The sequence below is a fragment of the Streptomyces antimicrobicus genome (genome assembly GCF_020532625.1).
GTDB lineage: Bacteria > Actinomycetota > Actinomycetes > Streptomycetales > Streptomycetaceae > Streptomyces > Streptomyces antimicrobicus.
Map to the genome: position 1 here is coordinate 56,093 of NZ_JAJAUY010000002.1, position 57,671 is coordinate 113,763.

The 57,671-nt window shown below is 74.4% G+C and carries 38 protein-coding genes (2 of these 38 running past the window's edge); 18 read left to right on the forward strand and 20 right to left on the reverse strand.

The annotated features are described in order from the left end of the window. The 7 genes in view from LG632_RS00960 to LG632_RS00990 are tightly spaced (at most 37 nt apart) and all read left to right on the forward strand, a layout consistent with a single transcriptional unit that may run on beyond the window. On the forward strand, window positions 1–138 hold the end of the coding sequence (locus tag LG632_RS00960) for a chymotrypsin family serine protease (protein WP_226724364.1). 1,479 nt of this gene lie to the left of the window's left edge; the window shows 138 of its 1,617 coding nt (coding positions 1,480–1,617); its start codon lies off the left edge, out of view; the stop codon is at window positions 136–138. Then, window positions 128–1,651, forward strand: a complete 1,524-nt coding sequence (locus tag LG632_RS00965) for an FUSC family protein (protein ID WP_226724365.1) — start codon at window positions 128–130, stop codon at window positions 1,649–1,651. The genes LG632_RS00960 and LG632_RS00965 overlap by 11 nt, the downstream gene beginning before the upstream one ends. A 13-nt stretch (window positions 1,652–1,664) precedes the next feature. Then, window positions 1,665–6,335 (forward strand): kelch repeat-containing protein, encoded by a 4,671-nt coding sequence (locus LG632_RS00970; protein ID WP_226724366.1) that lies wholly within the window; start codon window positions 1,665–1,667, stop codon window positions 6,333–6,335. A 37-nt stretch (window positions 6,336–6,372) separates the two neighbouring features. Next, on the forward strand, window positions 6,373–7,548 hold the full coding sequence (locus LG632_RS00975; RefSeq protein ID WP_226724367.1) for a Kelch repeat-containing protein: 1,176 nt from the start codon (window positions 6,373–6,375) through the stop codon (window positions 7,546–7,548). Then, the gene (locus LG632_RS00980; protein WP_226724368.1) at window positions 7,545–10,874 is read left to right on the forward strand and encodes a hypothetical protein; all 3,330 of its coding nucleotides are present in this window, start codon (window positions 7,545–7,547) and stop codon (window positions 10,872–10,874) included. The genes LG632_RS00975 and LG632_RS00980 overlap by 4 nt, the downstream gene beginning before the upstream one ends. After that, window positions 10,867–16,143, forward strand: a complete 5,277-nt coding sequence (locus tag LG632_RS00985; protein ID WP_226724369.1) for a hypothetical protein — start codon at window positions 10,867–10,869, stop codon at window positions 16,141–16,143. The genes LG632_RS00980 and LG632_RS00985 overlap by 8 nt, the downstream gene beginning before the upstream one ends. Continuing rightward, window positions 16,136–18,232, forward strand: a complete 2,097-nt coding sequence (locus tag LG632_RS00990) for a hypothetical protein (protein ID WP_226724370.1) — start codon at window positions 16,136–16,138, stop codon at window positions 18,230–18,232. The genes LG632_RS00985 and LG632_RS00990 overlap by 8 nt, the downstream gene beginning before the upstream one ends. Window positions 18,233–18,311: 79 nt before the next feature. On the opposite strand, the gene LG632_RS00995 is transcribed toward LG632_RS00990, so the two are convergent. After that, the gene (locus LG632_RS00995; protein ID WP_226724371.1) at window positions 18,312–18,761 is read right to left on the reverse strand and encodes an SRPBCC family protein; all 450 of its coding nucleotides are present in this window, start codon (window positions 18,759–18,761) and stop codon (window positions 18,312–18,314) included. A gap of 329 nt (window positions 18,762–19,090) precedes the next feature. Continuing rightward, window positions 19,091–19,459 carry a hypothetical protein gene (locus LG632_RS01000; RefSeq protein ID WP_226724372.1) on the reverse strand — a complete coding sequence of 123 codons (369 nt, stop codon included), beginning with the start codon at window positions 19,457–19,459 and terminating at the stop codon, window positions 19,091–19,093. Window positions 19,460–19,827: 368 nt separating this feature from the next. Between LG632_RS01000 and LG632_RS01005 the strand changes: the two genes are divergently transcribed. Continuing rightward, on the forward strand, window positions 19,828–20,946 hold the full coding sequence (locus LG632_RS01005; RefSeq protein WP_226724373.1) for a hypothetical protein: 1,119 nt from the start codon (window positions 19,828–19,830) through the stop codon (window positions 20,944–20,946). Window positions 20,947–21,197: 251 nt separating this feature from the next. Here the strand turns inward: LG632_RS01005 and LG632_RS01010 are convergent, their stop codons facing one another. Then, complete coding sequence (locus LG632_RS01010; protein WP_226724374.1) at window positions 21,198–22,007, reverse strand: ATP-grasp domain-containing protein; 810 nt, start codon at window positions 22,005–22,007, stop codon at window positions 21,198–21,200. A 192-nt stretch (window positions 22,008–22,199) separates the two neighbouring features. Between LG632_RS01010 and LG632_RS01015 the strand changes: the two genes are divergently transcribed. Beyond that, window positions 22,200–22,982 carry a polysaccharide deacetylase family protein gene (locus LG632_RS01015; protein WP_226724375.1) on the forward strand — a complete coding sequence of 261 codons (783 nt, stop codon included), beginning with the start codon at window positions 22,200–22,202 and terminating at the stop codon, window positions 22,980–22,982. A 241-nt stretch (window positions 22,983–23,223) separates the two neighbouring features. Further along, on the forward strand, window positions 23,224–24,333 hold the full coding sequence (locus tag LG632_RS01020) for a mechanosensitive ion channel family protein (RefSeq protein ID WP_226724376.1): 1,110 nt from the start codon (window positions 23,224–23,226) through the stop codon (window positions 24,331–24,333). 93 nt (window positions 24,334–24,426) lie between these two features. On the opposite strand, the gene LG632_RS01025 is transcribed toward LG632_RS01020, so the two are convergent. Then, a complete protein-coding gene (locus LG632_RS01025) occupies window positions 24,427–26,259 on the reverse strand; it encodes a RecQ family ATP-dependent DNA helicase (RefSeq protein WP_226724377.1) in 1,833 nt (610 codons plus the stop codon). A 318-nt stretch (window positions 26,260–26,577) separates the two neighbouring features. Between LG632_RS01025 and LG632_RS01030 the strand changes: the two genes are divergently transcribed. Continuing rightward, window positions 26,578–27,246, forward strand: coding sequence for a hemerythrin domain-containing protein (locus LG632_RS01030; protein WP_226724378.1), 669 nt, complete (start codon window positions 26,578–26,580; stop codon window positions 27,244–27,246). A gap of 46 nt (window positions 27,247–27,292) precedes the next feature. Here LG632_RS01030 and LG632_RS01035 read toward each other — a convergent pair whose 3' ends face one another. Then, a complete protein-coding gene (locus LG632_RS01035) occupies window positions 27,293–28,021 on the reverse strand; it encodes an SDR family oxidoreductase (RefSeq protein WP_226724379.1) in 729 nt (242 codons plus the stop codon). A gap of 119 nt (window positions 28,022–28,140) precedes the next feature. Further along, on the reverse strand, window positions 28,141–28,809 hold the full coding sequence (locus LG632_RS01040; RefSeq protein WP_226724380.1) for a TetR/AcrR family transcriptional regulator: 669 nt from the start codon (window positions 28,807–28,809) through the stop codon (window positions 28,141–28,143). A 120-nt stretch (window positions 28,810–28,929) separates the two neighbouring features. Between LG632_RS01040 and LG632_RS01045 the strand changes: the two genes are divergently transcribed. Then, window positions 28,930–29,973 (forward strand): aldo/keto reductase, encoded by a 1,044-nt coding sequence (locus tag LG632_RS01045; protein WP_226724381.1) that lies wholly within the window; start codon window positions 28,930–28,932, stop codon window positions 29,971–29,973. A 46-nt stretch (window positions 29,974–30,019) separates the two neighbouring features. On the opposite strand, the gene LG632_RS01050 is transcribed toward LG632_RS01045, so the two are convergent. The 5 genes from LG632_RS01050 to LG632_RS01070 form a co-directional block, all read right to left on the reverse strand. Then, window positions 30,020–30,241, reverse strand: a complete 222-nt coding sequence (locus tag LG632_RS01050) for a helix-turn-helix domain-containing protein (RefSeq protein ID WP_226724382.1) — start codon at window positions 30,239–30,241, stop codon at window positions 30,020–30,022. Next, window positions 30,241–30,726 carry a DUF2975 domain-containing protein gene (locus tag LG632_RS01055; RefSeq protein WP_226724383.1) on the reverse strand — a complete coding sequence of 162 codons (486 nt, stop codon included), beginning with the start codon at window positions 30,724–30,726 and terminating at the stop codon, window positions 30,241–30,243. Before LG632_RS01055 ends, LG632_RS01050 begins: the two co-directional genes overlap by 1 nt. Window positions 30,727–30,876: 150 nt before the next feature. After that, a complete protein-coding gene (locus LG632_RS01060) occupies window positions 30,877–31,854 on the reverse strand; it encodes a phage baseplate protein (protein ID WP_226724384.1) in 978 nt (325 codons plus the stop codon). Between the two features lie 138 nt (window positions 31,855–31,992). After that, a complete protein-coding gene (locus LG632_RS01065) occupies window positions 31,993–34,269 on the reverse strand; it encodes a S9 family peptidase (protein ID WP_226724385.1) in 2,277 nt (758 codons plus the stop codon). Between the two features lie 300 nt (window positions 34,270–34,569). Continuing rightward, complete coding sequence (locus tag LG632_RS01070; protein WP_226724386.1) at window positions 34,570–35,751, reverse strand: FAD-dependent monooxygenase; 1,182 nt, start codon at window positions 35,749–35,751, stop codon at window positions 34,570–34,572. 126 nt (window positions 35,752–35,877) lie between these two features. Between LG632_RS01070 and LG632_RS01075 the strand changes: the two genes are divergently transcribed. Then, window positions 35,878–36,924, forward strand: coding sequence for a TetR/AcrR family transcriptional regulator C-terminal domain-containing protein (locus LG632_RS01075; RefSeq protein ID WP_226724387.1), 1,047 nt, complete (start codon window positions 35,878–35,880; stop codon window positions 36,922–36,924). Here the strand turns inward: LG632_RS01075 and LG632_RS01080 are convergent. From LG632_RS01080 to LG632_RS01100, 5 genes are all read right to left on the reverse strand, one after another. Beyond that, window positions 36,858–37,526 (reverse strand): hypothetical protein, encoded by a 669-nt coding sequence (locus tag LG632_RS01080; RefSeq protein ID WP_226724388.1) that lies wholly within the window; start codon window positions 37,524–37,526, stop codon window positions 36,858–36,860. The genes LG632_RS01075 and LG632_RS01080 overlap by 67 nt on opposite strands. Next, window positions 37,523–38,731 carry a hypothetical protein gene (locus tag LG632_RS30090; protein WP_264201255.1) on the reverse strand — a complete coding sequence of 403 codons (1,209 nt, stop codon included), beginning with the start codon at window positions 38,729–38,731 and terminating at the stop codon, window positions 37,523–37,525. The genes LG632_RS01080 and LG632_RS30090 overlap by 4 nt, the downstream gene beginning before the upstream one ends. 246 nt (window positions 38,732–38,977) lie before the next feature. Beyond that, a complete protein-coding gene (locus tag LG632_RS01090) occupies window positions 38,978–39,838 on the reverse strand; it encodes a methionyl-tRNA formyltransferase (protein WP_226724389.1) in 861 nt (286 codons plus the stop codon). Beyond that, window positions 39,835–40,044, reverse strand: a complete 210-nt coding sequence (locus LG632_RS01095; protein WP_226724390.1) for an MbtH family protein — start codon at window positions 40,042–40,044, stop codon at window positions 39,835–39,837. The genes LG632_RS01090 and LG632_RS01095 overlap by 4 nt, the downstream gene beginning before the upstream one ends. After that, window positions 40,041–46,754, reverse strand: coding sequence for a non-ribosomal peptide synthetase (locus LG632_RS01100; protein ID WP_226724391.1), 6,714 nt, complete (start codon window positions 46,752–46,754; stop codon window positions 40,041–40,043). Before LG632_RS01100 ends, LG632_RS01095 begins: the two co-directional genes overlap by 4 nt. A gap of 323 nt (window positions 46,755–47,077) precedes the next feature. Between LG632_RS01100 and LG632_RS01105 the strand changes: the two genes are divergently transcribed. After that, entirely contained in the window at window positions 47,078–48,553 is a 1,476-nt protein-coding gene (locus LG632_RS01105) for a S28 family serine protease (RefSeq protein WP_226724392.1), read from the forward strand. A gap of 151 nt (window positions 48,554–48,704) precedes the next feature. Here the strand turns inward: LG632_RS01105 and LG632_RS01110 are convergent, their stop codons facing one another. Together LG632_RS01110 and LG632_RS01115 are read right to left on the reverse strand one after the other, a co-directional pair. Continuing rightward, the gene (locus LG632_RS01110) at window positions 48,705–49,151 is read right to left on the reverse strand and encodes a DUF6228 family protein (RefSeq protein WP_226724393.1); all 447 of its coding nucleotides are present in this window, start codon (window positions 49,149–49,151) and stop codon (window positions 48,705–48,707) included. A gap of 259 nt (window positions 49,152–49,410) precedes the next feature. Next, the gene (locus tag LG632_RS01115) at window positions 49,411–50,232 is read right to left on the reverse strand and encodes a lipase family protein (protein WP_226724394.1); all 822 of its coding nucleotides are present in this window, start codon (window positions 50,230–50,232) and stop codon (window positions 49,411–49,413) included. 210 nt (window positions 50,233–50,442) lie between these two features. Between LG632_RS01115 and LG632_RS01120 the strand changes: the two genes are divergently transcribed. Further along, window positions 50,443–50,814, forward strand: a complete 372-nt coding sequence (locus tag LG632_RS01120) for a sialidase family protein (protein ID WP_226724395.1) — start codon at window positions 50,443–50,445, stop codon at window positions 50,812–50,814. Window positions 50,815–51,112: 298 nt separating this feature from the next. Here LG632_RS01120 and LG632_RS01125 read toward each other — a convergent pair whose 3' ends face one another. Both LG632_RS01125 and LG632_RS01130 read right to left on the reverse strand, forming a co-directional pair. Then, a complete protein-coding gene (locus LG632_RS01125) occupies window positions 51,113–51,595 on the reverse strand; it encodes a DedA family protein (protein WP_226724396.1) in 483 nt (160 codons plus the stop codon). Between the two features lie 222 nt (window positions 51,596–51,817). Beyond that, a complete protein-coding gene (locus LG632_RS01130; RefSeq protein WP_226724397.1) occupies window positions 51,818–52,690 on the reverse strand; it encodes an alpha/beta fold hydrolase in 873 nt (290 codons plus the stop codon). A 361-nt stretch (window positions 52,691–53,051) separates the two neighbouring features. Here LG632_RS01130 and LG632_RS01135 point away from each other — a divergent pair, with 361 nt between their 5' ends. The 3 genes from LG632_RS01135 to LG632_RS01145 form a co-directional block, all read left to right on the forward strand. After that, window positions 53,052–53,699 carry a hypothetical protein gene (locus tag LG632_RS01135; protein WP_226724398.1) on the forward strand — a complete coding sequence of 216 codons (648 nt, stop codon included), beginning with the start codon at window positions 53,052–53,054 and terminating at the stop codon, window positions 53,697–53,699. A gap of 545 nt (window positions 53,700–54,244) precedes the next feature. Beyond that, window positions 54,245–56,008 carry a stealth family protein gene (locus tag LG632_RS01140; RefSeq protein ID WP_374203370.1) on the forward strand — a complete coding sequence of 588 codons (1,764 nt, stop codon included), beginning with the start codon at window positions 54,245–54,247 and terminating at the stop codon, window positions 56,006–56,008. Next, window positions 56,005–57,671: the 5' portion of a glycosyltransferase family 4 protein gene (locus LG632_RS01145; RefSeq protein ID WP_226724411.1), read on the forward strand. It continues 451 nt past the right edge of the window; the window shows 1,667 of its 2,118 coding nt (coding positions 1–1,667); the start codon lies at window positions 56,005–56,007; the stop codon falls past the right edge of the window. Before LG632_RS01140 ends, LG632_RS01145 begins: the two co-directional genes overlap by 4 nt.

Below are 57,671 nucleotides of genomic sequence, written 5' to 3' on the forward strand. Positions count from 1 at the left end.
TACGCCCGGTACGCGGGCCCGGAGCTGCGCTCGGCGCTCGCCAGGGCCCGCAGCGCCCTGCCCGACCTGACCGGCGCGACGTACGCGCAGCTGCTCGAAGCCCTCGGCCCGCCGGAGGAGGAGCGCCATGACCACTGAGGAAGAGCTCGTCGCGGCCAAGAACCGGATCAAGGAACGGCTCTTCGCCCTCCCCGGGGTGCTGCTCGTCGGGGTCGGGGCCAAGGAGGTGGGCGGCGTCCTCACCACGCAACCGGCCGTCAAGGTCCTCGTCCGCGAGAAGTTCCCCGCCCGGGCCCTCGCGGCGGCCGAGCTGATCCCGTCGGAGGTCGACGGGATCCCCACGGACGTGGTGGGCATCGGCGGCATCGTGCCGCACGCGTCCGAGCGACCGCCCGGCGTGCTCAACCCGGCCATGCGGGAGGACAAGGAGCCCCGGTTGCGGCCCCTGACGAGCGGGGCCTACCTCGGACCGGAGGGCGTCAACAGCCAGGGCACCCTCGGCTGCTTCCTCAAGGACCGGATCCAGGAATGGAAGGTCTACGCCCTCACGTGTCAGCACGTGATCACCGACGACGGAGCGTTCACCCCGCTGCCCCTGGTGAGCCGGGTGGGCCAGCCCAGAGGAGTCGACGGCTTCCTCTGCTCCGACATCTTCGGCGCGTACGTCGCCGGGGCGGAGGAGTACGCGGTCAATCCGGACGGGAGGAAGAGCCGGGTCGCGGACCGGGACGAGGGGCTGATCCGGCTGCGGCCGGGCGAGCGCTGGCGGCCGTTCGTCGAAGGGATCGGGGAGATCACCGGAGTGCACCCGCTGACGCCGCTGGAGTCCAGCAGCAAGTACCCGGTGCGCAAGTACGGAGGACGGACGCAGAAGACCGGCGGCGTCGTCAGCGGCATGTACGACTCGCCACGGCAGGCGGACAACCTCATCCTCGTCACCCCCCACCCCCGTCCGGACCAGCAGGCCTGGGACACGCGGCACTTCTCCTGGCACGGCGACTCGGGCTCGGTCGTGGTCAACGACACGGGGACGAACGACCCCGACGGCAAGCCCGTGGTCGAGGTCGTCGGACTGCTCTACGGAGGGACTCCGGCGAACCCCGGCGAAAGCGCGGTCATGCCCATCCAGAAGGTGCTCGAACGGTTCGCGCACCACGAGCTGCTCGTCCTCGAAGTCGCCACCATCCGCAACTCCGCCCCCGTCAACACCGTCCCCGACCCCCCGCCCGGGACTCCCGCGGCCGACGCGTCGGACGGCGCCGTGCCCGCCCCCACGGGGGCCCTGGCCGGCATCGAGGCGGACCTCCAGGCATCCCCCGCCGGCCGACTGCTGCACGCCCTCTGGCGGGACCACCGCGAAGAACTGGCGGCTCTGGTCCGCCACGAGCGGCGCGTCGCCGTGGCCTGGCACCGGGGCGGCGGCCCCGGGCTCGTACAGCTCCTGGTCCGGATGTCCGCGCGGGCCGACCTCGCCCTGCCGCAGACCCTGGCCGGCCGGCCCCTGGACGACTGCGTCGACCAGTTGCACCGGGAGTTCCGGGAGCACGCCGGCCCCGACCTCAGGGCCGCGCTCGACCGGGCGCACAGCGCCCTGCCCCGGCTCGCGGGCCTGACCTATCCGCAACTGATCGACGCGCTCGGGCGCGCCTGAGGAGGCCGGTGCCATGGCGGAGCGACCCGGCACGTTGGAACACCTGGCGGCTGCACTCGCGGACATCGTCCGGTCCACCGGGGCCATGGTCCGCGACGACCTCGTCCTCGGCACCTTCGAATGCCTCGGCGTGCGGTTCCCGCCGGAGTTCCTGACCGATCCCCGGATCACGCCGGCCCGCCGGACCATCGGCGCCGCCACCGCGGCCGTCGACGCGCCCGAGCGGCGGCTGCGCGAGGCGATCCGGACGGGCAGGGCCGCCGACATGGCCACGGCCGCCCTGGAACTGGTCCAGAGCTGCGCCCGCGTGCACGCCGCCCTGCCGGCGCTGACGGCCGCGCTGCGCGCCTCGGGCCCCACCCTGCCCGGGATCTCGCAGCAGCAGATCGACGCGCTCGCCACCGATCTGGAGGCCAAGCTCAGCAAGCTCTCCCTCGCCCGGGCCATGAACGCCTCCCCACTGATGGCCGCCTGGTACACCCTCTTCGGCGTGCTGGAGCGGACGTTCCACCCCGGAGAGCCCGCCACCGACCCCACCCGTCCCCCCTACGAACAGCTCGACCTGTACCTGGAGCGGCTGCTGCCGTCCCTGCTCGATCCCGCCGGCCAGCTGCGCGAGCGGTACGGGTGGGGCACGGCCGCCTTCGACGCGGCGAAGCTGCTCGCCGTGCTGGAGACCGTCCTGACACGGATCGGGCTGCCCGCGCTGTTCGTGCCCGCCACCGCCACCACCCCACCGCTGCTCCAGGCGCTCGCCGTCGACGTCACCCCCACCGCCGACGGCGCGGGCCTGGACGTGGAGGTGGTCCTGCGCGGGGAGGGCGAGGTCACCCGGCCGGTCGAGGGACTGCGGCCCGGCGTCACCGGCACCTTCGGTGCCGCCGGGAGCCTGCCGACCGGCGCCAGGGGGGAGCTGCGGCCCTCCTTCGCGCTCCGGCTCGCCCCACCCGCACCGGACCGCCCGGTGGGGCTCCTGCTGTCGGTGCGACTGGAGTCGCGCCCCGGGCAGCCCGTCGTGCTGCTCGGCCAGGCGGGCGGCAGCAGGCTGGAGATCGACGCGTTCTCCGTCGCCGCCGGCCTCGCCCTCACCACGGACCCGGCCACCGGACACGCGCACGGCGCACCGCTGGCCGAAGCCTCGCTGAGCGGCGGACGGCTGGTCATCGACGCCTCCGCGGGCGACGGGTTCATCTCCTCCGTCCTCGCCGGAGGCCGCCTGGAAGCCGGCTTCGAGCTCGGCCTCGCCTTCGCCCCGGACACCGGACTGCGCTTCACCGGAAGCGGCGGGCTGGAGGTGCAGATCCCCGTCCACCTCGGGCTCGGCCCCGTGGAGATCCGCACCGTCCTCGTCGCCGCGCGCCTCGGCGGCGGGAGCGTGCCCGTCGAACTCTCCGCGGGCTTCACCGCCACCCTCGGCCCGGTCACGGCGGCCGTCGAGCGGATGGGTGTGGTGGCCGAGTTCTCCCTCCCGCCCGGCGGCGGCAACCTCGGGCCCGCCCAGCTCGACTTCGCCTTCAAACCTCCCAGCGGGATCGGCCTGCTCGTCGACGCCGGCGTGGTCACCGGCGGCGGCTACCTCTACGCCGACCCCGACCGCGGCGAGTACGCCGGCGCGCTGGAGCTGGACTTCGCGGGCCTGGTCGCGCTCAAGGCGATCGGCCTCGTCAGTACCCGCCTGCCCGACCGGCCGGGCGGGTTCTCCCTCCTCGTGCTCATCACCACGGAGTTCGGCGGTGGCGGGATCCAGCTGGGCTACGGCTTCACCCTGCTCGCCGTGGGCGGCCTGATCGGGCTCAACCGCGGCATGGACCTGCGGGCCCTGGTCGAGGGCGTCGCGACCGGCCGCGTCGAGTCCGTGATGTTCCCCAAGGACCCCGTCGCCAACGCCCCCCGCGTCATCAGCGACCTGAGGACCTACTTCCCGCCCCAGGACGGCACGTTCCTGATCGGGCCCATGGCCAAGATCGGTTGGGGCACGCCCACCCTGGTCAGCGTCTCGCTCGGTGTGGTCGTCGAGATCCCGGGGAACATCGCGATCCTCGGGGTGCTGCGCTGCGTCCTGCCCACCGAGCAACTGCCGCTGCTCGTCCTCCAGGTCGCCTTCGTCGGCGCGATCGAGTTCGACCGCTGCCGGGTGTGGTTCTTCGCCAGGATCTTCGACTCGCGCGTCCTGACGATGACGCTCGACGGCGGCATGGGCCTGCTCGTGTCCTGGGGCGACGACCCCCAACTGGTGCTGACGGTCGGGGGGTTCCACCCCGCGTACAAGGCGCCGCAGCTGCCCTTCCCGGTTCCGGAGCGGATCTGCGTCGACATCCTCCACCAGCCCGGCCGGCTCATCCGCGTGTCCGGGTACTTCGCCGTCACCAGCAACACCGTCCAGTTCGGCGCCCACGCCGAAATCCGCCTCGGCTTCGACGACTTCGGCATCGAAGGGCACCTGGGCTTCGACGCGCTCTTCCAGTTCTCGCCGTTCGCCTTCGTCGTCCGGGTCTCCGCCGGCGTCTGCCTCAAGGCCTTCGGCGTCGGGATCTTCGGCATCGACCTCGACTTCCAGCTGGAGGGGGTGGCTCCCTGGCGGGCGCGGGGCCGGGGTTCGATCTCCCTGCTGTTCTTCGAGATCTCCGCCGACTTCGACATCACCTGGGGCGAGGAGCACCACACCACGCTGCCGCCCGTCGACGCCCTGACCCTGCTCGCGGCCGAGCTGGCGAAGACGGAGGGCTGGGAGACCCGGCTGCCCGCCGGCGGCACCGTCCCGCTCGTGACCCTGCGCCCGCTGGGCGAGCAGGACCGGCTGGTCCTGCACCCGCTCGGCAGCCTCTTCGTCCGCCAGCGGGTCCTCCCGCTCGGGGTCCGTATCGACCGGATCGGCGCCCAGCGCCCGGCGGACGCCGTGCGCTTCCGCGTCGAGCCGGCCGCCGGGAGCGAGCTGGTGCGGCTGTCCACCACCGCCGACAAGTTCGCCATGGCCCAGTTCCGCGACATGGACGACGCGGACAAGCTCTCGGCGGCCGGGTACGAGGACCAGGACGCCGGGATCGAGCTGGGCACGGCCCAGGACGCCTTGGCCGCGGTCCGCGCGGTGCGCCGCAGCGCCCGCTACGAGGCCCACGTGTTCGACAGCACCGCGGCCCCGCACCGCACCGGCTCCGCCGGAGCCACCGGAGCCACCCGAGCCGCCGGAGCCGCCGGAGCTGTCGGAGCATCCGGCACGGTCACCCGGTTCAAGAGCGTCAGCGGCGCGGTGTTCGACCGGCTCCGGGCCGGCAGCAGCACCAGCCGCTCCCCGCTGTCGCGGCACGAGGAGCGGCTGCGCCGCCCGTTCGACGCCGAGGACACCGCCCGCGTGTCGGGTCCCCGCTTCGTCATCGCCCATGTACGCACCAACGCGCAGGCGTTCGCCCCGTCCGGCGGCCTCGACCAGGGCCAGGACGGCTACCGCAGCCGTACCGCCGCAGAAGAGGCCCTGGCCTCCTGGGTGGCCGCCGATCCCCGGCTGGCGGGGCGGCTGCACGTGCTGCCCGAGTCGGAGGCGGCCCGCGCCCTGGCCCGCCCCGGCACCTGGTCCGCCGCCGGCCCCGCGCCGTACGCCGCCCACCTCGACGCGGCCGACGCCGTCCGGCTGGCCGACGGCGCCGTCCTGGTCGCCGGCGGCGCGGACGGCACCGGCGCGGTGCTCGCCTCGGCGGCGGTGTGCGACCCGGTGACGCTCGACTGGACCGCCCTGCCCGACCTGCGCACCGCCCGCACCCGCCACACGGTCACCCGGCTCGCCGACCACCGGGTCCTGGTGACCGGCGGGCAGGACGAGCACGGCCGAGCCCTGTCCTCCGTCGAGATCTTCGATCCCGTCACCGGGGTCTGGAGCGGCGCGGGCTCCCTGGGCACGGCCCGCTACGACCACCGCGCCACCCTGCTCGGCACCGGCGAGGTCCTGGTGACCGGTGGCATCGGCACCCCGGGCGACGGCACCGCCGGCCGCACCCTGAGCTCGGCCGAGCTGCTGGACCCGCGCACCGGCACCTGGAAGCCCGCCCGGGACATGGCCGACGCCCGGTGCCGCCACGAGGCGGTCCTCCTCGGCGAGCAGGGCCCCGTCCTGGTCGTCGGCGGCGCCCTGGAGACCGGCGGTGAGCCGGCCGCCCTCGCGTTCTGCGAGCGCTACGACCGCACCACCGACTCCTGGGCCCCGGCGGCGAGCCTCGCCACTCCCCGCACCGGCCACCAGGCCACCCGGCTGGCCGACGGCACCGTCCTCGTCACCGGTGGCCGGGCGCCGGGGGCCGACGGGCCCGGTGCCGCAGGCCGGTTCGACAGCGCCGAGCCACCCTCCGTCGAGCGGTACGCACCCACCGCGGACACCTGGTCGGCCGAGGCCCCCCTGCCCGGCGCCGGCCGCAGCGGGCACCGGGCGGTGCCGCTGCGCTCGGGCCGGGTGCTGCTCACCGGTGGGACCGGCGGCCCCGGGCGCACCACCGGCTACCGCAGCACGCTGCTGTTCGACCCGGCCACGCACACCTGGACCGCCACCGGCGGGCCGGCCACCGGCCGCCACGGGTTCGCCGCCGTGGAGCTGGACGACGGCCGGGTCCTGGCCGTCGGGGGCACCGTCCGGTCCGGTCCGGCGACCCCCGACGGTGCGCGGACCACCACGGCGACGGCGGAGGTCTACACCCCATGAGCGCGCTCAGCACCACCACCACGAAGGGTTCGAGGCCATGAGCAGTCCCCCCGCGGCGGCCGCCGGCGGCTGGACGAAGACCGGCGACCTGCCCCTGGCAGCGAGCTGGTACGGGCAGCACGACGGAGCCGTCCTGCTGAAGAACGGCCAGGTCCTCGTCGTGGGCGGCGCGGACGCCCAGGGCCGTGCCCTGGCCAAGGGAGCCGTCTACGACCCGGCCACCGGTGCCTGGACGGCCACCACCTCGCTGCGCGACCCCCGCCGGCTGCACACCGTGACCCGGCTGGGCAACGGCAAGGTCCTCGTCACCGGAGGCACCAGCGGCCCCTCGCGGCTGTCACCGCCCCTGAACACGGTCGAGCTCTACGAGCCGGGCACCGACACCTGGAAGACCGTGACCGCCATGCGCGAGGCGCGCTGCGGCCACACCGCCGTACCCCTGGACGGCACCCTGGTCCTGGTCGCCGGCGGCTACGCGGCCCGGTCGGCGACCTCCGTACGGGCCCTGCGGACCGCGGAGGTCTACGACTGGGAGGCCGACACCTGGCACGACGCCAAACCCATGAACGACGCCCGCGCGGACCACGGCGCCGTCCGCTTCAAGGCCGGCCGGGTGCTGGTGTCCGGCGGCACCGTGCCCGTCTCCCCCACCGGGGACACGGCCCTCGCCTTCTGCGAGTTGTACGACCCGGCCACGGACACCTGGACCCCCACCGGCAGCCTGCTCCAGCCGCGGGGCGGCCACCGGAGCGTCCTGGCCTCCGACACCACGGCCCTGGTGGTCGGCGGGGCGACGCCGGGCACCGCGGGCGACGGCACGTACGCCCCCTTCCGCACGCTCACGGCCGAGCGGTACGACGTCACCACGGGAGAGTGGGCGGCGCTGCCCGAGGCACCCGGCGGACGGGGCGCCCACCAGGTGGTGCCCCTGGGCACCGGCAGCTTCCTCGTCGCGGGCGGCACCGCCGACGTGCACAACGGCGCGGGCTACCAGAGCACCCTGATCCTGGACCCCGCCGCCCCCGCCGCCCGGACGTGGACCGCCGCGGCCGGCCAGCTCACCGGCCGCTGGGCGTTCGCCGCGGTCGCCCTGGACCGCAACAAGGTCCTCGTCACCGGTGGGACCGTGCAGAACGGCCTCGCCGCCCCCGACCCCGCCACCGCCGAACTCACCCGGAGCACCGAGATCTTCACCGCCGGGAGCCCCGGATGACCACCAACGGCTATTCCTTCCTGCCCTGGCTGCGCACCGGAATCGCCACCAGGATCGCCGACCCGGCCGACCCGGCGGCGTACACCGCCCCGGTGACCGGGCGCGCCACCGTCCCCGTCGAACTCGACGTGACCGGGGAGCCCGTGGTCCCCGGCCCCCTGCTGCACGCGCCCGTACGGCAGCGCGTGCAGCTCTACGGGCCCGGCGACGTGATCGGCGTGGACCCCAGGGCGATCTCCCGGGTCGAGCCCCGGCCCGGGACCACCGAGACCGAACCCAACTACCTCGCCCACATCGAGTTCTACCCCGAGGACTTCGCCTGGCGGTACAGCCCCGCCGCCCCGGACCACGGCACCGGCCGGCTGCGCCCCTGGCTCGCTCTGATCGTCCTCGAAGGACCGCAGGACACCGGCGGCCGGGGCGAGTTCGAGGAGGGCGGGCCGCCGGCCGGCCCGCTGCCGTACATCACCGTCCCCGACCCCGCCGGGTGCCTGCCGCCCGCCGAGGAGCTCGGCGCCTGGGCGCACGTCCACGTCGACACCGATCCCGGCGAACCGCTGATCTCGGAGCCCGAGGACATGCCCGCCACCCTCGCCCGGCTGCGGGAACTGCTGCGCACCCGGCCCGACCGGGCCTGCTCCCGGATCATCAGCCCCCGCCACCTCAGCGCGAACACCCCTTACCACGCCTTCCTCGTCCCGGCCTTCGAGACCGGGCGCCTGGCAGGGCTCGGGGAGCCGCCCGACGACACGGACGCCACCTCGGCGAGCTGGGGACCGGGCCGGGCGGGACTGCGCCTGCCGTACTACCACCGGTGGTCGTTCCGTACGGGTTCCACCGGCGACTTCGAGGAACTGGTCCGCCGGATCCGGCCCCGCAGGCCCGATCCGCTGGTGGCCCGGCGGGAGGTCGACGTCCTGCGTCCGGAGTTCGGGCTGCCGCCGATCGACCGGCCCCCGGCCCTCGGCGGGGTGCTGCGCCTGGGCGGAGCCCTGCGGATCCCCCGGCGGACCCGGGACCTGTGGGACAACTGGGACGGCAGGTTCAGCGCACCGCCGCCCCCGCAGCCCTACCCCCACCCCTTCCAGCGTGCCCTGGCCGGACTGGTCAACCTCTCGGCGGACTACCTGCGCCGGACCCCGGCCGCGGCGCACGCCGACCTCGCCGCCGACCTCGCCGCGCACGGCGTGACCGGCGCCGAGCCCCCGGCCCATGTCGACCCGGTCATCACCCCGCCCCTGTACGGCCGCTGGCACGCCCGGACCGACCGGCTGCTCCGCGACGGCAACGGGGCTCCGCTGCCGGAGCCGCTGGACCGCAACTGGGTGCACCGGCTGAACCTCGACCCCCGTTTCCGGGTCGCCGCGAACTTCGGCACCCAGGTGGTGCAGGCCCACCAGGAGGAGTTCATGGCCGCAGCCTGGGAGCAGGTCGGCGACGTGCTGGCCGCCAACCAGCGCATCCGCGCCGCACAACTGGCCCGCGAGGTCGGTCACTCCCTCCAGCACAAGCACCTTTCCCCACCCGGCACGGCACCCGGCACCCAGCCCGGCACCGCACCGGGCACCGCACTCGGCACCGGCCCCGCCCGGGGGACCGCGCCCGGCCCGCTCGCCGGACCCGACTCGGGCCGTGCCCTGCGGCTGACCGCGCCGGCCCACTTCCGGGTCCGCTCCCCCGGCTCCTCCACGGCCCCCGGGCGGGCGGCCCTCCCCGGCGCGCCGGGGGGCGAGGTCGTCGGGCACCGGGTGGCCGGCAGCCGGGTGGCCGCCGCGCCGCTGTCGGCCGGCATGCGCCGGATGATGCGGCCGGGCTCCCGGCTGATGCGGGCCCTGTTCCCCCGGCAGTCCGGCCTCGCCGCCGCCGACCCGCCGGACGCCCTGGTCCCCAAGATGGACCGGGCCTCCGGGGCCGTCACCGCCGCCGCGCAGCGGCGGACACCGGCCGCCCTGGTGACCCCGCGCCACCTGGCCGAGGTGCTCCACCCCGGCGCGCCCCCGCCCGGCGAGGACCCGGTGGCCGAGCTGCCCACGTGCCGGGCGTTCACGATCAGCCTCCCGCAGGAGGGTGTCGTCCCCGCTCCCGGCGGACCCGACAGCGAGGAGGCGGAGCTGTTCAAGGCGGGCCTGCGGGAGAACGTCCGCAGCGGGCGGGACGCCGACGTCGGCGCGCGGGCCCCCGCGCGCGACGAGCTCGGGGTCACCCCCACCAGCCAGGCCGTCCTGGCCGGGCTGAGCGCGGACGCCACCGTGCCGCGCAGCGTGTTCTCCGACGTCCGCCTCCCCGGCCGGCTGCGGCCGTTCGCCGAGCGGTTCCTGGAGGTCATGGCCCATCCGGTGATCGACACCCCGGCCTACCGGTGGCTGCGGGACCTCTCGGTGGACGCCTTCGTGCCCAACCTGGGGCTGGTGCCGCCGAACTCGATCACCCTGCTCACCCCCGACCAGGAGTTCATCGAGGCGTACATGGTCGGTCTCAACCATGAGATGGCCCGCGAGCTGCTCTGGCGCGAGTACCCGACCGACCTGCGGGGCACCCCGTTCCGCCAGTTCTGGGACCCACGTGTGGACCTGCCCCGGCCCTGGGAGGACGAGGAGGAGCGGCGCGAGCGGCTGTACGACATCGCGGAGATCGCCGAGTGGGCCCCGGAGTCCGCCCTCGGGACCCACGACCACCGGGACGGGCAGCGGGCCGCCGCCGCCCGGGACGACACCGCCCAGGAGGAGGAACTCGTCCTGGTGATCCGCGGCGACCTGCTGAAGAAGTACCCGACCGCCGCCGTCTACGCCCACCGCGCCGACTGGGCGCGCGACGACGACGGCGTCCCGCACCCCGAGGCGGAGCGGGTGCTGGCCGACGTCCCCGACGGGGACCGGCCGTCTCCCGAGCTGGTCCGCCTGCCGATCTACGAGGCCACGGTCGAACCGGACATCACCCTGCTCGGCTTCGACCTGACCCCGACCGCCGCCCGGGGGGCGCGCCCGACGGACCCCGGCTGGTTCTTCGTCGTCCAGGAACGCCCCGGCGACCCGCGCTTCGGCGCCGACGAGACGCCCTCGGGCCCCCTGGAGGTGTGGAACGACCTCGCCTGGAGCCACATCGATCCGCACGGCCGCCGCTTCGTCGAGCTCGACCCCGCCCGGGAACTGCCGCTCGTCCGCCCCGACGGTTCCGAGGACGACGCGGAGAAGGAGGCCCAGCGCCGCGAGGACGCGCGACTGCCTCCCTGGTCGGGGCGGCTCAGCTCCGCCGACCTCGCCTACATGCTCTTCCAAGCACCGGTGCTGGTCGCCGTGCACGCACAGGAGATGCTCCACGATGCCTGACCAGCTCAGCGACGCCTACCCGGTCCTGCTCGGACCCGTCCGCGTCGAGACCCGGTTCACCGAGGACCGCCTCCTGGTCCGCGTGTTCCCCGACGAATGGGCCGTCGACGCCGCGGAGCAGCTGCCCAGCGAGGCCGAGTTCAGCGCCCTCACCGCCTACTGGACCGGGGTGTGGCGGGCAGCCGGCGACGCCGGCGCGGAGCGGGTCGCCTGGCAGGAGTTCACCCGGCGGGTCGCGCCCGGCCGGGCCACCTGGCTCCGGGACACCCACCGCCCCGCCGACCCCGGCGACCGCCCGAGCGGCTTGCCGGAGCGGACCACCGTCCTGGTCGTCACGACCACGGCCGCCCTCCCCGCCGCCGACCGGCAGCCCACCGTCGCCTACTGGACCGCCGTGTGGCGGGCCCACGGGGACCGGGCCCGGCTCCGGGCGGCCGAAGCGGCACTGCTCGCCGCCGTGGGCCCGGCCCGCGCCCGTACGGTCCGCGCGCGGCCGCCGGCCGGGATCGACGCGGCACCGCTGGTGTCCGGCGACGGGGTGGTGGTGGCCTTCCTGGTCGTACCGCGCCCCGCGGCCCTCGCCGCCGACTCCTGGACCCGGGCGGCGCGGGCGCGGCTGCTCCCCGACCGGATCACCGTCCTCGGCTTCACGGGCGGCCGGCGGATGTTCTCCGTGACGGGCGCGCCGATCCCCGCCGAGCTGGCCGTCGGCCCCGACCCCGGCGCGGAGGACAAGCCGCGGGTGGACGAGGACAGCGGCGCTCTGCACGTGCCGGACGACCTGGCATGGCTCACCGACTTCGACGCCGCCGTCGCCGTGGGCATGGGCGTACGCGTCCCGCTGGACGAGCACACCCGCGACGGGGTGGAGCGGCTGATCGTCCTCGGGCTGCGGCGCGGCCGGGGTCCGCAGGACTCCGCCACCGCCCTCACCGACCTGATCGGCCGGCAGCTGCGCAGCCCCGCGGGTTTCGCCCTCGTACCGCAGGGCACGCCGACCAACAACACCGAGGCCGCCCCGGCGGGCCAGGACCCGCACACCGAGGCCCTGGCCGGGCTCCGTACCGCCGAGGGGGCCGGGCCCGCCGCGGCCGCCGACTGGACGGCCCGGACCGACGGCCAGTGCCTGGCCGAACTGCTCGGCATCGACCCCACCGCCCTGGTGGCGGTGCCCCACGCCGACGGCACCGACCAGCGCGACGCCCGCGCCGCCAACACCGCGCTGTGGCCCGCCACCTGGGGCGGCTTCCTGAGCACCGCCCTGCACCCGGTGGTCACCGACCAGGACGCGGCACGCACCCGCGACTTCTTCCTGCGCCACGTCTCGGGTCGCGGCCCGGTCCCCGCCGTCCGCATCGGCCGGCAGCCGTACGGGATCCTGCCGACCACCGCCTTCACCCGGCTGACGTGGCCGGCCGGCCCCACCGCGGCCCACCGCACCGCCCTGCACCACCTGCTCACGGCGGTGCGGGAGGACTGGCGGACCGCGTCCGCGCGGGTCGCCCGCCTCGACTCCGGCAGCCCCGACCCGCACCAGCGGCTCCTGGACATCCTCGCCCTGCACCCGACCTCCGCCGAGTACCACCAGCGGTACGCCCGCAGCGTCGCCGACCTCTACAACCAGGAGAACCTCGCGGGCCGCGGCCCCGACGTGACCGCGGCCCTGACCGACCGGCTCCACCTGGCGCGGCCGCTGAACGCCCTCCTGGCCCGCCTCGGCTACGACACCCGGCCACCGGGCGGGCCCGCCCGTCCCGAACCCGAGCTGTTCCACCGCCTCTTCGAGGACACCGCACGCCCGCTGCTCGGCCCCCTCGTCGACGACCGCCCCCTGTCCGAGACCGACCGGCTGCGCCCGTGCACCACCCCGCCCACGCCCCTGAACTACCTCCACTGGCTCGCCGCGGCCGGGCGCCGCGACCTGGACCTGGTCCGCCTGGAGGACGGCTTCGCCGCGGGCCCTCCGGCGGCCCTGCTGTACCTGCTCGTCCGCCACGCCGTCCTGCTCGGCTGGGAGGAGACCGGTCGGCGGCTCGCCGTCGCCGCCGGCCGGACGCCGGTCCCTGCGGTGGACCCGCCGTTCATCCACGTCAGGACGCAGCGGCCCGGTGAGCCGGACCCGCCCGTGAGCGAGAGCCGCTACCGGCAGCTCTACGCGCCCGACCCCGCCGTCACCGGCAGCACCGACCCCCAGCGCCTGGTCCACCAGCACGTTCCCGGGATCCTGGGCACCCACCCCGCCACCAGCGAGCTCGACGAGCAGCTGCGCGCCGTCGCCCTGCTGGGCGACCTGCCGACCGCAAAGCTGGAGCGGTTGCTCGCCGAGCACATCGACTGCGCCACGTACCGCTTCGACGCCTGGTGGCTGGGCCTGGCCAACGAGCGGCTGGCCGAGCTGAGGTACGGCCCCGACGGCACCGGCACCCCCACCAGGGGCGTGCACCTGGGCTGTTACGGGTGGCTGGAGGAGGTACGGCCCCGGCGCGTGCCGCTGCCGCGGGTGGCGGTCCCGGCCGACCTCACCCGTGTGTTCGGTGACGACCCGGTGCCCCACGACCCCGGCAACGGCGGCTACGTGCACGCCCCGTCGCCCGCACACGCGCGCACCGCCGCCGTCCTGCGGGCCGGGTACACGGCCAACGGTTCCCGGGAGAACGCCCGTTCCTTCGCGGTGAACCTCAGCTCCGAGCGCGTCAGGACCGCCCTGGCGCTGCTCGACGGACTGCGGCAGGGCCAGTCGCTGGGCGCCCTGCTCGGCCACCGCTTCGAACGGGGGCTGCACGAGCGGCGGCCCGGCAGCCGGCCACCCGGGGTCGAGCTCGACAAGTTCCTGCCGGCCCTGCGCGCCGCGTTCCCGATGCGCGCGGGCAAGCTCTCCCCGGTGGTCCCCGGCCCCGGCGTGCCCCTCGACGTCGTGGAGGCCCGCAACGTCGTCGACGGCCTCGCCCTCGTCCAGCGCGCGACCCGCACCCCCGGCGGCGCCACCTACCCCTTCGGCGCCGCGGACATGCCGCCCGCCACCACCGACGAGGCCCTGGCGCTGGAGGACGAGGTGCGCCGGCTGCTCCACCTGCACGACGCGCTCGCCGACCTCGCCGTCGCCGAAGGCGCCCATCAGGCCCTGCTCGGCAACACCGACCGCGCCTCGGTCACCCTCGACGCCTACGCCAAGGACGGCGTCCCGCCCGAACCCGCCGTCGTGGCCACCCCACGCGGCGGCACCACGCTCACCCACCGCTTCGGCATCCAGCTCACCGCCGGTCTCCGGGCGGACCACCTGCCGCCGCTCTACTTCGGCGACAGCCCGCGCGCCAAGGCGGAGCCGGCCGTGAACGACTGGCTGCCGACCCTGCTCCCCGCGCAGCGGGACGTGGCCGCGCTCGTCACCTGGCCCGACCCGCTCGGCGGCGCACCCCACCAGCGCGTCGTCACCCAGGCGGACCTCGCGCTGCAGCCCCTCGACCTGCTGTGGGCCGTCCGCCCCGGGGACCACACGGCCATGACGGACCTGGACGACCGGATCATCGGCGTGGTGACCCGCGAGGAACGCCCCCGCCCCGACGTCGCCCTCACCATCCGGTACACCCGGCGGGTACCGGACAAGATCACCTTCTTCGAACTGTCCCCGCTCCTCGACGCGCTGCGCACGCTCTTCACCACCTCCCGCCCGCTGCGCCCCACCGACCTCCTCCCCGCCGCCGGCACCACGGCCGTCGACCGGTCCGCCGACGACGCCGTCGCCGTCTCCCGCGACCGGCTCTCCGCCGTCCACGACGCCCTCACGGCCCTGCGCACGCAGGTGACCGACCGGTCCGCGGAGCTGAGCCGGCTCTACCCCGCCGCTCCCGCCCCGCCCCTGCGCGCCGAGGTGCTCGACCGGATCGACGTCCTGCTCGCCGGGTACGCGCAGCTGTGCACCACGGCGGGCGGCTTCGGGATGCCGCGCAGCGGCTGGGGCGAACTGACCGCCTGGCGGCGGGAGGTGTACGCCGCCCTGCTGGCCGCGGTCGCCACGGCGGCCGGGCGCATGGACCGTGCGCTCGGCCAGGCAGACCAGCTCCTGCACGACGAGCGGGCCCTGCCGCCCACCGCCCCCGACGAGGACCGCTTCCGCCTGCTGGAGACGGCGGAGCGGCTGTTGACGACCGCGCCCACGACCCCCCGCCCGGACCGCCCCGCCGCGTTGCGCGCGATCGTCACCAACCGGCGCACGGCCTTCACCGGCCGCCTCGCGGACCTCAGGAGCGTGGCCCGGACCGGCCGGGACACCCTGGCCGGCCTCCTCGCCGAGATCCGCGGGTACCTGCCGCTGGACGGCTTCGACCCCGTCGGCCTGGACCTGACCCCGTTCGAGGACCGGATCGTGGACCACGGACGGGAACTGCTCCGCCGTACCAAGGCGCTGGGCGAGGCCGTCGACGAGCGGCTCAAGGACGCCGGCACCGCCCTCGGCGCGTACGACGCCGCGCCGCCCGGCCCGGAACGGGTACGGTGCGCCACCGACACCCTCAAGGCGCTGCTGGGACCGGACGCCCTGGTCGTACCCGAGTTCACCCCGACCGCGGCACTGGCCGGGGACTGGGACCGGGCCCGGGCCGACAGCGAGCGGCTCGTCGCCCACCTCACGGACGACTTTGGCCGGGACTTCCCCGTCGACGACTGGCTGCACGGCATCGCCCGCGTGCGCGACAAGCCCCGGCTGTGGGAGAAGGCCGTGGTCCTCGCCGACGCGCTGCGCGGCCCGGGCGGGCTGATGAGCGACATCGCCGGCACGGCGGACCCCGCCCTGACCCCCGTGCAGCTCCCCTACCGCCCGGGGGACAGCTGGGCGGCCATGGAGTTCAAGGCCGGGGCCCGTCCGACCGAGGACCGGGTGCTGTTCACCGCCCACTACGCCCCGGCCCCGCCGGGCCTGCCCACCGCGCCCCGCTGCGGGCTGCTGTTCGACGAGTGGACCGAGGTCGTGCCGTCCGACAGCGAGACCACCGGCATCGCCCTGCACTACGACGGCCCCGACTCGGAACCGCCGCAGGCGATGCTGCTGGTGGTGCCCCCGGCCCGCACCGGCACCTGGGACGAGGACGACCTCGTGGCCGCCGTCCAGGAGACCCTGGACCTCGCCGCGTTGCGGGCGGTGGAGCCGGACCACCTCGACGACACGGCGTACGCCCATCTGCTCCCGGCCACCGTGCTCTCCGCGACCCGCCGGCCGATCACGATCAGCACCGATCTGGCACTCGGCAACCTGCGAGGGAAGACCCATGCCTGAACCCTCCGGCCCGGACCCGTCCGGCCCCGACCTGTCCGGCCCCGATCCCGTCGGCCCCGACCCCGTCGGCTCCGACCCTGCCGGCCTGCGCATCGAGCGGCTGCGCGAGGCGCTCGACGACCGGCTCGCCCCCACCGTCGGCCTGTGGAACCGGCTCGAAGGCCGCCCCCGGACCGCCGACTTCGGGCGCGCCCTGCGGGTGGAGGTCCGCGACCCGCTGTGGATGCTCACCCGGCAGTGGCAGCTCGGTGAGTTCCGGGCCGCCGACGCCGGCTCGCCCGTGACCGCCACGTACGCGGTCGTGTCCGCGCCCACCACCCTCGTCCGCCCCGGCGAGCACGGCGCCACCGAGCGGTTCACCGCCGACCGGCCGCTGGAGGCGGTGGCCGAACGCCGCGCGCTGCCCCTGGCCTTCGGCCCCGAACGGATCGGCTTCGACCTGCGTCTGGCCATCGGCCGGCGCTGGCTCAAGCTCGTGGCCCGCAACCGCCTGGTCAACGCGGTCAACCTGAACGTACGCCGCCAGTACGTGGACCGCTATCCGGTCCCGCTGCCCGACCCGGAGGCCGAGGACGACGCCCCGCGCGTGGCGCACCCCGAGGTCTGGTCGGTCTTCCAGGCGGTCGCGGGCCGCCGGATGGACGGGTACGAGTTCTACCGCCGGCTCACCGCGGGCATGCCCGCCTACGAAGGCATCTCCGGGATCGGCGACCTGCACCGCGACGAGCTGGTCAAGCTGGGCGAGCGGCTGGTGGCCTGGTTCGACGACCTCATCGACCGCCCCGCCCCGCTCCCCGCCCCACCGCCCGGGGGCCCGTCCGCCGGAGGCCCGTCCGTCGAGGGCCCGTCCGCCGGGGGCCCGTCCGCCGGGGGCCGGGACAACGCTGCCTGGGACCCGGCCCGCCTCGAACACCGGCTGGCCATCCGTACGGCGGACCGGCACGACGGCGCGGGCGCGCGCGTCCTGTCGGCCCCCGAGTACCCCGGAGGCAGCCTCGACTGGCACGCGTTCTCGGTCGACCCCCACACCCGGCTCGATCCCCCCGCCCCCGGGAGCCCGCCGGCGCAGCTCCCGCGGGTGTTCAACCGTACGGTCTTCCCCGCGCCGGTCCGCTACTCCGGGATGCCGCTGCCCCGCTGGTGGGCGCTGGAGGACGGCCGTACCAACTTCGCCGCGGTCCGCCCCGACAGCACCGACCTGGCCCGGCTGGTCTTCCTGGAATTCGCCCTGGTCTACAGCAACGACTGGTACCAGCTGCCCTGCGACCTGCCCGCCGGGACCTTGGCCACCGTCCAGGGCCTGACCGTGACCGACGTGTTCGGGGAACGGCTGTGGATCAGCCCTGCGGGGACCGGCCCGGACGTGACCTGGCAGGACTGGTCGATGTTCACCCTCAACACCCTCGGCGACACCGCGAAGGCGCCGCCACCGGCCGGCCCCGCCGCCGCCCCCGGGCAGGACACCGGCCCCGCCCCGGGCCTGCTGCTGCCGGGCAGCGTGCCGAAGGTCGCCGAGGGGCCCGTACTGGAGGAGGTCGCGCTCGTCCGCGACGAGACGAGCAACCTCGTGTGGGGCATCGAGCAGACGGTCACCCTGGCCACCGGTGAACCGCGCCGCGGCAGCGAGGCCGCGGCCGAACGCCTCGCCCATCTGCTCCGCCTGAACCCGCCCCCGCAGCCGCCCCCGGCCGCGGCCCCCGTGGCGTACACCGTCATGAACGCGATCCCGGAGAACTGGATCCCGTTCGTCCCCGTCCACGTGCCCGAACAGAACCGCGCCATCCAGCTCCAGCGCGCCGCGCTGCCCAGCGTGCTGGGCGGCGGCCGGATCGTCACCCCGCGGACCTCGCTGCTGCGCGAGGGCCTGGACCGGGGCGACCGGTACTTCGTCAACGAGGAGGAGGTGCCGCCGACCGGCACCCGGCTCTCCCTGTCGTACAACCGGACCCGCTGGACCGACGGCCGGGTGGCGCTCTGGCTGAGCGCCCGGCGCCGCACGGGCCGCGGTGAGGCGTCCAGTGGGCTCGCCTTCGACTTCCTCAAGGACACCACCACGCCACCGGCCCCGCCTCCGACCGGCAGCAGGTAGGAGCACGGCCCCCCAACCGTGCCGGGCCGGGGCCGCCGCCTCGGCGCGGCCCCGGCCCGTCACGGGGGCGGTGTGCGGGTCAGACCTGGCCGCGCCACTGACCGGTCGGGGCGCCGCGGTCCTCGATGAAGTGCTTGAACCGCTTCAGGTCACCCTTGACCTGCCGGTCGACGAACCCGAACTTGTCCGCGATGTTCTCCGCCATCCCGTCGGGATCGAAGTCCATCATGAAGGTGACCTCGGTATGGGCGGGGTCGATGGGGCGGAAGGTCACCAGCCCGGACTGCTCCGTCTCACCCCCGACCGTCACCCAGGCGATCTTCGTGTCCGGGATCTGCTCGGTGATCTCCGCGTCGAACTCCCGCTGGACTCCCGCGATCTTCGTCACCCAGTGGGTGAGGGTGTCGGTCCGCTGCTCGATCCGCTCGACACCGTCCATGAACTGCGGGAACGACTCGAACTGCGTCCACTGGTCGTAGGCGGTACGGACCGGGACGTCGACCTCGATGGACTCCTTGACCTGCGACATGCTGTTCCTCCTGGGTCAGTTGCGTCCGGGCCGAACGCCGGCCTCTCGGGTGGCCGGCCCCGGCCCGGGGACTCTTCACAGGTGCCCTACGACACCGCGGTTGCCCCGGGACCCCCGGACGCACTCCCCGAACGAGCTGACTTTCACCACCAGCCGGCCCACCCGCCCGCTTCACCGGCAACGGGCCCGCCGCCCCGCGGCCACCCGGCCCCGGCCGCCCGGCCGCCCGGCCGCCCCGGCCCCGCAGCCCCCGCGGCTTCCCGTACAGGCCGAAGGAGGGTGCCGCTCGGGGGGGACCCGCCGCACCGGGTGCCGGCTCCGCGGGCAGGCTAGACCTTGCAGTTGGGAAGGGGATCGGTCTCGCTGGAGATGTCGATGTCCCGCATGTAGCCCCACGCGCCGTTGTCGGCCTGCGTCCACACCCATCGCCTCGGGTGCGGTCCGCCGATGTAGGACCCGTAATCGCTCTTGCACTCGAACCAGCTGGTTGTGCTGTACATGCGGCCGACGATCTCGCCGCCGAACCGCGACTGGTACACGGGGGCGCCGTAGACGTTCTCGCAGTACCAGCGGCCGGCGTTCCAGCAGTCGGACGCGAGCTGCCCGGCGGAGGCCGTGGGCGCCGTCAGCGCGAGCGAGGCGCCGACAGCCAGCGCCGCCAGCGCGGTCTTCACCGCCCGCATGCCGTACATGGTCATGTCTCTCCCTCGACAGGTAACGGTTCCGGGGTTCCGGAGCGGGGCGGGCAGCGCGCCCGGCAGGCGGCCGCGGGGCCCCGCGTACCGAAGTCTTGCGCGGCAGCCGCAGGCGGCACAGCTTTGCGAAATCCTTCGAAACGAGAACCGCCGCCCCTTGCGCCGCCCGTCCACCGCGAGATCTCTGTGGCACCCCGACGCACAGCCGCCGACTCGGAGTCACGGACGCGAGCCCACCGGCAGCGGACCGTGGGGAAGGACCCGGACTGCTCCGATTGCGCTTTCGACCTGCGCAGCCGCCTTCGCCCGAATCCGGTGGGTCTGCCGCGACCGAGCTGCGATGATGCCACTGTTTCCCCGGTGGAGGTCATTTGTTCGTTTTCGTGTGTGCAGGGTGCGGCACCCAGCTGACCACTGCCCTGTCCCAGGTCGCCCTGCCGGTTCATGCCCATCAGACTTTCGGGAACGGGCTGCAGCTCCCGGTGCTCATGGAACCGGGCACGTTCGCCGTGAACCCCGAACCGTGGGGGCCGCCGTGGCGCAGGTGGGAGGAGATCCACCCCGACGAGGCAGCCGCCCGCGGTGTTCACGCGCCGGTCCCCGCCCTGTCCGACGGTGCACCGGGAGCCGCCGTCATCGCGCCCGGCGACGCCCGCGCAACGGTACTCGTCCCGGAGCATCGCGGAGGTGGCTACTGCTGCGGCCTCGACGGGGGCGGTGGCCCGAACGTGGCCTGTGCGGAGTGTTCCCTGCCCGTGGCGAGCCGGATCGACGACTGCTCGCTCTGGCAGGCCATGTGGCTGGCCCCCGACGCCGTGCGACGTCATCCTGCGGGCGAGGCCGCCGTCGCACCGCTGTCCTGGACGGAGCTGATGGCGGAAGGCAAGGGCACACCCCCCTACGCCCCGATCGCCGCGTGGGCGTCGCGGACAGCGGTGGGCCACTGGTCGAACTACTCGTGGTCGTGGAGCCCGCAGTGGGTGGCAGCTGCGGGTCAGGCACTCGCGCATCTGCTGGTGGCCTCGCAGGGTCAGCCGGTGATCGTCCCGGACGGTCTGGTCGGGGAGGTGTTCCAGCGGACGCTCGACGCCATGCTGCCGGCGAGGCCTCAGGCACGGCGCGCCGTTCTGGCCGGACCGGGACGACCGGCTCCGGACGAGGGCGCCGACATCCTCCTCGTACCGTCACACCCCCGGACGGGGGAGGTCTGGGCCCCGGACGCCTCGGCGGCCTACTTGGTGCCGCTGCCGTTCGGCGTCTGGCTGCGGATGCTCCTTCCCGAGTCCGGTCTCCCCGGGCCTGCGCCCTTGCCCGTGTCGGGCGGCTTGCCCGACGGTGTCCTCCGCGACGACTTCGACTGGCCCGCCTGTCGCCCGCGTCACACGTTCGAGGTCGACTGGGCAGTGTTCCAGCACACCTTGGTGCGGCTGCCGGCCGTCCGCAGCCCGTGGCTGCGCGACGTCGTCGAGAGCTTCCGGCGGGGGTGCTGACGTCGGGGCGGAGCGAACGAGTGAGCGGCTGGGCCACATGTCCCCGCCGGTGAGCTCTCGTACGGTGACCTGGTGCTTCACGAGGACACGGTGACCAGGGCGGGCACCTTCGGGAAGAGGGGTCCGGTGTTCCGGGACCATGAGGAACTCGATGTGACGGTCGTCGCGGTCGCCCCGGTGGGCGTCAAGGTCGAGGTCGACGGAGCCGAGGAGCCGCCTCCGCACCGCCGCCACCACCGCAGGATCCTCCGTCAGGCCCCGACCCTCTGGTACGGCCCGTGGCCGATGCCGTCCGGGCGGGCCGCTGACCTGTTCAGGTGCGGCCGGTCCCGGGCGGTGACCGCGGTGAGCGGGCCGGCGGCGCGGAGGACCGTGTCGAGGACGCGTTCGGGCTCGGCGGCGTAACAGTGGGCGAACCACGCCATGTTCGCCTCGACCACCGCCCAGCCCCCGTCGGCGAGGCGGCCGATGTCCAGGCAGACCGCGCTGGGGAGGTCGTCGGCCGTGGCGTCGAGGACCGTACGGCCGAAGGCGCGGCTGTCGGCGTCCAGCGGAGCCGGGTCGAGGCGCCCGTGGACGGCGTAGCGGCTTCCGGTGACGGCTTCGCCGTCGAGGACGAACAGCCGGTACTCCGCGGTGAACTCCACCACGCCGCTCACCAGGACCGGCGTGGAGTCGTCGAGCCCAGCGGGCAGGCTGGTCCCGTCCTCGTGGACGGCGGCGGGCAGCAGGTCGATCTTGGCCGACGGGGGCTTCACGAAGGCCGGTTCCCGCAGCGTACGGGCCTCGGCGAGGGTGGTGAGCCGTACGTGGCGCCGCAGGAGGGGCTCCGGTACGCGCGTCAGCCAGTCGTCGGCCGGTTCGAGCAGCCCGAGGCCCAGCGGGCCGGCGAGGCGCGCGGCCGCGCGGGGACCGCCGTACCAGTGCACCCTGCGCCCTTCGGCGCTCGCGGCCCGGTCGGTCACCTCGTAACCGCGCCAGGACGCTGCGCGGGCGAGGAGTTCGGCGGTGGAGGTACGGGGTGCGGACAGCAGCAGGATCGGCGGGGTACGGGCTTCCATTCCGGTGAGCCTAGCGAACCCGGCCGGCAGCCGGACGGGTGAACGAATCCCAGGAGCGCCGGCGGCACGGGGCCGTCGGCGGGGATCACCCGGGTGCCCGGCACGGCTGCCCCCGGTTCCGTCCGGCTGCTCTCGCACACTGGCGGGAGCGCTGCGCGGGGCGGCGCTGTGTCCGAGGGAGTGACCACGGTGGTGGATGCGGGACGACGCGCCGTCTCGGCGGCGCTGCTGACCGGCGTGCTGGTGTCCGGCTCGCGCGCCGTGGCCGCGCCGACGGGCCCGGAGCGCAGGGCCGGAGCCGGGGCCAGGGCCGCGGCAGGTCCTCGGCCGGCGGCTTCGCTGCTCGGGCAGGAGATCCGGCGGTTGCCCACGTCCCGCAGGGTGGTGGCGCTCACCTTCAACGCGGCGTGGGACGAGAGCGGACTGGACACGGTCCTGGCGGAGTTGCGGCGGCGGAAGGCGCCCGCCACGTTCTTCCCGACGGGGACGTACGCGGAGGCCCGTCCGGCGGCCGTACGGGCCATGGCCGAGGCCGGGCACGGGCTGGGCAACCACTCGTACAGCCACCCGTACTTCGACGATCTGAGCACGCAGGAGCGGGCGCGGGAGGTCCGCGCGGCGGACGTGGCGATCCGGACGGCGTCCGGGGTCGAGCCCCTGCCGTTCTTCCGCTTCCCGTACAGCTCCACGACGCAGGACGCGGTCGCGGACGTCAACGAGCTGGGCTATGCGGCGATCGAGTTCACCAACGACACGAACGGCTACCTGGGGCCGGCCGGCGGGATGACCGTGGACAAGGTCGTCCGCAGGGCGGTGGGCTCGCTGGGGCCGGGGGCCGTGCTGCAGATGCATGTCGGGAGCAGCGCGGATGACGGGGTGGTGCTCGACGCCCAGGCCCTGCCCCGGATCGTCGACGCGGTGATGGAGGAGGGGTACGAGGTCGTGGACCTGCGGGAGTTCCTCGTGGCGTCGTAGCAGCGGGGCCGGGCGAGCGGGAGCCGACGGGCGGGGCAGGGCCGCGCCGGCCCTGATGCCCGGGCCCGGTTGTGGCGGCGTGCCGGTCATGGTCCAGGATGGCAGTCCGTTCGGAATGCGTACGTCCGCTCCAACCGCGCTACGCACCACACGATCTGACAGGTGAACAAGTGACCACACGACACATACGGCGGCCCGCGGCGGGCTGCTCCCTGGCCCTCCACGCTGCGGGGGCAGGACGGTGACCCGGGACCTGGTCCTGCACGACTGGGTGGTGGCCGGCATCGCGTTGGCCTCCGGCTGTGTGGCCGGGCTGGTGCTGAGGGCCCTCATGAAATGGCTGGGCAAGCACGCGAGCAACACCAAGTGGCGCGGGGACGACATCATCGTCGACGCGCTGCGCACCATCGTCCCCTGGGCAGCCGTGATCGCGGGGGCCGCGGTGGCCACCTCGGCCCTGCCGCTCACCGCACGGATCGGGGGGCTGGTCAGCCAGTCGCTGACGGCCGTGCTCATCGTCATCGCGACGCTCAGCGCGGCCCGGGTGGTGGCCGGGCTGGTGCAGTCGGTGGCAGCGTCCCGGACGGGCGTCGCCGCGTCCGCGACCATCTTCGTCAACATCACCCGCATCGTCGTGCTGACGATGGGCGTCCTCGTCGCCCTGGAGACCCTCGGAGTGTCCATCGCCCCGCTCGTCACCGCCCTCGGGGTGGGCGGTCTCGCGGTGGCGCTGGCGTTGCAGGACACCCTCGCCAACCTCTTCGCGGGGGTGCACATCCTCGCCTCGAAGACGGTCCAGCCGGGTGACTACGTCCGGCTCACCAGCGGGGAGGAGGGGTACGTCGTGGACATCAACTGGCGCAACACCGTGGTGCGCAACCTCTCGAACAACCTGGTGATCATCCCCAACGGCCGCCTGGCGCGGACCAACATGACCAACTACTCCCAGCCCGAGCAGAAGCTGTCGATCCTGGTCCAGGTCGGGGTCGGGTACGACAGCGACCTGGAGCACGTGGAGAAGGTCACCCTGGAGGTCGTCGACAGCGTGATGGCCGACATCAGCGGTGGCGTGCCGGATCACGAAGCGGCCGTCCGGTTCCACACCTTCGCGGACTCCAGGATCAACTTCACCGTGATCCTCGGCGTCGGCGAGTTCAGCGACCAGTACCGGATCAAGCACGAGTTCATCAAGCGCCTGCACCAGCGGTACCGGGCGGAGGGCATCTCGATCCCCGCGCCCACGCGCACGGTCTCGCTCCACAACGAGGGGGCGGTCGCGCCGTCGGCCCACGCGCCGGTCCCGCACCAGCGGGAGGCGCCTGCCGAGGTGCTGGTGGAGCGGCGGCGCTAGCCGACGGCGTGCGGGGGCCCTTCCACCGCGGCCTCACGCACGCCCCCGAGCGCGCGGCGCCGGGTGACCGCTGCCCGCTGCCCGCGCGGACGGTCAGGGAAGGGGCCGCAGGAGGCCGTGGGCGGTCACGGCGGCCAACGACAGCGTCCGGTAGCCCATCGAGTCGAACAGGACGGTGATCCGGTCGCCGTCCTCGCTGAGCACCATCCCCGGTCCCCACGCGCGGTGGCGTACCCGGGTGCCTGCGGGGAAGTCGCCCGCGGCCGGGTGGGCGGTGGACCCCGGATCCGTTTCCGTTTCCCTGTCCGTGTCCGCCTCCGGCTTCGCTGCGGGCCGGGGCCCCGGCACGGGCCCCGGCCCGGGTGCCTCCTCGGCGTCCGAGCGGGCCGGCGCGCAGACGTCGCAGTTCCCGCACGCCCCGTCGTGCTCCTCGCCGAAGTAGCCGAGGAGGAACCGGCGCCGGCAGCCCGTGGTCTCGGCGTACGCCCGCATCATCTCGACGCGGGAGCGATCGAGTCTGCGCCGTGCCGCGGCGGCCTCGCCGGCGCGTGCGGCGGCTTCGTCGGCCGGTATGTGCGGCACCGGTGCGATCGTGCCGTCGTCGCCGGTGTTCGCCGCTCCGGCCTGCTCCAGCAGGTTGGCCGCGGCGGTGGCGCGGTGGCGCGACAGGCCGGTCTCCTCGCGGAGGTCGTCCAGCGCGAGGGGCTCCTCGTGCTGGTGCAGCGTCGTGGCGACCTCCACGAGGGTGTCCTCGGCCGGTCCGCGCGCGGCGAAGAAGTTCTGCATGCCGGTGTCCTGCGGCCGGTAGTACAGCACGGCCGCGGACGGTGCGCCGTCCCGCCCCGCCCGGCCGATCTCCTGGTAGTAGGCGTCGAGCGATCCGGGCAGCGCGGCGTGCAGGACGAACCGTACGTTCTCCTTGTCGATGCCCATGCCGAAGGCCGAGGTGGCGACGACGACGTCCAGCTCGGAGGCGAGGAAGGCGTCGTGGACGCGTGAGCGGTGCGCGGCGTCCAGGCCGGAGTGGTAGGCGGCGGCCGCCAGGCCGAGGCCGGCCAGGTCCGCGGCGTACCGCTCGCTGTCCTTGCGGGTGGCCGCGTAGACGAGGCCGGGCTTGGGCTCGGCCGCGGCTCGTTCCACCACGGCGCGGCGCCGGTCCTGCTCCTCGGCGAAGCGGCGTACCTCCAGCGTGATGTTCGGCCGGTCGAAACCGGCGACGACCAGGACCGGGTCGCGCATGCCGAGGCGTTCGACGATCTCCTCGCGGACCGGGGGCGCCGCCGTCGCGGTGAGCGCGAGGACGGTGGGACGCCCCAGCCGCGGCAGGACCTGCGCGAGGCGCATGTACGCCGGGCGGAAGTCGTGCCCCCACGTCGACACGCAGTGGGCTTCGTCCACCACGAACAGGGCGGGTGCGGTGGCGGCGAGGCTCTCGACCACGTCGTCGTTGGCGAGTTGCTCGGGCGAGAGGAAGAGGAACTCCGCCCGACCGTCGCGTACGGCCTCCCAGGCGGCGGCAGTCCGGCGGGGTGCCTGGTCGGAGTTGACGGCAACCCCGTCGGGCGCGCCGTGCCGCAGCAGGCCTGCGATCTGGTCGCGCTGCAGGGCGAGGAGGGGTGAGACCACCACCGTCGGTCCGGGGAGGCAGAGGGCGGCGACCTGGTACACGGCGGACTTTCCGGCGCCTGTCGGCATCACGACGAGCGTGTCCCGCCCGGCGACGACCGCTTCCATCGCCGTGCGCTGGCCGGGTCTGAGCGTCTCCCAGCCGAAGACCTCGGCCGCGGTGGCCTCGAACCGGATCCCGGCCGGGGTGTCTTCGGTGCCGGGGTCTTCCGTGCCTGGGTCTGCCTTCCCGGGGGCTTGCGTGCCTCGATCTTCCTTCCCGGGGGCTTCCTTCCGGCTGTCCTGCTTGCCGCCGGCCATTTCCGCCTCCTCTCCGCATACCGCACGCCCCCGCGCCGCCTGTACCGCCCGCTTCGGCACGCGGCATGGATCCGGGGCCGACCGGCTCGCCGCCGCACAGGCGCACCCTCGGTCCGCTTCCGCTTCCGCTGCCGTGTCCGCCGCCTACCCCTCCCCCGCGGTTCGACTCCTGCAGGGCGCGCCCGGCGGCGGGTGTGGGAGGCCGGTCGCGGGGCAGCAGCAGACGAGGGGGGTCGGACAGGCAGGAGACGTCATGGCCCATGCCCGTCGTCGTCCTCGCACCCGTCCCCGTACCCGTCCCCTTCGAAAGGCCTCGCCATGTCCCGGTCCATCGCCCAGCAGAGCGTCGACGAGCTCGGTGGGCAGTCCAGCGTCCTGGCCCGCCAGCGTCGTGACCACGAGGAACTCGACCGCCTCATGCACCGGTACGCATCCGGCGGACTGCACGCGGCGGAGCGGCAGAAGACGCTCAAGGAGATCTTCCAACTCACCTTCAGTCACGCCTTCGCCGAGGAGACCGTCCTGTGGCCCGCCCTGCGACGGCTGGCTCCCGACGGCGCGGAGCTCACCGCGCGGGTGGAGGAGGAGCACCAGCAGATCAACGAACTCGCCACCCGGATCGAATCCACCGAGCCGGACGACCCCCGGCACGACGAGCTCACCGCCGATGCCTTCGCGTTGATCCGGCAGGACATCCGCGAGGAGGAGGACGTGCTGCTGCCCCGCCTCCAGGAGGTGCTCGGGCACGACGGGGCCCGGCTGCGACGCCTCGGCACGACTTGGGAGACCGTACGCCGCACGGCACCGACCCGGCCGCATCCCGGCGTGTCGCGCCGGCCCCCGGGCAACGCCCTGGCGGGGGTGCCCCTGAGCGCGGTCGACCGGGCCCGCGACGCGCTCTCTCCCCCCTCCCCGCGCACCCTCTGGATCGCTGCCGCCCTGGTGGCGGCCTGCGTGGTGGGTGCGGCCCTGCGCCGGAAGCGCTGAACTCCCGCGCGGGACGTCCCCGCTCGGCCTGCTCTCGCGCCGGGGGTCACACCTGCTCGAAGTGGAAGGAGCGGATGAAGCAGTCTCGCGGTTGGCCGATCGCGAAAAGCACGCAGTCGAGGACGGATCGGGCGGTCAGCGGGTCGTCGGCGGTCCGGGCGGCCTGGTCCCAGGTGGCGTCGAGCGGGTCGCCGTCCGTGAAGTCCGGCGGATACAGCGAGATGACCCGGATGCCCTCGGGGCGCAGCCGGTGCGAGAGGACGTCGGCGAAGCCGGCCTGGGCGGCCTTGGCCGCGTAGAACGCAGGATGCGCCTGGGACCGGTGGTTCCGCGCTTCCGCGGCCGAGGAGACCAGGTTGACGACGTCCGCGCCCTCGGAGGCGCGCAGCAGGGGCAGGAAGTGCTTGACCGTCAGCAGAGTGCCGGTGGCTCCGGAGGCGACGGTGTCGGTGATCGCTTCGTCGTCGGCGTCCCACAGGTCAGGGCCGTGCAGGTACCGGGCGCCGTTGTTGATCAGCACGTCCACCCGGTCGGCGCGAGCGGCGACCCCCTGAGCGAAGCCCCGTACGGTGGCCGGGTCGGCCAGGTCGCAGGCGAAGGCATCGACGCGCGCGCCGCTGTCGGCCGCCACCTCGTCGGCCACCTTCTGCGCGGCAGCCAGAGTGCGAGCGGATAGGCACAGGCGCGCGCCCAACCGGCCGGCGCTCAGCGCGAACGCCCTGCCGAAGCCGCGCCCGGCCCCGGTGACCACGACCGTCTTCTCGGCAAGATCCATACGCGCACCTCGTTCGGCCTGCTTGTGTTGATCATGGTGAGCGTACGCCAGGGCCGGTGCGCGGCGGCGGGGGCCTCCGGGTCGGCGGCGTGGCTCCGCGGAAGGCTGGGGGCCGACCGCTACGGCGTGCGTACGAAGGCCCCCGCGCGGGCCGCCGCCACTGCCGCTCCGGCCGCCCGCCGGGCCGCGGCCTCGTCGAGCGGGGCGTCCGTGGTCAGCAGCCGGTAGTACAGCGGGGCGGACACGGCGCGGACCACCTCGGCGGCGTCGGTGCCCTCCGGCAGGTCCCCCCGCGCGACGGCGTCCTGGACACACGGCGCCCATTGCGCGACCCGGACCTCGTAGAAGCGGTGCAGGGCCTCGGCCGTCCGGGCGTCGCCGGTGGCGGCCGCGATGACGGCCTTGAACAGGGGGCCTTGGCGCGGGTCGGACAGGGTGCGCCGGACGAGCTCGGCGTTGGCCAGCAGATCCTGTTCGAGCGAGCCGGTGTCGGTGCGCGGGAGCGACTGCTCGGCCATGTCCGTCAGCAGGTCGGCGACCAGGCCGGCCACGGTGCCCCAGCGCCGGTACACGGTGGTCTTGCCGACGTCGGCCCGCCGGGCGACCTCGGCGAGGTCCAGGCCGTGGAAGCCCTGCTCGGCCAGCATGTCCCCCGCGGCCTGGAGAACGGCGGCCCGCACTCGGGCCGTTCGGCCGCCCGGACGCACGGTCCCCGGCTCGGCGGACCCGCCCCTCGCGCTGCTCGCGGCGCCCGCGTCCCCTGCGCGCTTCACGACGTCCGGGGGCATCGGGTCATCACTCGGAAGCATCATAACGGGTCCCTGGTTCCATTAGTGGCGATCAGCTGATACGTTGAGGTCATCTTAAAGGGTCTGCGGTTCCATTACTGCTCATGGGAGGACTCCGTCATGGAATACAGGCAGCTCGGTGCGTCCGGTCTCAGGGTTCCCGTCCTCGGCTTCGGCGCCGGCACCTTCGGTGGCCGCGGCCCCGTGTTCGGTGCCTGGGGCAGCACGGATGCGCAGGAGGCGCGCCGGCTCGTCGACATCTGCCTCGACGCCGGCGTCACGCTCTTCGACACCGCGGACGTGTACTCGGCGGGAGCGTCGGAGGAGGTGCTGGGCCGGGCCGTGCGGGGCCGGCGCGACCAGGTGCTCGTCTCCACCAAGGCGGGGCTGCCCACCGGCGACGGCCCCGGCGCGTACGGCACCTCCCGCTCCCGCCTGATCGGCGCGGTCGAGGACGCGTTGCGCCGGCTCGGCACCGACCGCATCGACCTCTTCCAGCTGCACGGTTTCGACGCCGCGACCCCTGTCGAGGAGGTGCTGTCCACCCTCGACCAGCTCGTCCGCTCGGGCAAGGTGCGCTACGTAGGGGTCTCCAATTTCGCGGGCTGGCAGCTGATGAAGTCCCTGTCCGTCGCCGACCGGCACGGCTTCCCCCGCTACGCGGCCCACCAGGTCCACTACTCGCTCGTCGGCCGCGACTACGAGTGGGAGCTGATGCCCCTCGCCCGTGACCAGGGTGTCGGCGCGGTGGTGTGGAGCCCGCTGGGCTGGGGCCGCCTCACCGGCAAGGTCCGTCGCGGCCGCCCGCTGCCCGCCCGAAGCCGGCTGCACGAGACCGCCGACTACGGCCCGCCGGTGGAGGACGCCTACCTGTACGACGTGGTCGACGCCCTCGACGAGGTCGCGCAGGAGACGGGCCGGACCGTCCCCCAGGTCGCCCTCAACTGGCTGCTGCGCCGCCCGACCGTCTCCACCGTCCTCGTCGGCGCCCGCGACGAGCAGCAACTGCGGCAGAACATCGGCGCCGTCGGCTGGGAGCTGACCCGCGAACAGATGGCCCGCCTCGACGCCGCCAGCCACCGCCCGGCCCCGTACCCGTACTTCCCGTACGAGCGCCAGGAGGGCTTCGCCCGCCTCAACCCCCCGATGACGGCGTCCCGCTGACCCTCGGCCGGCCATGGCCGCCACCCGGAGGGCCCCGCTCGGCGCGTCATCCGTCCACGGCGTCCTCGGGCTCCCACCGCAGCAGGTCGCCCGGCTGGCACTCGAGCACCTCGCAGAGCGCGGCGAGCGTCGTGAAGCGCACCGCCTTGGCACGGCCGTTCTTGAGGACCGCCAGGTTGGCGGGCGTGATCCCGACGCGTTCCGCCAGCTCGCCCACGGACATCTTCCGCCGGGCCAGCATCACGTCGATGTCGACGGCGATCGGCATCAGATCACCTCGTCCAACTCGGCCCGCAGCCGCGCCGCCTCCACGTCGCGCGCGACGGCCTGGGCGAGCAGCATGCGCAGCACGAGCACGATGAGCGCGACTCCCAGAATGGCCACACCGACCCCGGCCATGATCACGGTGACGCCCGGGTCCTCCCGCTGGCCGGGGGCGTTGAGGGCCGTGACCGCGAACCACACGAGGGCAGCCGCCACGATCGCGCCGATCACGCCGTCCACGTACCGGAAGGCGGCATGGGAGAACACCGTCCCGCGTCGCACCATCGCCACCAGCCGCCACACGCAGATCAGAGCGACCTGGGCCGACACCATGCCCAGGATCGTGAGCACGCGGAGCGGGGTCAGCGGGAGCGATCCGTCCTCCGGATCGGTGGCCGACGCCCACACCATCAAAGCCTGTACGCACACGGTCCCGGTGAACACCACCAGGAGCACGGCGCGCAGCGCACGCACGGTGAGCTTTCCCATGAACCTCGCCTTCCATCGACTCGCGATGGAAATCTATCGAGTTTCGATAGGTCGGGCAAGAGGGCGGGGCACGGCGACGGCCGGCGGCCGGTGGCCGGCCGCCGGCCGGGCCTCGGTCAGGCCCCGGTTCAGGCCTGGGTCAGGCCCCGGTCAGACCAGCGCGTTCTTGTAGAAGATGCTGGAGCGCCGGTCGCCTTCGAGGCCGGTGGCGAAGCCGATGAAGAGGCGGGCCTCACCGGCGTCGGTGCGGTAGATCGCCAGACCCTCGGGCTCGCGGAAGTGGAGGGTGGACCCGGCCTTGGTGAGGACGGGGCCCTGCTTCACGGTTCCGGTGTTGATGTCGATGCTGGTGAGGTACGAGTTGCCGTCGCCGCTGGGGGTGCCGTCGCCCGGGTACGGGTCACCGGTCAGGTAGTACATGTACGAGCCGTAGAGGGTGTAGCCCTGCGGGGTGCCGGGGATCGCCGGCTGCTTGAAGTCCACCAGGGGCGAGCCGAAGCTGCGCGTCTCGAAGGCGGACAGGGGGTACACGGCGATGCGCTTGCCGGCGCTGGTGTGGTAACGCACGATCATGCGCCGGTGGACGGGGTCGACGGAGCAGGTGTACTCGGTGGCCCCGGCGATCGGCGTGTAGGCGGCCGCGGCAGCCGGCGAGCCCATGGTGGTGTTGGGCGTGTAGCGGATGGGAGCGAGCGCGGTGCCGTAGCCCTTGGTGTTCGCGGCGCACTCGATCCACAGCTCGGTACCGGAACCGCTGGGCAGCGCGGCGAAGGCGACGCCGTGGCCGAAGCCGTCGAGGTGCATGTACGACAGGAAGTTCCCGTCGAAGTCCATCTTGTTGATGCACAGGTCGCCGGCGGAGTCGGGGCTGCCGTCCCGCTTGGTCGCGACGAAGAGGAACTTGTTCACCCAGTCGAAGGCGAAGCTCTGCTGGACCCGCGGGCCGTGGGTGTTCTTGGACCGGAACAGGTCGTACGACGGCTGGGTGAGGTCGAACCGCTGGGTCGGGGTCACGTCGGCCGAAGCGGGCTGCGCGCCGAGGCCGAGCCCGAGTGCGGCGAGCGTGCCGCCCACGCCGGTGCGTATGAGACCGCGGCGGGAGAGGGGGAAACCGGGGATGTGGTTCATGGGGGGACTCCAAAGCTCAGGGTGGGGGGGTGGAGTTCGTGATGCTATCCACCGGACCGGGCGTCCCCCACGCCGGGTCCGGTGGGCAGCTGGGCGTCCGTGGCGCGCGGCCAGGGCGTGGCCCGAGGAGGCGGGCGGCTAGGCGAACAGCTCCGCGAGGACTTCCGCGGTGACGGCTATGGGTGCCGGGCGGTGGGCGGGGGGTTGGACGCCCTTCAGTTCGCGGACCAGGAAGTCCCAGCTGCGGCCGCGGACGTAGGCCAGGCAGTCGAGGAAGGTGTGCTCGGCTCCCGGGACGATGAGCAGTTCGAAGTCCTTGTCGGCGGCGATGAGCCGGTCCGCGAGGCGAAGGGTGAGGTGCGGGTGGACCTGGTCGTCCATCTCGCCGTGGACGAGCAGCAGTTTGCCCTGGAGCCGGTCGGCGAGGTCGGTGTTGGAGGTGCGGGCCCACGCTTCGGGGTTGTCGGCGCCGTCGTAGGTCTCGACGAAGCCCTGGTTGAAGTAGCGGGCGTCGTGCGAGCCGGCGAGGGCGACGCCCGCCTTGTACACCTCGGGGTGGTCGAGCATCGCGCGGGCGGCGGCGAACCCGCCTCCCGAGTGGCCGAGGACGCCCACCCGGTCCAGGTCCATCCAGGGCCGGGTGGCGGCGAGTTGACGCAGCGCCGCGACGTGGTCGTCCAGGTGGCCGGCGCGGGCCAGAGCGCCGGACGAGGCATCGTGGAACGCCTTGCTCCGCCCGGGTGTGCCGCGGCCGTCCAGGGCGATGACGGCGAAACCGAGGGCGGCGAGGGGTTCGGCGTCCAGGCCCATGCCGCCGGGGTCGAAGCTGGGGGCGACGCGGGTGACCTGGGGGCCGGGGTAGAGGTTGTCGACGACCGGGTAGCGGCCGGCGGGGTCGAAGCCGCGCGGGTGGTGGAGGACGCCGTAGAGGTCGGTGACCCCGTCGGCGGCCTTGACGCGGAACCGCTCGGGGGCGCTCCAACCGGTGGCGGTGAGCTTGCTGATGTCGGCGCGCTCCAGTTCGGCCACGACCCGGCCGGTCCAGTCGCGGACGGTGGTCACGGGCGGGGTGTCGACGGTGGACGCGGAGTCGATGAAGTAGTCCTGGCGCGGCGCCACGGTGACGACGTGGTCCAGCGCATCGTCGGTGAGCCGGGTGAATCCGCTGCCGTCCAGGGCTGCCGTGCAGACCGTGCGCCGGTAGGGGTCCTCCGCGACCAGTCCGACAGCGGTGAAGTGGACGACGCGCTCGTCCTCGTCGACGTGCAGGATCTGCCGCACCGCCCACTCCCCGGAGGTGACCTGGCCGAGGAGTCGGCCGGTGCGCAGGTCGTAGCGGTACAGGTGGCCCCAGCCGTCGCGCTGCGAGTACCACAGCACCTCGTCGGTCAGGACGCGGACGATGGGCGGCTCGTACGCCCACTGGTTGGGCTCCACACGGGTGGAGCCGGACTCGCTGAGCACGGTGGTGACCTCGCCGGTGTGCGGGTCGAGCCGGTGCAGGCTCAACGTCCGCAGGTCGCGGGGGCGGGCGAGGTAGTAGACGGCCGAGCCGTCCGGGGCCCACCACGCCCAGCGGGTCGTGATCGGCGACATCTGCGACATGAGCAGCGGTTCGCCCTGCGCACGGACCACCGCCCCGGTGGCGACGTCCAGCACGACCAGTTCGGCGAGCGGAACGGCCTCGTCGCCCGGGTAGGCGTAGCGCTGGGTGCGGGTGAGGGGCGCGCCGCCGTCGGCGGGGCGGGCCTCGACGAGGTGGGTCCGGCGCACCTCGCGCTCGTCGGTCCGGTGCGCGAGGACCTTCGTCGAGTCGGGGGACCAGGACACGGCGGGCGGCAGGTGGGGCAGGCCGATCTTGCGCAGCAGGGTGGTGTTGCTGGTGCAGTCCGGGCCGGGGCCGTAGGCGTGGTCGGCCGCGCCGTCGCTGGTCAGGGCCCACTGGCGGCCGTCGGTCAGGGAGCGCGCCCACAGGTCGTGACCGTGCCGGTACACCGCGGTCTTCCCGTCGGGAGAGGGAACTTCCAGCGGGTTGCCGGGCGGGGTGAACTCGGCCGGTGCGCAGGTGTAGTCGGTCCGGTCGCAGCGCCAGTACGCGCCGAACGCGTCGAACTCCACGCCGTCCCCGTCCAGGACGATGCCGGTGAACGGCAGGGCCTCGGGGTCGACCGGCTGTCCGGAGGCGGTGGCCAGGGCGGCGGCGAGGCGGCCGTGGTCGAAGGCCGGCTCGCGGGTGCCCGCCGCCGGGTCGACCAGGACGAAGCGCTTGCCGGCGCCGTTGTTCACCGCGTACCAGAAGCGGGTGCCGCCGTCGATCCACTGCGGCCGGATCTTGTCACCGACGACGAGCTCGCCGGGGCGGGCGGGACGCCGCAGGAGCTGCTCCGCGGCCTGGTAGTCCTGAACGGTACTCATGGTTCCTGTCCTTGAAGGAGGATGCCGCCATCGGCGTTTCTGACTTGCGAAACGCTACGTTGCCTTCATGAATAACTCAACGCCGCCATGGCCGTGATTGCCGTACATGCAGGTCAGTTACGGTTAATCGTTGCAACTGAGGTACGGGTAACGCAACGTCAGAACGCCTTGGCGTTGCAATGTCATGGGAGTGAACGCCACGCGTCGCGGGTGTGGCCCGCGTGCTGGCCGCTCGGCCGGGCGGGCGGGGGCCGACTCGTCCCGAGGAGCGGGGTGCCGTGTCGCCGTCGCGGCAGTGCGTCACGGGCGGGCGGCGACGGGGGCGCGGTCGGGCAGGCGGACGGGTGCGGTGGGGGTGTTCTCCCGGGCGTGGTCGGCGAGCCTGTCGAGGACGTCCTGCGTGGGGGCGGGCAGGAAGAAGCGTTCGGCGCCCTCGCGGCCCAGGGCCTGGTGTTCGGCCGCACGGGGGCGCATCTGCCGCTCGTACGCGGCGAAGGCGGCGGTGTGGTCGCCTCCGCGGGCGGCGAGCTCGCCGGCCAGCAGGTACGCGCCGATCAGGGCCTGCGAGGTGCCGCGGCCGGAGGTGGGGCCGGCGCAGTAGCCCGCGTCGCCGAGGAGGACCACCCGGCCGGCGGACCAGGTGTCCATGACGACCTGGGCGTTGGCGTCGAAGAAGAATTCCTCCGCGGCGTCCATCTCCCGCAGCAGGCGCGGCACTTCCCAGCCCTCGCCGGCGAACCGCTCCGCGACGATCCGCTTGTGGGCGGCGGGGTCGCGGCGGTCGTACTCCAGGCCTCCGGCGGCGAAGTGGAAGGCCGCGCGGGCCTCGGTGTTGCCGCGGGCCGTGAAGATGTTGGCGGCCTTGCCGGGGACGGCGTAGAGCCGGCCGGTGTTCTCCAGGCCGAGGTAGTTGTCCAGGGTGAAGATCGCGGTGTAGATGCCGAGGTGGCGGACGAAGTCCTCCTCGGGGCCGAAGGCCAGGGCGCGGGTGCGCGAGTGCAGGCCGTCGGCGCCGACGACGAGGTCGAAGCGGCGGGGCGCCCCGCGCTCGAAGGTGACGAGGACGCCGTCGGCGTCCTGGTGCAGGCTCGCGATCGAGTCGCCGAAGACGTACTCCACGTTCTCCCGGGTGGCCTCGTACAGCAGGCGGGTCAGGTCGCCCTTGAGGACCTCCAGGTCCCCGGCGAACAACGCCGCGGGGAGGGTGGCGTACTGCCGGCCCTCGGCGTCCACCAGGGCCGCGTCGCCCATCCGGGTGCCCAACGCCCGGACCTCCGCCAGCAGGCCCATGCGGTCCAGGACGTCGAGGGCCTCCCCGCGGAAGTCGACCGCGTAACCGCCGTCGCGCAGCTGCGGGGCCCGCTCGACGATCGTGGCGGCGAAGCCGTGGCGGTGCAGCCAGTAGGCCAGGGCGGGGCCCGCGACACTGCCGCCGGAGATCAGCACGCTCTGCGTCTGCCTCGGGGTGGGGGTCTGGTGCATGTCCGGTTCCTCTCTCGGGGTGACGTGTACAACGTACAGACATCAAATGCCTGATGGAACAGGTCAGTTGAGCAAAGCGATCTAGTGCACTAGGGTTCGTCCGCACTAGTGCACCAAGGAGGATGGATGACGGAGCGGACCGAGGCGCCGTACGCGCGCACCGAGCGGGCCCAGGCGCCGTACGCCCGGATCGCGGCCGAGTTGCGCGGGCGCATCGAGCGCGGGGAGCTGCGGCCCGGCGACCGGGTGCCCTCGACGCGGGCCATCACCCAGCGGTGGGGGGTCGCCATGGCCACCGCGAGCAAGGTCCTGGCGGCGCTCGGCCAGGAGGGGTTGGTACGGGCGGTGCCGGGCGTGGGGACCGTCGTCGCGGCTCGGCCCGCCACCGGCCAGGGCCGGCGCCCCGGCGCCGAGGACGACTCCGCGCAGCGCGCCCGGATCGTCCGCGCCGCGGTGGCGCTCGCGGACGCGGAAGGCCTCGCGGCCCTGACGATGCGTCGGCTCGCCGCGGAGCTGGGGGTCTCGGCGATGTCCCTGTACCGGCACGTCAGCAACAAGGAACAGCTCGTGGCGCTGATGGCCGACGCGGCGTTCGGCGAGCAGTCCCTGCCCGAGCGGCCGCCGCCGCACTGGCGCGAGCGGCTGGAGGTGTCAGCCGCCCTGCAGTGGCGGCTCTACCGGAGCCACCCCTGGCTGGCCGGCGCCATGAACCTCAACCGGCCCCTGCTCATTCCGAACGGCATCCGGCACATCGACTGGGCCGTCGCCGCTCTCGACGGACTCGGGCTGGATCCCGACACCCGCATGCACGCCGCCGTCACCCTGTTCGGGTACGTCCGCGGCCACGCCGTCGACCTCGCGCCGGAGTCAGCGGCGGAGCACGCCAGCGGGGTCGACGCGGAGCAGTGGATGCAGGCCCAGGAAGCCCGCCTGGCGGCCCTGGCCGAAGGCGGGGCCTTCCCGGCCTTCACCACCGCCCGCGCCGACGCCGACCTCTCCCCCGAATCCCTCTTCCGCTTCGGGCTGACCGCGCTGCTCGACGGGCTGGCCGCCCGCATCACGACACCGCCGAACCGACCACCCGCACACACCCTGCGCGGGGACGCTCACCCGGGATTCACCGGTCCTGGTCCTGGTCCTGGTCCTGCGGGCTGCCAGGAGGGCCGCGTATGACCTTGGCGGTCGGGTGGCAGCAGATCGACGGGGGACCGCAGCGGGAGTTCCGCGGGGAGGTCCAGGCGGCCCTGCCGGGAGGCGACGGGGATCTCCCGGACGGCGAGCTTCGCCTCGGCCTCGCACTCCCCGGCGCGTACGGCGACCAGCTGGGCGTCGCGGACGACCGCGACCAGCCCGGTGATCCGGAGGACGACGGTGAGGCCCACCTCGACGGTGGTGGCCGGGACCCCGTCGACCAGGACGTCCACCGCGGGACGGTGCGTGGAGGTGATGCTGTGCGTGGCCAGGGCGACCACCTCCTCGCTCCCCGGGTACTGGCGGGTGCGGTGGGCCGCTTCCCGCAGAGCGGTGTGCCTGACCCAGCCGGCGGCCAGCAGGGAGACGAGGTCGAGCTCCAGGAGCGCGCCGATCACGGAGGCCAGTTCCGCCTCGACGGCCCGGTCCCCCGCGCTCGTCAGGGCGCGCGGGCCGGGCAGGAGCCCCGCCCCGGCGTGCTGGTCGTGCAGCGCCTGTCTCAGCGCGGGGGCCGTGCCGCTGTCGTCCCTGCCCAGGAGGAAGGACCGGACGGTCAGGGGCGCGGCGGCAGGAGCACTGGTCATGGGTCTTCCTCCCGTACGGTCTGCTCCCCGGGATCCGGGCGCGGCTCGAGTCGTACCGAGTGGCCGGGTGGGCCTTCGACGTCGGTGGTGGGGGTGTGGGGGCGCAGCCGGGCGCGGACGTGCTCGTGCACCCAGCGGGGCCCGCGCTGACGATGGGCGAGCAGCGCGGCGCCGGCGGCGGCCAGCAGTCCGACGCCGACCAGGCCGGGCCCGACCACCCAGGCGACGGGGACCGTGCCGCCGGCGTCGGTGTTCAGGTCCACGTCGGGCACGTTCGGGTCGGGCGGGTCAGGCGGGTCCGGCGCGTCGGGGTCTGCCGGGTCCACGTCGGGCACGTTCGGGTCCGGCGGGTCCGGCGGGTCCGGCGGGTTGGGGACGTTCGGGTCCGGCGGGTTCGGGACGTTCGGGTCCGGCGGAAGCGGCACGGTCGGGTCCGGCGGCTCCGGCGGGTTCGGGGCGGGGTCCGTGGAGTCCGGATCGGTCGGCGTCGCGGCGGTGGGCGTGACGGTGAACGTGGCCTCCGCGGTCGTGCCCGGGTCCGCCGTGCACCTGGCCAGCAGCACGTGGTCACCCGCCGGCATGTCGGTCGCGATCCGGAGCGTGGCCTCGAACGTGCCCTCCTCCGAGACCTCCGAGGAGCCCAGCGGCTCGTCGTCCCAGAGCAGGTCCACGTTTGAACAGTTGAAGCCGGAACCGGACGCGAGGGGCTCAGCCGCCCCGGCCTCCCCCTCGCTCGGCGTGAGGGTCACCGCCGCCTCCTCGGCGGGCGGCGACGGCTCGCTGTCCACCACCGTGAAGTACGCCGTGGCCACGAACCTGTCGTCCCGGTCGCAGACGGCCCGCACCTCCCGCTCCCCGGGGCCTTCGTCGGCCGGGACGGTGAGGTCAGCGGTGAACCCGTCGGCCCCGCGCGCGGCTTCGGCGGAACCGACGGGCTCGCCCTCCCAGTACAGGGAGACCGTGCCGGCGTGCTTCGAGAAACAGCCCTCGAATCCCGAGCCGGCAGCCACCAGCGGCGAGCCCGCCGGCCCCTCGGCCGGGCTCAGCGCCAGGCCGGGCTGCTGCACGGCCAGGGTGCCGACGCTGCCGGCTGCCCGGGCCTGGGCGGGTTCGGGCGATCCGGCTGCGGGTGAGCCCCAGGCGACCGCCGCGCTCAGCAGCACCGCGGTCAGCGATCGGCCGAACCCTTGGACGACGACAGACATGACTCTCCGTGAGCTGCCTCCCATTCTCCTCCGCCGACGCGGTCCGCGCTCCTCGTCGCCGGTGTCGCCGTCGTGACCGGGCCCCGCACGGCCTCGCCCGTCGCCGCGCCCCGGTTACGGTACGTATGAGTCCGTACGAGTCCGTATACGTGTGCGGACGTCCGCACGGACGCGGGACAGAGGGTTCTGCCCGCGTCCATGGGCACCGGCCCTGCGGTGGGGATGCGGTTGCGGTGGCCGTTGCGGCTACGCGTGGCCGGCGGGTACGTCGACCGGGTCCGCGGCCAGGACCCACAGGTGGCCGCTGCCGCAGGGAACCCTGCGGCCGGTGCCTGCGGGCGGCTGGTGCAGCGTGGTGCGCCGCAGGCGCCAGCGGGCGCCGTCGATGAGTGCGACGGGGCCCTGGACGCGCGGATGGTGGCCGGCGATGTTCCAGGCACGGACCTGGGTGTGGATGTGGTGGGCGTCGGCGGACCAGTCCACCGTGGCGTAGCCCTGGTCGAAGAACCCTGCCCAGGTGCCTGCCCGTTCGGGTTGGGGTTCGCCCGGTTCGCCGTCCACCAGGCGCTGGAGCACTCCGGGCAGGAGGGCGGTCGCGGTGTCCAGCACCTTGGTGTTGACGCCGGTGAAGGACCACAGGGTGTCGTCGAGGGGGATGGTGGTGCGGGCGAGGATGTTGCCGGTGTCGAGTTCGGCGTCCATCCGGTGCCATGTGACACCGATTCGGTGCTCGCCGTTGCGTACCGCCCAGCCCACCGGGTTGGGGCCGCGATAGGCGGGCAGGTCGGACGGGTGGCAGTTGACGGTGCCCAGGCGGGGGGCGGTGACGGCCTCTGCGGGGAGTTTGCGGGGGTAGCCGTAGCTGACGGCCACGTCGGGGGCGTAGGCGCGCAGCAGTGCGGGGAGGGAGTCGGTGCGGGCGGGCACGACGAGGTCGACGCCTCGGGGCAGGTCCTGTTCGCCGAGGACGTGGCCGGGCCAGTCGGCGGGGCGGCGGTGGCCGATGACGACGGGGACCTCGTGGCCCAGGGAACGCAGGGCCTCGACGAGCGGGGGTGCGGTCTGCGGCAGGGCCGCGACGACGGCGATGCGCAAGGGGGCGGTCACCGGTCGGCTCCGGCGGTGCGCAGCGAGCGCGGCCGCTGGTCGCTCCAGTGGGCCTCGATCCAGGCCAGGCAGGTGGCGCGGTCGGCGGGTGCGTGGGCCTGCTGCCAGCCCGCCGGGGCGGGGAGGTGGGCGGGCCACAGGCTGTGCTGGTCCTCGTCGTTGGTGAGGACGGTGAAGGTGTGGCGAGGGTCGTCGAAGGGGTTCATCGGCGTTCCTGGAGGGTGGCGTCGGTGGTCGTGTCAGGGATGACGTCGGTGGTCGTGGCGGGGGTGACGTCGGCGGTGGTGTCCGCGGTGGTGTCGGTGGTCGTCCCCGTGCCGGCGTCGGTGGTGAGGGCGGCGGCGAGGGCTGCCGGGGTGGGGTGCTGCATGACCTGCGCGAGGGTCGCCGCGGGGGTGAGGCGTTCGCGGAGGCGTTGGAGGAGGCGGGCGGCGAGCAGGGAGTGGCCGCCGAGATGGAAGAAGTTGTCGTCGATCCCGACCTGTTCCAGGCCGAGGACCTCGGCGACCGCCCGGGTGACGGTGCGTTCGGCGTCGGTGCGCGGCGGGCGCACGCGGTGCGGGGCCTGGCGGGGAGCGGGGAGGGCGCGGCGGTCGACCTTGCCGTTGACGGTGAGCGGCATCTCCTCCAGGACGACGATCTGGGCGGGCAGCATGAAGTCGGGCAGCACGTGGGCGAGCTGGTCCCTGAGGGTGGGGCCGTCGAGCCTGACGCCGGTGGTGGCGTCGCCGGTGGTGCGGCCCACGGCGTACCCCGTCAGCTGCTTGCCGCCGCGCCCGTCGGGGTGGACGGTGACGGCGGCCTGGAGGACGCCGGGCAGGGCGGCGAGGGCGACGCGGACCTCGTCGGGTTCGATGCGGTGGCCGCGGATCTTGACCTGGTCGTCGTTGCGGCCGGTGAACTCCAGCGCTCCGTCGGGCAGCCGGCGGGCCAGGTCGCCCGTGCGGTACATGCGGGTGCCGGGCGGGCCGAAGGGGTCGGCCACGAAACGCTCGGCCGTCAGGCCGGGCCGTCCGAGGTAGCCGCGGGCGAGCTGATCGCCGGCGAGGTAGAGCTCGCCGGTCAGGCCGTCGGGTACGGGGCGCAGCCCGGCGTCGAGGAGGCGTACGGTCGAACCGGGCACGGGGTGGCCGATCCCGGGTCGCGCGGGCCAGTCGTCGGGTTCGCCGGTGAGGGTGGCGGCGGTGACGACGTGGGTCTCGGCGGGGCCGTAGTGGTTGTGCAGGCGTTTGGCCCCCTTGGCGCACAACCGGCGCAGGTGCGGGCCGACGACGAGGGCTTCGCCCGCCTGGACGAGGTGGCGCAGGGCGGGGAGCGTCTCGCGCTCGCCGTCGGCGAATTCGCACAGGGCGGCCAGTACGGGGGTGGGGGCGAAGAGTTCGGTGACCTCGTGCTCGTCGAGCCAGGCGCACCAGGCGGCGGCGTCGGCGCGGGTGTCGGCGTCCGGGACGGCGAGGGTACGTCCGGTGCACAGGGCGGTGAGGACCTCCTGGGTGGCGACGTCGAAGGCCATCGAGGTGAACTGGGCGGTGACGGCGTCCGGTTCGGGCGGGAAGCGGTCGGCATGCCAGTCGACCAGGCGGTCGAGGGCGAGGCCGGTCATGACGACGGCCTTGGGCGTGCCCTGGGTGCCGGACGTATGGACCACGTACGCCGGGTGGTGGGGATGGCGGGCGCTACGGGTCCGGGGCGGGGCGGCAGCCGCGGGGCGGTCGGGGTCGAGGAGCATGCGGGGCAGGGCGGCGTCCACCTGGGCCAGCGCCTCGTCGAAACCGGGGTGGTGCAGCAGCAGGGCGGGGCGGCCTTCGGCGGCCAGGGCGGCGACGCGTGGGGCGGGGTGGCGTGGGTCGAGCCAGAGGTAGGCGGCGCCGGCCTTGAGGACGGCGAGCATCGCGGTCACGGCGTCGCGGCCGCGTCGCAGGCACAGGGCGACGACGTCCTCGGGGCCGACGCCGCGGGCGGCGAGGAGGTCGGCGAGGCGGTCGGCGGCGGTGTCCAGGTCGCGGTAGGAGAGCGTGCCGGTGGTGTCCTTCACCGCTGCTCTTCGGGGTGTGGCGCGTACGTGGGCGGCGAAGCGTTCGAGTACCGGGGTGGGAGGCGGGAGGGGGGTGGTGGTCGTGGCTGGGGCGTCGGCCGAGGCGGGGACGACCGGGCGGGCGGCGGGGGCGGTGAGGTCACCGGTCAGGGCGTCCAGGGCGGCCAGGAGCATGGTGCCGATCTGTCGGGCGCCGTCTTCCCCGAGTCGTTCGGGACGGTACTGCACGCGCACGGTGATCTGCTGTTCGGTGGGTGAGACCAGCAGGCAGAGGGGATAGTGCGTGCCGTTGTCGACGTGGCTGGCGGTGACCCGCACGCCGGCGCCCCATGCGGTGGCGAAGGCGTCGGTGTAGGTCTCCAGGACGGCGACGGTGTCGAAGAGCTCGCGCAGGCCGGTGGCCCGGGTGATCTCCGCCAGGCCCAGGTGCTGGTGCGGCATCATCGTCGTGCGCTGCTCCTGCACCGCGGCCAGCAGCTCGGCCCGGCTGCCGGTGGAGGCGTCGACGCGGACGGGGACCGCGTTGTTCATCAGGCCCACCATGGATTCCACGCCGTCCAGGTGCGGCGGGCGGTCGGCGACGACCGTGCCGAAGACCACGTCGGTGCGTCCGGTCAGCTGCGCCAGGGTCAGGCCCCAGGCGGCGAGGATCAGGGTGTTGAGCGACAGCGCGCGCTGCTGGGCCCGCGCGCGGACGGCGGCCGTGCGCTCGGGCGGCAGGTGCAGCACCACGGTCCGGGGGCGGCCGCGTACCTGCTCCGGGGTGCGGGTGTCCGCGGAGGTGAGCAGGGTCGGGCCGTCGATACCCGCCAGCAAGGTGCGCCACGCCTCCAGGGCCGGCGCGGGATCCTGCGCGGCGACGTACCGCAGGTAGCCGAGGGCGGACGGCCTGGGCGCGGGCTCGGGCGGGGTCGCGTCGCCGGCGGCGGCGCGCGCGTACAGGTCGGCCAGATCCGCCAGGGCGACCTGCATGGACCAGCCGTCCATGAGGATGTGGTGGTAGCTCAGCAGCAACCGGGACCGCCGCTCGGCCAGCCGCAGCAGTACGGCGCGCAGCAGCGGCGGCCGGGCCAGGTCCATGGGCGTCTCGCGGTCCCGTCGGGCCTCGTGCGCCGCGGCCTGCTCCCGCCCGGCCTCGTCCAGGGCGGTCAGGTCGATCTCCCGTACGGGGACGTGGACGGCCTCGGGCACGCTCTGGACGGCCCTGCCGTGGCAGTCCCACGCGAACCCGGCGCGCAGCGCGGGGTGTTGGGCGGTCAGGGCGGTCAGGGCCGCGCTCAGTGCGGAGCTGTCGACGGGGCCGTCGAGGTCCAGGACGGTTTGCACGTGGTAGGGGTCGGGGGCGTGGGCGTCCTGGTGGTGGTGCGCGTGGTACAGCAGCCCTTCCTGGAGCGGGGAGCAGGGCCAGCGCTCCGTACGCGTGGCGTGTGCGCCGGATGCGGCGGATGCATCGGATGCAGCGGCTGCCCCGGACGCGCGGGAGGGGGCGGATGCGCGGGAGGGGTCGGACGACGCGACGAGGTGCGTCAGGACCTCGGTCCACTCCTGGACGAGCCCGTGGACGTCGTCGGCGTCCACGAGGCGGGCGGCCCAGCGCCACACGGTGGTCAGGCGGGGCTCGCCGGTGCGCTCGTCGACGACGGCGTTGACCTCCAGCGGGTGCGAGAGGGGCTGGCGCGGGGCCCGGTGGATGCCCAGCACGGGCGCTTCGGCGGCGTACGGCCAGGGGTCGCGGCCCGGGATCGCGTACCGCCCGAGGTAGTTGAAGAGCAGGGGCCGCCCCGGCGCCCGGGCGAGCAGGCCGGAGGCCTGGGGGTGCAGGTGGCGCAGCAGCCCGTACGAGGCGCGGTCGGCGGGGACCTGCCGCCACTGGCGCTTCACTGCGTCGACCGCGTCGGTGAGTGCGGCGGCGTTCGCGGTGTGGGCGGAGGCGTGTGCGGCGGCGGTGTGTGCGGCGATGGCGTGCGCGGCGGGGTGGCCTGCGGCGCGTGGGGCGGAGGGGCGGCCGGGGTCGGTCGTGGGACGCGCGGCGGGGCCCGGGCAGGTGAGGCGGACCGGGAAGAGGCAGGTGAACCAGCCGACGGTGGCGGACACGTCGAGAGGGGTGCCGTGGACGGCGCTGTCGCGGCCGTGGCCTTCGGTGTCCAGCACCAGGGTGCGGCTGCCGCTACGGCGGGCGACGGCCACGGTCAGAGCCGTCAGCAGCAGTTCCTGGGTGGTGGCGTCGTAGTGCGCCGGGGCGGTGGTGAGCAGGGCCCGCGAGACCTCGGCGGGCAGCACGTGCTCCAGGGTGCGCGAGGTGGCGACGGTGTCTGCGCGGGCGTCGAGGGGTCCGCGGGCGGGCCAGGGCGTGGGGGCGGGTCGGGTGGCCGACTGCCAGTGCGGGAGCGTGGCCAGCACCTCGGTGCTGGTGGCGCGGGCGTTGTGGGCCGCCACCCAGGCGCGGTAGGGGGCGGCCGTGCCCCAGGCTCCGAGGGCGTGCGGGTCGCCGGTGGCACGGGCGAGGTCGCCGACGAGCAGCTGCCAGGAGACACCGTCGACGACGAGGTGGTGCACGGCGAGGAGCAGCCGTCCGGGCCGCTGCGGGCCCGCGTCCCACCACACCGCGCGCAGGAGGTGTCCGGCGGGCAGGTCCAGGGCCTTCATGGCATCGCGCACGGCGTGGTCGACGTCGCGGGGCAACGGCTCGTGGCGGCGGGCCGGAGGGGCGTCCCCGCGCGGCGGGCGGCCGTCGGGGCGCGCCGCAGCCCGGTCCTCACGTCGCGGGGAACGCCGGTCCTCGTGCCGGGAAGGCCGGTCCTCGCGCGGGGAAGGCCGGTCCTCGCGCGGGGAGGGCCGGTCCGCTCCGTCCCGGCTCGGCGTCGGCCCGTCCCCGCGCTCCCTGACGTCGACGACCGTCAGCAGGTCCTCCGCCGACAGGGCGCCGGGGAGGAGGACTTCGGGCTGCCAGATCGCTCCCGGACCGGTGGACGGCAGCCGGGTGCGCAGGGCGTCGTGCCGGTCCAGTACGGTCTGCAGGCCTCCGAGCAGGGCGGTGCGGGTCAGGCCGGCGGGGGTCTCCAGGAGCACCGACTGGACGAACTCCTCCACACCGTCGCCCTGTTCGCGCAGCCAGAGCGCGATCGGCGGCACCTCCAGGGTGCCGGTGGCCGAGCTGTGCAGCAGATCCGCGGCCGGGGCTGCGGCCTGGGCGGCGGTCGCGAGGGCCTGGGGGGTGCGCAGCCGGAAGACGTCCTGGGAACTGAAGGCGACGTTGTCCCGGCGTACCCGGCTGACCAGGCGCATCGCGGTGATGCTGTCGCCGCCGAGAGCGAAGAAGTCGTCCTCGGGGCCGACCTCGGGCAGTCCCAGCACCTCGGCGAAGGCCGCGCACACCACCTGCTCGGCGCGGGTGCGCGCCGTCCCGGAGGGGGTGCGGGTGACGGCGGGCGCGGGCAACGCGCGGTGGTCCACCTTGCCGTTGACCGTCAGCGGCAGGGCGTCGAGCACCACGACGGCGGAGGGGACCATGTACTCGGGCAGCGTCCGCGCCAGCCGTTCCCGCAGGTCCTCTCCCCTCGTGCCGGTCGCGGACCGCTGGGGCACCACGTAGCCGACGAGCCTCTTGTCGCGGACGGTCACGACGGCCTGTGCGACGCCGGGGCAGGCGGCCAGGGCGGCGCGCACCTCGCCCGGCTCGACGCGGTGACCGCGGATCTTCACCTGGTCGTCGTCGCGTGCGACGTACTCCAGTGAGCCTCCCGGGCCGCGTACGGCGAGGTCTCCTGTCCGGTACATGCGCGAGCCCGCCGGGCCGTGCGGGTCGGCGACGAACCGTTCGGCGGTCCGGGCGGGCATTCCCAGGTAGCCGCGGGCGACCTGCTCGCCCGCCACGTAGACCTCGCCGCTCTCGCCCTCGGCGACCTCCGCGAGATCCGGGCCGAGGACCCTGACGGTGACTGCGGCCACGGCCGTGCCGATGGGGACCCGTGCCTGGGGCACCGGCCGGCCGGCGGGCAGCGGGTGCAGGGTGGTGAAGGTGGTGCATTCGGTCGGGCCGTAGACGTGACCGAGCGTCAACTGCGGGCAGGCGGCGCGGATGCGGGCGAAGGCACGCGGGTCGGCCGCCTCGCCACCGGTGAGGACGGTGTGCAGACCGCGTAACGCGTCCGGGTCGTCCTCCGCGATCTGGTTGAACCAAGCGGTGGTCAGGAACAGCCCGGTGACGCCGTGGGTGCCGACGAGCGCGGCCAGGCGGTGGGCGTCCAGGCGGTCGTCGGCGGGCACGACGACCGTGCCGGCCCGGGTCAGCGGAAGCCACAGGTCGTGGCTGAGCGCGTCGAAACCGAGCGCGGAGACAAGGGCGGTGACCCGGTGACCGGGCCCGTCCCACCGCGGGTCGGAGGCGAAGCGCGCGAGGTTGCGGTGGGTGAGCTGCACGCCCTTGGGGCGGCCCGTGGAGCCCGAGGTGTAGAAGACGCAGGCGACCGCGTCCTCCTCCCCGTCGGACGGGCGCGCGGACAGGGGTCGGGTGGGGGTCCCGGAGGGAGCAACGGGAACGCCGAAGTGCCCTGGTGCGGAAGCCCCGTTGGCGCGGGGTGGGGCTTCGGCGGGTACGAGTGTCACCGCGCAGTCGGCGTCGGCCTCGATCGCGGACAGCCGCTCCTGCGGTGTGCGCGGGTCCAGCACGACCGCGGCCGAGCCGGTCTCGAACACGGCCAGCAGGCAAGCGATCAGGCGGAACGAACGAGGCAGGCGCAGCGACACCGTGGCACCGGGTCCGGCGCCTGCCTCGCGCAGGCCGTCGGCCAGTTCGCGGGCCCAGCAGGACAGTTCGCGGTAGGTCCAGGAGGCGCCGCCTTCCTCGACCACCGCGGTCCGGTCGGGATGTCGCTGCGCCATGGACGCCACCGTCCGGTGCACCGGGGGCACTTGGGGCAGCGGGGGCACTGGAGGAACTGGAGGCACCGGGTCGGCACCAGCAGGAGGGGAGGGCACGGCTTCCGCCGTCGAAACGATCATGAGTGCATGCAAGCGAACCCTGACCGCCGCCCTGGGCCGGCCTCACCCGGGCGGCGCAACATCCTCATCCGACCGGGGGTCGAACGGTGCTGCGGTTGACAGCGTCCGACGGGGCGGGGGCACCCCGTCCTCCCCCGTACGGGGGAGATGTTTTCCCCTCGCGGGGGATCAAGCCCACCCGCCGAACGCGGTTCTCTGGACCCATGAAGAACGCGAAGAGCACACCGACCACGCACAACACCCAGCGGCCACCGGTCACGCGCAGGACGACGGCACGGACGAGGACGACATGGGCGACGACGACTGCCCGGACGAGGACGATACGACGCCTGGCCACCGTTGCGCTGACGGCGGTCCTGGGGCTGGGCGCGGCGACCGCCCCCGCCCCGGCTCTGGCCCTGGCCGAGGGCTCACCACCAGGTGGCGGCGACATCCGCGCGCGGATCGGAGCGGTTCCCGGGATGCAGCTGCTCGGCGAGCGCCAAGGAGCCCCGGGGCAGACCGTCCTGGACCTCTCCTTCCGCCAGCCCTCCGACCACCGCCACCCCGACCGCGGCTCCTTCGAGCAGCGGGTGACCCTCGTCCACAAGTCGCTCGACAAGCCGATGGTGCTCTACTCGAGCGGCTACGACCTGGGCTCGTCCCCGCAGCGGCTGTCGGAGCCCGCCGTCCTGCTGGACGCCAACCAGATCACGACCGAGCAGCGGTTCTTCGGTACGTCCCGGCCGGCGAGCGGCGACTGGTCCACCCTCGACATCTGGCAGGCGGCGAGCGACCACCACCGGCTGATCAAGGCGCTGAAGAAGGTGTACGGCAAGGCGTGGATCTCGACGGGCGGCAGCAAGGGCGGCATGACTGCCGTCTACCACCGCCGCTTCTACCCCGACGACGTGGCCGGCACGGTCGCGTACAGCGCGCCCAACAACGTGGACGACCGCGACGACAGCGCCTACGACGCCCGCTTGGAACAGCTCGGCACTTCCGAGTGCCGCGAGGCCCTCAGGAGCGTGCAGCGCCAGGCACTGGTGCGCCGTGAGGCGATGACCCAGCGGTACGGGCAGTGGGCGCAGGGAGCGAAGGCCACCTTCAGTACGGTGGGCAGCACGGACAGGGCCTTCGAACTCGCCGTACTGCGGCTGCCGATGATGTTCTGGATGCACCAGCCGGAGGGCGCCTGCGCCACGATCCCGCCGGCCGGTGCCACGGACGACGACACCCTTTACGCCTGGATCGCGAAGGTCACCCAGCTCCCGGTCTACGCCGACCAGACCCTCGCGGCGTACAGGCCGTACTTCTACCAACTGGGCACCCAGCTGGGCTACGTCCACTTCGCCGCCCCGCACCTGGCCGACCTGCTCCGCCATCCCGGGGTGCAGGAAGTGCGCTCCTACGTGCCGCGGGAGATACCGCTGCGCTTCCGGGCCGGGGCGATGGCGGACATCGACCGCTGGGTGCGGCTGCACGGGAGGACGCTCATGTTCGTCAACGGCGAGAACGACATCGCCGTGGCCGAACCCTTCCGCCTGGGCAAGGGGACCCGCGACTCGTACCTGTACGAGGTCCAGGAGGGCAACCACCACGTCTCGATCACGTCCCTGCGTCCGAACGACACCGAACGCGCCACCGCCACTCTCGCCCGCTGGGCTGCGGGCGGCTCAACCACCGCCACCGCCCGCTGAGGCGCACTTCACAGCACTCGAACAAAGGGAGGAGCAGTGCATTCAGGCAGCGGTGCGGGAACGGCGGTCCCGGCGAGGCGCTGCAGGGGCCGAGCGCCACCTCGCCGGTGCCCGTGGGGCCTGACCGCGGACCCGATCAAGGGCGGCGCAGCTACCCCTGGTGGAGGAAGCTCCGCATGTCAGCGGCCAGCTGGGACATCTGCTCACCGGCTTCGAGGGTGGTGGCGACCGAGCACTCCCACGCGTCCTCGGCGAAGAGCCCGAAGCGCAGGCCCCAGCTCAGCTGGACATGGCCACCGGTGCGGAAGGTCGCCGTCAGGACGAGGTGATGGGTCACCCACGTCCTCTCCCCCTCCCATCCCCGGAAGTCCGTCGCCAGGTCGTCCAGGAACTCGGTCAAATCCCCGGCGCGGTCCCACACCGACACGTGCACCGAGTCGAGCCGTGCGCGCAGGCCGTCCGCCTCGACTTCCACCGCCAGCGTGATCTCGTGCTCGTCCAGGCGTGCCCAGTCGGAGAACCGGACGTACGTCGTCGGGGTCGTCGGGCTACGGACGACGAGCTCGGACCGGTCAGCGGAAACATCGAACACACTCACGTGCCGAACGATACGAGCACGCGGTACAGCCGTCGGCGCGGGGTCTCGGGCCGCCGCCACCGCTGTTCCTTCTCCTCGGCGTTCCGCGCCCGAGCCGACACTCGGCCCGGGCGTGGCGCCTCGTGTCGCGGGCGGGGACGGTGGAGTCGCGCACGAGGACGGCGGGGCCGGCGGGTGGCGCCGCTGCGTGACCGCCCCGGGTGTGCGGGCCGCAGGCAGGCTCGGGCCGCTGACCGGGCCTGCCCGGGGGTCGGCGGGGTCAGGCGAGGTTCTTCTCCATCGCGGCGACGTACTGCTTGATGGGGTGGTCGCGCAGGCCGTCGCCGGCGGGTGCCAGGAGGTCGGCGGTCGCGCCCTTGACCCGGTCGGTCAACGCGCCCAGCACCGGCATCGAGGAGCGGACGCGGCCGCTGGCGTCGATGTAGTGCAGGGTCTCCACGTGCGTGTAGGCGGGCTCGGGCGGCAGCTGCGGGACGATGTCGTTGTTGTTGACGTAGCGGTGCAGGCGGTCCTTGAAGCCCTTGTTGCAGGACGCCGCCAGGAGCCGGTCGCAGGTGCGGGGCTGGCCGTAGGTGTAGATGCCGTCGGCCTGCAGGCGCGGCTCCTCCAGGTACATGCGGCAGCCGGCCAGCATGGCGAGTGCGCCGCCGAGGCTGTGGCCGGTGAACCACACGGTCTGGTCGTTGTCGCGGAATTCGGCGACAGCGTCCTTGACGGTGGGGAAGATGGAGTCCAGGGCCTGACCGAAGCCGTAGTGGACGTAGCCGGTCCGGGCCGGCCCCGGCCACGGGGGTGTGGTGGCGTCCGAGAGCCAGTCGCGGATCTGCGCGGGCTCCGTACCCCGGAACCCGGTGATGATCATCTTGTCGCTGGCGATCGTGTACGCCTGCGTGTCCTCCAGCGGGAACGGCGGCGTGAACCGCGTGTGGTGGTGACGCACCCGGTCGAAGCCCCAGTCGCGGGCCTTGGCGTCGATGGTGGCTTCGTTCTTGTAGGCGAGGTCGGCGGCCTGGACCATCCAGTACGCGAGCTGAGGGCTGTGCTTCGTGGCGGTGTGGTCGATCGTCGAGGGTGTGGACACGCTGTTCTCCCGGCCGTCGTCAGTGGTGCGCCGAACCTCCGCGGAACGCGCCCGCGGGGCGAGCCGCCCGGCCAGGGAAGCCGTGGGAACCGCGAGGAGGTCGTCCGCCGGCCTGCCGGGCCCTCAGACGCTAACCGTGACCCGGCGGGGCGTAGGGGCGCCGCCACCCCGGGCGGTGCGGCGGAACGATCCCGCATCACCCGAACGCCGTTGCCGCGGGTCGGGCAGAGCAAGGACCCCGGCCGTGCAGGTGCCGTCGCGCAGCCCGTCGCCTCCCAGCCGTTCGCGGCCGACTCGGAGGGCTACAAGTGCTTCCGGATCCCCCAGCTCGTCCCCACCGCGAAGGGGATTTTGGCCAGCGCCGAAGCGGGGTTCGACCACTGCGGCGACGCGGGTGACATCGACCTGGTCGCCGAGAAGCGGGCGCTGGGGAACCTCGACGAGCGCGACGGGAAGTGGCTCTCGATCGGCCCCGGCAAGGCGGTGAAGCTGCCGTCGGGTCCGTACGTGGTCTCGGGTGAGTACCGCCGGGACGTCGTGGCGAACGGTGTCACCCAGTCGTACAGCGGTGCCGTCTTCTAGCACAGCGACAACGGCCTGGACTGGAGGATCGGCGCCCGTTCCGAGGTGCCGACGGGCCGGGCCGCGCCCAGGGAGCCGTCCACGACCGTGCTGAAGGACGGCCGGATCTACGTCAGTGCGCGTTCCACGCAGGTGTGCGGTGTCCGTGACCGCCGTCTGGACGCCACGGTCAGAGCCGGTCTGGCTCAGGCTTGGGAAAGCGCGCGCCGTCCGGACGGCGGCGCCGCCGCGTCGGGCTGAGGCCGGTCGGGGGCGCCCGCGCCTCTCCCCCACTCGCGGTGGCCGTACGGGGGCCGGGTCAGGATTGGTCGGGCGTGGGGGCGCCGGAGTGGCGGGACGTCCTTCTTCTGCGGTGGATCAGCGTTCCGCACACCGCGAGGACGAGGACGGCCACGGCGGACACGCCGAGGGCCGTCCGTTCGGCGAAGAGCCTGCTCAGCACTTCGAGCACGCCGATGCCCGCGGTCGCGTAGAGCAGGGCCCACGCCGCTCCGCCGAGGAACAGGGCGGGGAGGTAGCGCGGCAGCGGCATGCGCATGCTGCCCGCCAGGAAGTTGGCGGCGGTCTGGAGGCCGACGGTCAGGAAGGAGACGGCCACCACCGGCGCGCCCCACCGCTGGATCGCCCGTTCCACGCGCTGGAACTTCGCCGAGGAGATCCGCTCGGCGAACCTGCTGCGCCGGGCACCGGCGCCGGCGAGCCATCCGACGGCGAACGTCCCTCCGGCGCGGAGCAGGACGATCAGGTACAGGGCTCCGGCCGTCAGCGCGATCTTATCCACGACGCCTCGTCCCGAGCTCCGCCCCGCAGTCCGGCAGGCCCGACGTCCGCGTCCGGTGTCCCGCTCCAGCGGGCGCACGACGCGGACAAGCCCGGTCACCGTCTCGCACCTGTGCCCTGCCTCTGCCCGTACGTCCTGTGGTTCGCCGCGTGCGGCACCTGATCCGAACCTACGGTCAGGCTAGGTAAGCCTAACCGAACTGGCATCCGGGGGTACAGGGTGTCACGGCGTCCGCGGTCCTCCTACGAGCGCCAGCATCGCCTCGGCGACCTCGCCGACCGCCGCGTCGGGGACCGCGGTGGCGGCCCCTTCGAGGACGAGCAGCCGCGCTCCGCGGATCTCACGCGCGAGCGCCTCGGCGTTGCCGACGGGGAAGAACCGGTCGTGGCGGCCGTGGACGACGAGCGTGGGGACGTCGATCTCGGGCAGGCGCTCGCGCCAGCGGGGTGCGCAGTCGAGCCGGGAGAAGACGAGGCCCAGGTGGTTGGCCATCTGGACCGGGGGCGCGGTGCCCGGCGTGCGGTCCCAGATGCGCTCGGCCGTCGCGCGCGCCGCGGCGGGGTCGTCGCCTCGGATCCGCGCGCCGGTGGCGGCGAACTCCGCGACCGCCTCGCGGTCGGCCCAGTCGGGCATCGGGCGCGCGAACAGCCGGCTCATCGTCTCCTGGTCATGGTCGGGGAGGTCCTCGTCGGGCGGGCCGGGGGCGACCGGGCGGGTGCCGACCAGGGTGAGCGCCGAGAACGCGCCGGGGTGGTCGAGCACGGCCACCTGGGCGACCATCCCGCCGACGCCGATCCCCGCGAGGTGCGCCGGTCCCCCGCCGAGGGCGTGCACGAGGGCCGCCGCGTCGGCGGCGAGGCCGCGCAGGGTGTAGGCGGGCGCCAGGGGGTCCACCGTGGTCGACTCCCCGCTGTCGCGGAGGTCGTAGCGCACCACGCGGCGCCCGCCGGCGGCGAGGCGCTCGCACAGCGCGTCGGGCCAGGAGAGCATCGTCGTCCCGCCCGCGAGCAGGACGAGGGGCGCGTCGGGGTCGCCGAAGGACTCGATGCCCAGGGCGATGCCGTGGACGTGGATGCGGACGTCGCTCGTGGCCACCGCGTCACCTGCCGATCGTGGTGCTGCCGCCCCGGGGGGCGACGTCGGTGAGGGTTTCCGTCATGCCGAGGCAGACCCGCTTCGCCGCCCGAACTCATCGCTCGCGCGACGACCGGACTCCACGGAGCCGGTGTAGGCGCTGGTGTTCCGCCGGCTGACCGCACGGGACCGGCGGACCGCGGGATCGGATGGTCGTACCCAGGCGCTACAGTGTGCGCCGCGGCCGAGACGGCTGACTACCGTGCTCGTCGGGCAGGGCCCGCCGCAGCGCCTTTGACGTTCCGTCGGGGCGTACGGGGGCCGGCCGCCCGGCTGTTGCGGCGCGTCCCCGTTCGGAAGACGACAAGCAGCCAGGAGATCCATGAGAAAGAGAGCGCGGAGAGCGAGCATGCTCGCCGCCGCCACCGCCGTGGCGGCCACGGGCGTGTTCGTGGCCGCACCGAGCGCCAGCGCGGGTACGTCCGAGGTGGTCAACGCCGGCTTCGAGAGCGGCAACGCGTCCTGGCACGAGAAGGTGACCCCGTTCGGCGGGCACCCCATCAACAACTCCTCCGCATGGCCGGCCCGCTCGGGCACCGGCAAGGCGGAGCTGGGCGGCCAGGGCCTGACCGGCATGAGCCGCATCTCCCAGCAGGTCACCGTCCCGGCGTACCGGGTGCCGGTGCTGTCGTTCTGGGTCCGCAGCGACGTCGTGGCCGGCGGGACGTCCGGCTTCGGCTTCCGCCAGCTGGTCGTGGAGGCCACGGCGGACGACGGAACGCCGTACGAGCTGCACGACCGCATGAACAAGGGCGGGACGAGCGGTTCCTACGAGCGGGTGACGGTCACGCTGCCCGACGCCTTCTACCGGTCCTCCCCGCAGAAGGTGAACATCAGCTTCACCGTGATCGAGGACGCGGCGAACCGGATGCCGTTCCTGATCGATGACGTCACCATGGAGTACCGCTTCAGGACGATCGACCGTCCGGTGATCATCCCCGGCGGGATCTTCCGGCCCGTCGCAGGCTGATCCTTTCCCGTGGGCCGGCGCGGGGGGGGGGGGGGGGGGGGGGGGGGGGGGGGGCGGCGGGGGCGGGGGGGGGGGGGGCCCCGCCCCCGCGCCCCCCGGCCCCGCCCGCCGCCGCCCCCCCCCCCCCCCCCCCCCCCCCCCCCCCCCCCCCCCCCCCCGGGCCCCCCCCCCCCCCGGCGCCCGCGGCCCCCCCCCCCCCCCCCCCCCCAGGGGCCCCGGGGGGCCCCCCGCCCCCCCCCCCCCCCCGGCCCCGCCCCCGCGCCCGCGCACCCGGACGCCGTTCACCCGGACGCCGCGCCCCCGCAGGCGGCGCACCCGCACATCCCGGACCCGCACACCCCGGACCCGCACACCCCGGACCCGGACGCCGCCCACCCGGCCGCCGCCTTCGGCGACAGCGCCGACGCCGCCGGCGCCGCGCGGCCCGCCGCCGTCCTGGTGGGCTACCCCGCGGCCGACCACCCCCGCGCCCGCTACCCCCGCCCCGCCGCGGGGCGCCCGCCCGCCCCCGCGTCGGACGGGGCGCAGCACCGTGGCGGTGGCCCGTGGCGCTGATGAATCCCGAGGCCTCCTCGCTGGTGGCCGCCTACCGCACGCTGCTGCCCGGCGCGCTGCGCCGCGGGCTGGCCCGGCGGGTGCCGCCGCGGCTGCGGGCCCTGGTCAAGCGGCTGCTGCGGCGGCTGCAGCTCGGGGTGGGGCTCGGCCGGGCGCTGCGCACCCGTCGCGCCCGGCGACGCTGGCCGCACCTGTTCGACCAGGGGGAGCGGCTCGCCGCCCTCCTCGACCGCGGCGCCCGGATCGCCCTGGTCCGGCCCACCGCCTCCCCGCTCGGACTGCGCGAGGCCAACCTCGAACTCGTCGTGAGCGCCCTGGAGGAAGCCGGGATCGACTACTTCGCCGTCCGCGGGACCGACGCCTTCCGTGCCTGCTTCGCCGTCCGGGCCGCCGACCGCGCCCGGGTCACGGCCGCGCTCACCGCGAGCGGCCGCCGCTGCCCGCTGTACGTCGCCCGCGGCGACCGGCCCCGCCCCGGCGACCGCAGCGCGCTCACCGGCTCCCGCCGCGCCCGCCGGATGTCCGCCGAGGCCGGCGTGCTGCGCGTGGGCATGCTCTGGCGGGACCCGGGCGGCTCCCTCTCCCTCGGCCTGGAGTTCGGCACCGACATCGAGTTCTGGCAGGACGAGCACCGGCACCTGGTGGCGCCCCGCCCCAACCGGGTCACCGACGAGGTCCCCGCCGACACCCCGCGCGTGGAGGTGCCCGTCGCCCGGCTGACCCCGTTCGCCGCGCGGCACACCCGCCGCACCCGCGCCGTCCGCACCCTGCGGCCGTACGCGGCGGCCCTGCCCGAGGACATACGCTTCCCCGTCGACGTCGTCTACACCTGGGTCGACGGCAGCGACCCGGTCTGGCAGGAGCGCCGCCGCGCCCACGGCGACGGCGGCTACCACGCCGAGGCGGCCAACCCCGCCCGGTACATCAACCGCGACGAACTGCGGTACTCCCTGCGTTCCCTGGAGCAGAACGCCCCCTGGGTCCGCCACGTCTTCCTGGTCACCGACCGCCAGCGTCCGGCCTGGCTGGAGGAGGGCCATCCGCGGCTGACCGTCGTCGACCACACCGAGATCTTCGAGGACCCCGCCGCCCTGCCCACCTTCAACTCGCACGCCATAGAGAGCCGGCTGCACCACATCGACGGCCTGGCCGAGCACTTCCTGTACTTCAACGACGACATGTTCCTCGGCACCCCCGTCACCCCGCAGGACTTCTTCCTCTCCAACGGCATGACCCGCGCCTTCCTGTCCCCCTCCCAGGTCCCCTACGACGCCCCGAGCCCCCTGGACCGCCCGGTCGACGCGGCCGGCAAGAACAACCGGCGCCTGATCGAGGAGACCTTCGGCCCGACCCTCGTGCAGAAGCTGCGGCACGCCCCGTACCCGCTGCGCCGCTCGCTGCTGCTGGAGATCGAGCACCGGTTCGCCGACGTCCACCGGGCCACCGGCGCCAGCCGGTTCCGCAGCGCCACCGACATCTCCATCCCGTCCTCGCTGTACCACTACTACGCCTACCTCACCGGCCGGGCCGTCCCCTCCGACATCAGCCACGCCTACCTGGCCCTGGACCGCCCCGAGATCGAGCGCCGGCTCGGCATCCTGCTGGCCCGCCGCGACCGCCAGGCCTTCTGCATCAACGACACGGTCTCCGACGGCCGGGACGTCGAGCGCCAGGCGCGGATGGTGCGCGACTTCCTCGACGCCTACTTCCCGGTGCCCGGCCCGTTCGAACGGAAGGAGTCCCCGGCCCGATGAAGATCTCCTTCCTGATCAACAACATCTACGGCATCGGCGGCACCAACCGCACCGTCATCAACCTCGCCGAGGCGCTCTCCGCCGACCACGAGGTGGAGATCGTCTCCGTCTTCCGGCGGACCAACGCCGCCCCCCGGTTCGAGATCTCGCCCCAGGTCACCGTGCGGCCCCTGGTCGACCTGCGGCCCGGCCCGGCCGGCGCCGACCGGGGCGACCCGCTGCTCGGGACGCCGACGGCCGTGGTCCCGCGGCAGGAGGAGTTCCACGGCCAGTACAGCGAGCTGTCCGACCGGCGCATCATCGAGTACCTGACGAAGACGAACGCCGATGTCGTCGTCGGCACCCGCCCCAGCCTCAACCTGTTCGTCGCGCGGTACACCCGCGACTCCGCCCTGCGCGTCGCCCAGGAGCACATGACCCACCTGGCCGTCCCGCCGGCCGTGCGCGCCGAGATGGCCCGGGTCTACCCCCGCCTGGACGCCGTCACCACTGTCACCGACGCCGACGCCCGCTCCTTCCTGGAGCACACGCCGGTCCCGCCGGACCTGCCCGTGGTCGCCATCCCCAACAGCGTGCCCGAGCCGGAGGTGCGCCCCGCCACCGACGAGGACCGCAAGATCATCGTCGCCGCGGGCCGGATGCACCGCGTCAAGCGCTACGACCTGCTGCTGCGCGCCTTCGCCCAGCTCGCGGGGGACTTCCCCGACTGGCACCTGCGCATCTACGGCGACGGCGGCGAGGCCGGCCGGCTGCGCACCCTCGTCCACGACCTCGGCGTGGCCGGGCAGGTGCTGCTGATGGGCGGCTTCTCCCCGATCGAGTCCGAGTGGGCCAAGGGCTCGATCGCCGCGGTCACCTCCAGCGCCGAGTCGTTCGGCATGACCCTGGTCGAGGCCATGCGCTGCGGGTTGCCGGTGGTCTCCACCGACTGCCCCGTCGGCCCGCGCGAGATCGTCCGGCACGGCGAGGACGGCCTGCTCGTCACCAACGGCGACGCCGACGCCGTCGCCGCCGGGCTGCGCGCCCTCATGGCCGACCCGGGCCTGCGCCGCCGGATGGCGCACGCCGCCCTGCGCAACTCCGCCCGCTACGACCCCGCCGTGATCGCCGCCCGCTACGTCGAGCTGTTCGAGGACGCCGCCCGCCGCCGCACCGCCACGGCCGGCCGCGGCTACCGCGCGCCCTCGGCCAAGCCGCTCGGCCGCGCCCCGGGCACCAGCGCCGCACCGGCCACCGTGCGCGACGCGGTCTGCCACGTCACCGCGGTCGGCCACGCCCGGCTCGCCCTGCGCCTGGACGGGCCGACCGACGGCCGGCACCGCTGGAGCTTCCTGCTGCGCGAACAGGCGCCCGCCGCCAAGCGGCGGCCCGACCTGCCGCTGGCCACCGAGCGCACCGCCCGCGACAACGGCGGCACCCGCTGCACCGCCGAGATCGGCCCCGAGGCCCTGACCCACCTGGGCGACGGCCGCTGGAAGGTGCTGGTGCGCTCCGCCAAGGGCGAGCTGGTCCACGTCCGGGCCGGCATCCGCGACACCCGCGCGCTGCTCGACGTACGCGCCCGGATGCTGGCCGACGGCACCGACGGCGGCCCCGTGCTGTGGAACCTGCCCTACGCCCTGCCGGGCGGCAAGCTCATGCTGCGCACCATCCACCGGGCCTC

Excerpts from the sequence above, each read along its gene's own strand:
- LG632_RS00965 (WP_226724365.1), top strand. The coding sequence starts at position 128 with ATGACCACTGAGGAAGAGCTCGTCGCGGCCAAGAACCGGATCAAGGAA.
- LG632_RS00970 (WP_226724366.1), top strand. The coding sequence starts at position 1,665 with ATGGCGGAGCGACCCGGCACGTTGGAACACCTGGCGGCTGCACTCGCG.
- LG632_RS00975 (WP_226724367.1), top strand. The coding sequence starts at position 6,373 with ATGAGCAGTCCCCCCGCGGCGGCCGCCGGCGGCTGGACGAAGACCGGC.
- LG632_RS00980 (WP_226724368.1), top strand. The coding sequence starts at position 7,545 with ATGACCACCAACGGCTATTCCTTCCTGCCCTGGCTGCGCACCGGAATC.
- LG632_RS00985 (WP_226724369.1), top strand. The coding sequence starts at position 10,867 with ATGCCTGACCAGCTCAGCGACGCCTACCCGGTCCTGCTCGGACCCGTC.
- LG632_RS00990 (WP_226724370.1), top strand. The coding sequence starts at position 16,136 with ATGCCTGAACCCTCCGGCCCGGACCCGTCCGGCCCCGACCTGTCCGGC.
- LG632_RS00995 (WP_226724371.1), bottom strand. The coding sequence starts at position 18,761 with ATGTCGCAGGTCAAGGAGTCCATCGAGGTCGACGTCCCGGTCCGTACC.
- LG632_RS01000 (WP_226724372.1), bottom strand. The coding sequence starts at position 19,459 with ATGACCATGTACGGCATGCGGGCGGTGAAGACCGCGCTGGCGGCGCTG.
- LG632_RS01010 (WP_226724374.1), bottom strand. The coding sequence starts at position 22,007 with ATGGAAGCCCGTACCCCGCCGATCCTGCTGCTGTCCGCACCCCGTACC.
- LG632_RS01025 (WP_226724377.1), bottom strand. The coding sequence starts at position 26,259 with ATGGCCGGCGGCAAGCAGGACAGCCGGAAGGAAGCCCCCGGGAAGGAA.
- LG632_RS01030 (WP_226724378.1), top strand. The coding sequence starts at position 26,578 with ATGTCCCGGTCCATCGCCCAGCAGAGCGTCGACGAGCTCGGTGGGCAG.
- LG632_RS01035 (WP_226724379.1), bottom strand. The coding sequence starts at position 28,021 with ATGGATCTTGCCGAGAAGACGGTCGTGGTCACCGGGGCCGGGCGCGGC.
- LG632_RS01040 (WP_226724380.1), bottom strand. The coding sequence starts at position 28,809 with ATGCCCCCGGACGTCGTGAAGCGCGCAGGGGACGCGGGCGCCGCGAGC.
- LG632_RS01045 (WP_226724381.1), top strand. The coding sequence starts at position 28,930 with ATGGAATACAGGCAGCTCGGTGCGTCCGGTCTCAGGGTTCCCGTCCTC.
- LG632_RS01050 (WP_226724382.1), bottom strand. The coding sequence starts at position 30,241 with ATGCCGATCGCCGTCGACATCGACGTGATGCTGGCCCGGCGGAAGATG.
- LG632_RS01055 (WP_226724383.1), bottom strand. The coding sequence starts at position 30,726 with ATGGGAAAGCTCACCGTGCGTGCGCTGCGCGCCGTGCTCCTGGTGGTG.
- LG632_RS01060 (WP_226724384.1), bottom strand. The coding sequence starts at position 31,854 with ATGAACCACATCCCCGGTTTCCCCCTCTCCCGCCGCGGTCTCATACGC.
- LG632_RS01065 (WP_226724385.1), bottom strand. The coding sequence starts at position 34,269 with ATGAGTACCGTTCAGGACTACCAGGCCGCGGAGCAGCTCCTGCGGCGT.
- LG632_RS01070 (WP_226724386.1), bottom strand. The coding sequence starts at position 35,751 with ATGCACCAGACCCCCACCCCGAGGCAGACGCAGAGCGTGCTGATCTCC.
- LG632_RS01075 (WP_226724387.1), top strand. The coding sequence starts at position 35,878 with ATGACGGAGCGGACCGAGGCGCCGTACGCGCGCACCGAGCGGGCCCAG.
- LG632_RS01080 (WP_226724388.1), bottom strand. The coding sequence starts at position 37,526 with ATGACCAGTGCTCCTGCCGCCGCGCCCCTGACCGTCCGGTCCTTCCTC.
- LG632_RS30090 (WP_264201255.1), bottom strand. The coding sequence starts at position 38,731 with ATGTCTGTCGTCGTCCAAGGGTTCGGCCGATCGCTGACCGCGGTGCTG.
- LG632_RS01095 (WP_226724390.1), bottom strand. The coding sequence starts at position 40,044 with ATGAACCCCTTCGACGACCCTCGCCACACCTTCACCGTCCTCACCAAC.
- LG632_RS01100 (WP_226724391.1), bottom strand. The coding sequence starts at position 46,754 with ATGGCGCAGCGACATCCCGACCGGACCGCGGTGGTCGAGGAAGGCGGC.
- LG632_RS01105 (WP_226724392.1), top strand. The coding sequence starts at position 47,078 with ATGAAGAACGCGAAGAGCACACCGACCACGCACAACACCCAGCGGCCA.
- LG632_RS01135 (WP_226724398.1), top strand. The coding sequence starts at position 53,052 with ATGAGAAAGAGAGCGCGGAGAGCGAGCATGCTCGCCGCCGCCACCGCC.